Source organism: Cognatiluteimonas profundi (genome assembly GCF_009792795.1).
GTDB lineage: Bacteria > Pseudomonadota > Gammaproteobacteria > Xanthomonadales > Xanthomonadaceae > Cognatiluteimonas > Cognatiluteimonas profundi.
In genome coordinates, this window is sequence record NZ_VKHQ01000009.1 from 377 (window position 1) to 57,558 (window position 57,182).

The following is a 57,182-nucleotide window of genomic DNA, read 5'->3' on the forward strand; positions in this document are numbered from 1 at the left end:
GCAGGGCGGATGAGGGCGCTCCTGATCCATCGACCAACCCCTCTCCCGCAAGCGGGCGAGGGGCTGGTCCGTCGCCACCATGGTTTGCCTCCCACTCACGGGAGAAGGTGCCGAAGGCGGATGAGGGCAACGCCAGCAGCAACCACCCAATCGCTGCGTTGCATTCTTCCCTCGCTCAAACGCATCCCGCGCGCTGAATGGCCGGCGCGCAATTTCCTGCATCCTCAACACCGCTGCCGGCGATTCTTTCGCATGGATTTCCCAGCCGCGATGTCAGGATCACCCTGCGCGTGGATTCCAGCTTTGAGCGATCCGCGCGGACCAACCACACCGATGCCGATGAGCTCGGTGCATTCCGGACGGGAGGATCTTCATGAATAGCGTAATGAGACTGGCCACGGCCTTCGCGGCGGGCGCTGCCGTCATGTACTACCTGGACCCGCAGACGGGTCGCCGCCGCCGCGCCATGGCGCACGACAAGAGCGTCGCCGCCGGTCATGACGTCAAGGACTTCGCACGCAACAAGGGCAAGCAGGTGGTCGACCACGCGCGCGGCGCCGCAGCGAGGACGCGCGCACAGCTTGCCAATGAATTCGTGGACGACGATGTGCTGCGCGACCGCGTACGGTCCAGGCTGGGCCACCTGGTCGACCACCCAATCGAGGTGGAAGTCATGGACGGACGCGTGGTCCTGAGCGCCAACATGTCGACCACACGACTCGACGAACTCAGCGATGTCGTCTCCGCCATGCCAGGCGTCGTGCGCGTCGAGAGCCGCCAGACGCCGCCACCGTCACCCGAAAAGACCACGGCCAGTCGGATGGCATCCGATCGGAAGGCCTGATGTCGCTTCGGCATGCAGGATGGCATTTCGAGTTTGATTGGAGTCGACGATGAGCAAGCACCAGGGCAGCTGCCACTGCGGCCGGATCGCGTTCGAACTGGACGGCGACGTCACCGAGGCGATCGACTGCAACTGTTCGATGTGCCGTCGTCGCGGCGGATTGCTGGCGTTCTTCCCGCGCGAGGCGCTGACCTTGACGACGCCGGAAAGCGATTACGCCACCTACCGTTTCAACACCAACCGCCTGGATCACCATTTCTGCCCGACCTGCGGCATTGCGCCCTTCAGCGAAGGCGCCGACCCCAGGACCGGTGCCAGGACGGCAGCGGTCAACGTGCGCTGCCTGCCGGACGTCGACCTGGCTTCGCTGACGATCAAGCAGGTCGACGGCGCCAGCTTCTGATCGCCTCGCGCGTCCCGCGGCGCGGCAATCGGTGATCCCAGTCCCCTGTAGGAGCGGCTTCAGCCGCGACCGCCCGCAAGGCAATTTTGTAGGAGCGACGGAAGTCGCGACGCTCTTCGTAGGAGCGGCGTAAGCCGCGACCGGAAGCCCCGAATCCCTGCAGCAGCGGGGCCCCTGTGGGAGCGACGTCAGTCGCGATCGCCTCCCCAAATCCCCTGTGGGAGCGACGTAAGTCGCGATAGCTACCCCACACCCAATCCGCCCAATGCACCAAAAAGGCCCAACGCTCAGGTTCAAACGCTCATGCATGCCCCTTCCCACCTCATGCATGACCCAACCGACCCGCATCGCTGACGCTTTTTTCGCCATCGATGACACTTCCAACGTCATCGTTGACCCCGCCAGCCCCAACGCACACCCACGCCGCCTCACGCGACACCCCGCCCACCTCACCATTGCACCGCAAAGGTGCAACGTACCCGCTGCAACCCCCAGCGCCCACGCTTCCAGCTGCATCGCCCAAACAAAAAGCCGCATCGCTGCGGCTTCCTGCCCTCCACATCACCCGGTCGAACGACAACCGGGCGATCCCCATGGTCGTTCTCAAGCCCGCGCCGCAGCCTCCACCGTCCGCGCCGCCTTGGCGAAACGCGTGCCCAGATCCCGGCGCAGCCCTTCCAGCCCCTGGTTCTTCCCCGCGACCTTCAGCAGCGCATAGCCCTGCAGGGCCACGCTCATCGCATCGCTGCCCAGCGCGATCTCCGTGTCCTCCGCGCGCTCGGACAGGCGCAACAGCCGTTGCACCAGCGGCCGCAAGCGGTCGAGCGCGGCGAGGTCGGACTGCGCCTCGGCCACGTTGACGCTCGGCGGCACCACCTGCGGGTTCTGCTTCAGCACACTGATCGTCTGCCGGCAGAACGTCTCCGACTTGTCGCCCATCCGCAACAGCTTGCGACGCTTGCCGGCGTCCAGCGCGATCAACGACGACAACTGCATTTCCAGGTCGGTCAGGGCACTGTCCGCTGCCGACAGCTGCGCGTCGGACAGGGTGATCGATACGAGGTTCTGGCTCACTGCAATCTCCTTTGCATTCCTTGTGATGGCCGGCGCATCCAACCCGAAGGCCTGCGATCCAGCCGATGATGCCCCGCCGTGTTCCCGTGGCGTCCTGCCCGCAGGCCGACAACGTCGGCGGTGGGGCGGGGCGGAGTGTGGCAAGCCGAAGGAGTCGCCGGTATCGGGGAATTCCTACAAGGCACCTCGCCGTGCACGTCTCAAGGCGCGCGGCGGCGCGGCCAGCTTCATGGGCCAACGACGCTTATGGCGGCGCGGAGCGGCTTACAGCCGCGAGCATTCGGCATCGGGGAAGCGGCCCTCTGTGGGAGCGACGTCAGTCGCGATAGAACATCCGCAATCCCGCGGGAACGATTCCAGCCGGAATCCTCGCGGCACCAACCGCGTTGGAAGCCGCCCTTCGTAGGAGCGGCGTAAGCCGCGACCGGAAGCTCCAAAACCCTGCGGGAGCGGCTTCAGCCGCGAGCTCTATGCCCACACCAATCTCGCCCCGCGCGACCCCAGCAGGCATGATGTAAAGGTTCGGAACTCGCCAGGGGGCCAGATGACGGTACTCGCCGACCGCGTTGCTCGCTCAATCGACGACGCACTCATATCCGACGCCGCCAGCGCAGGGAGTTTTCCCCGGTGAGCAATGGAATCAACGCCTTCTTTCGAGACTCCCTCGGCGCCTCACTGGCTAATAACCGCTGGTCTTGGGGAGGTGTCGACGACGAGCGGCGGCGGGTTTTTCTGCGAGTTTGGCGCGATGAACTGCGAAGGGTCGGGGATGGCGACGCAATCCAAGTCCTACGCAAGGCGCAGACCAAGGGGCGGCAGGGCTGGAACGAACGGCGAAAGCATATCGAATTGATGCGTTCGGGTTACCAAGCGTTCGGCGTGATTTGTGATCGAGATGATCCAGATGCAGGCGTTATCAGAGCCTTTGAAGCTAAGTCACTAGTGCGCCTTGCCGATGTTTTCGAGACGGATGATTTCGTATTCGCGAGGGTCATCGGACATGTTGCAGTAATCGATCTTCCTGGCAAGTCGCCCGGGCAGGCCGACCTCGCGGCAGATTTGCTGGAAGTCATCCAGGCGCCCATTGGGGAAACGACGCGTGCGGCACTCGTCGCCGCGCGTCTGGGCCAAGGTCGATATCGGCGCGAATTGTTGAAACGCTGGAACGACGCCTGCGCCGTGACTGGCTGTACCGTGCAGGCGGCCTTGCGGGCATCGCACTGCAAGCCGTGGCGTGAATCAAATAATGAGGAGCGCCTGGATCCGAACAATGGCTTGCCACTCGTCGCCACACTCGACGCGCTGTTTGATGCCGGGCTGATCGCCTTCGATGGGCACGGTGAAATGCACGTTTCCGCGACTCTGGCCGTGGCGGACCGTGGCATGCTCGGCTTGCCGATGGCGTTGCGGCAGCGTCCAAAGCCCGCACAAGCCGCCTATCTAGCGCACCACTACGAGCGGGTGTTTGTTTCTTAGCTCAATTGCCTTACGAATCAGGAACGCAATGAACCAAACGTCACTCTCATCTTTCATCTGGTCCGTCGCCGATCTCCTGCGTGGCGACTACAAACAATCCGAATATGGCCGGGTCATCCTGCCGTTCACCGTGCTGCGCAGGTTGGATTGCGTACTGGCGCCCACCAAGGCTGCCGTGCTGAAAGAAAAGGCAGCGCGCGAGAAGGCCGGCGTTGACCCACATCAGTTCCTGCTGCGCAAAGCAGGACAATCGTTCTACAACACATCAGAGATGGACCTGCGCGCACTGCTCGGCGATCAGGACCACATTCGTCAGAACTTGTATGCCTACATCCAGGGCTTCTCGCCGGACGCACGCGACATCTTCGAGCGCTTCGACTTCCATACCCAGGTCGAACGACTGGCCAAGGCCAGCCTGCTGTATCTCGTCACTGAGAAGTTCGCCAACATCGACCTGCACCCGGATCGCGTGGACAACGCCCGGATGGGGCATGTGTTCGAGGAGCTGATACGCAAGTTCGCCGAACTCTCCAACGAGACCGCCGGTGAGCACTTCACCCCGCGCGAAGTCATCCGTCTGATGGTCAACCTGATCTTCATTGAAGATGACAGGGAACTCACGCCCGGCAATGCCGTGGTCCGCACGATCTACGACCCCACGGCAGGCACCGGCGGAATGCTGTCGGTGGCGGCCGAATACCTGCTGGAGCACAACCCCGATGCACGCCTGAGCCTGTTCGGGCAGGAGCTCAACGACGAGTCCTACGCCATCTGCAAGGCCGACATGCTGATCCGCGGGCAACCGGTGGAGAACATGGTCGCCGGCAACACCCTTAGCGAGGATGGCTTCCCGCACAGGAAGTTCGATTACATGCTCTCGAATCCGCCGTTCGGCGTGGAATGGAAGAAGGTCGAGAAGCTCGTGCGCAAGGAGCACGAGGACAAGGGCTTCGACGGCCGCTTCGGCCCCGGGCTACCACGCGTGTCCGATGGTTCGATGTTGTTCCTGCTGCACCTGCTGTCGAAGATGGCGCCCCTTGTGGACGGTAAGGGCGGCAGTCGCTTCGGCATCGTGCTCAACGGATCGCCGCTGTTTACCGGAGGCGCGGGGAGCGGAGAGAGCGAGATCAGGCGCTACCTGCTGGAGAACGACCTGGTGGAGGCGATCATCGGTCTGCCCACGGACATGTTCTACAACACTGGTATCGCCACCTACGTGTGGATCGTGTCCAACAAGAAGCCGGCCGCGCGCAAGGGCTACGTGCAGCTGATCGACGCCGGCAGCTTCTGGCAGAAGATGCGCAAGAGCCTTGGGAGCAAGCGCAAGGAGATGTCCGACGCGCACATTGCCGACGTGACACGGCTGTTCGGCGACTTCGCGCAAGCCGACCTCGTCACCATGCTCGACGCCAACGGCAAGGAGACCGCTCGCCGCGTGCTGCGTGACGGCGAAGCTGACCCCAAGGTACCGGCAGGCGGAAAGCTCAAGCGCACGCCGCTATCGCGCCGCTTCCGCAACGAGGCATTCGGCTATACCACCATCACCGTCGAGCGCCCGCTGCGCGATGCGGCGGGCAGGGTAGTGGTGGGCGCGAAGGGCAAGGTGAAAGGCAAGCCGCAGCCGGATAGCAGCCTGCGCGATAGCGAGAACGTACCGCTGGGGGAAGACATCGGCGTGTACTTCAAGCGCGAAGTGCTGCCGCATGTTCCTGATGCGTGGATCGACGACAGCAAGAGCAAGATTGGCTATGAGATTCCGTTCAATCGGCACTTCTACGTGTTCGAGCCGCCACGTGCGCTGGAGGAGATCGATGCCGAGTTGAAGGAAACGTCTGCTCACATCATGCGGTTGCTGGAGGAACTGGCGGAATGAATTTCCCGTACTCGAAATATCGCGCCTGCGAAAACAAGTGGATCGGGGGAATTCCGGCCCATTGGGACGTGGCCAGTCTGAAGTGGGTCAGTAAGCGATATTCGGGAGGAACTCCCGACAAGACGAGACACGACTACTGGGAGGATGGAACTATCCCTTGGTTGAACTCTGGCGCAGTCAACGATCAGCGGATCGTTGCACCTTCGGCGTATATAACAGAAGAAGCCTTCCAGAACAGCAGCGCAAAGTGGATTTCGCCCGGGGCTTTGGTGATGGCGTTGGCGGGACAAGGTAAGACAAAAGGGATGGTTGCGCGGGTGATGTTTGAAACTACCTGCAATCAATCCATGGCGGCAATTGTCCCTGATCAGAAGTGCGACGCTCGATTCTTGTTTTGGTGGCTTACAAGCAACTATCAAAACATCAGAAATATGGCAGGCGGCGATTTACGAGATGGCCTGAATCTGGAGCTATTGGGCTCTATCCCCTGCCCGTTGCCTACCACCGATGAACAGGCAGCAATAGCGACGTTCCTCGGCCGCGAAACCGCCAAGATCGATGCGCTAATTGCCGAGCAGGAAAAGCTACTCGTGCTGCTGGCCGAAAAGCGTCAGGCCACCATCTCCCACGCCGTCACTCGTGGTCTCGATCCTGAAGCCACGATGAAAGATTCCGGTATTAAGTGGTTGGGCAAAGTGCCAGCGCATTGGCGAGTCACGCGACTGAAATATGCCGTAGAGCTTATGGTCGATTGCCCGCACGAAACGCCCGTCTATGATTCTGACGGAGCATACAAGGTGATCCGAACCGCTGATGTTAGCGAGGGAGTGCTAGACGTCCGTTCGATTTATTCGGTGAATGAGTCCGAATACCGGAACCGCATCCGTCGACAAGAGTTGGTTGTAGGAGACATCGTTTATGGTCGCGAAGGTGAGCGGTGGGGCTTCGCTGCAATGATTCCTCTTAGTGAGACCTTTTGCCTCGGACAACGAATGATGCAGTTCCGTGCGTCGTCTTTAATGTGTCCGGCCTACCTGATGTGGCAACTCAATTCGCTGTCCACGTATCGGCAGGGGCAGATGGACACAGTGGGAGCAACTTCTCCCCACGTAAACGTAGGAACTATCCAAAACTACGCCCTAGCCGAACCCCCTATTGGGGAACAGAGAGCTATATCGGCCCATATCGAAGCGGAAGCAGCCAAGTCGGACGCACTTCGGTTGGAAGTCGGCGAGGTGATTAACTTGCTTAAAGAACGCCGCGGCGCCCTGATCGCCGCCGCCGTCACCGGCAAGATCGACGTGCGTGGTGCTGCGTCGGAGCGGCAGGCCGCATGACCGCCAAGAGCACCGCCATCGTCGGTTTCCTCGCCAGCCTGCTGCCGCTCTACAACGGCGAGCAACTCAACGGCGTCTGGTGCGCCCGCTCCATGCAGGACGGCACCCTGATCCTGCCCGTGGACGAGTCCGGCTGGGACGAGGAGCTCGGAACAGTTCTAGTCCGCTGGCAGGGCGACGTCCAGCGCGAGCAGCAGGTGGACGGCACGTTCGTCTCCACGCTTGCGCTGGTCCGCTATGTAGAAATGCACCATCTCGGCCAACCGCCCAAGCACCTGGCTTCCGAACTCGAACAGATGGCCCAGCATTTTCAATTCAAGACGGGCTGCTCGCTCTACCTGCCTTACGAGAAGCCATCGCCCGATCTGACGGACGCCGTCAGCAAGGCGGTTGGCCGGATGGGCGAGTCGGCTGTTGTCAATATCCTGATGAAGGCGGTAGGACTCACATGAAAGCCATCGACGGCAAAGCCCGCACCATCAGCGAGATCCTCAAGGGCAAGCGCTACGGCATCGACTTCTACCAGCGTGAGTACCGTTGGCAGAAAAAGCAGGTCAAGGAATTGATCGACGATCTCACCGACCAGTTTCTCCAATCGCATCGCCCGGGCAACCCGCGCAGTGCGGTGGCGAATTACGGTAACTACTTCCTCGGGTCGATCATCCTCAGTGAGCGAGACGGCAAGCAGTTCATCGTTGATGGCCAGCAGCGGCTGACTACGATCACCCTGCTGCTGCTCCTGCTGCACCGCAAGCAGGGTGGCCGTCCGGACCGGGTTCATCTGGAAGAGCTGATCTACTCCGAGAAGTTCGGTGAGCGGGCCTTCAACATCGCTGTGGAGGACCGCCGCGCCATCATGTCCGCGCTGTTCGCTGGCGAAGTGCCGGATACCAGCGAGGCCTCCGAGTCGGTTCAGACCATCGTTGCGCGTTACCAGGACCTGGACGAGCTGCTGGAAGATCAGGACGAGGATATCGACGAAGCCACGCTGCCGTATTTCTGCGACTGGCTCACCGAGAAGGTGCACCTGATCGAGATCAGCGCCGCCTCGGACGAGGACGCCTACACGATCTTCGAGACCATGAACGACCGCGGCCTGTCGCTGACGCCGCTGGACATGCTCAAGGGCTACCTGCTGGCCAACATCACCGACATCGGTCAGCGCAACGAGGCCGCACGTTTGTGGCGCGAACGCATCGAGGCGTTGCGCAAGCTGGGCAAGGATGAGGACACCGATGCGGTCAAGGCGTGGCTGCGCGCGCGTTACGCCAACAGCGTGCGCGAACGTCGTACCGGCTCTGAGAACAAGGACTTCGAGCGCATCGGCACCGAGTTCCACCGTTGGTTGGGCGAGCATGCCGCAAAGATTAGCTTGAGGAACGGCGAGGACTTCTTCCGCTTCATCAATGACGACATGGTGTTCTACACGCGCCAGTACGAGCGCATCCGTCGGGCTTCGCTCAAACCGGTGGAAGGGCTGGAGCCGGTCTATCACGTCGCCTGCTTCAACTTCACTCTGCAGTACCCGTTGCTGCTGGCGCCGCTGCTGATCACCGACACGCCCGAGGTCATTAACCGCAAGATCCGCGCGGTTGCGGTGTTCCTCGACATCCTGCTGGCACGCCGTGCGGTCAACTATCTGAGCATGACCTACGGCGCGATGTCGTACGCCGCTTTCCTGATCATGCGGGATATCCGCGGGCTAGCACTTCCAGAGCTGGTCGACACCTTGAGCAAGCGCCTTGCCGAGCAGGGCTGCGACTTCGACGGCACGCAGGATGGCCGTCGCAACGGATTCACCGGCTTCGGTCTCAACCAGTGGTCCAAGCGCTACATCAAAGTTTTCCTGGCGCGCATGACAGCGCACTTGGAAACGGCGTCTGGCATCGACAGCAGTGCTGCGAAGTACCTGGTCGAGGGACGCGGTCGCTACGAGATCGAGCACATCTGGGCTGATCACTTCGCCCGTCACAGGGATGAGTTTCCCTCGCAGGCTGACTTCTCCGATTACCGCAACCGCTTCGGCGACCTGTTGCTGCTGCCCAAGAGCTTCAACGCCAGCTATGGCGACCTGACCTACGTGCAGAAGCGCAAGCACTACGTCAGCCAGAACCTGCTGGCATGGTCGTTGCACGAGCAGTGCTACGAGCGCAATCCAGGCTTCCTTGCCTACATCCAAAAGGAAGACCTGCCGTTTGGGCCGCTGGAGGTGTTCCGCAAGGCGGACGTGGATGCGCGCCATGCGCTGTACCGACAGCTCGCGGATCGGGTGTGGAGTCCGCAGCAATTGGCAGCCGAGGCGGTGCAATGAATAACCTGCACCGGGAGCGCCATTTCGAGCGCGAGATCTGCGAGCACCTCGCGGCCCACGGTTGGCTATATGCCGAAGGCGACGCCGCCGGCTACGACCGCCAGCATGCGGTCTACCTGCCGGACCTGCTAGCGTGGATCGAGACGACGCAGCCAGACAGTTGGCAGCGGCTGGCCAAGACGCACGGTCCGCAGCTGGGCGAGAGACTGGCCGAGCGCATCCGCAAGAATCTCGACGAGCGCGGCACGCTGGACGTACTGCGTCGTGGCGTGGAGATGCTTGGCCTGAAGGAACCACTGTCGCTGGTGCAATTCAAGCCGGCGCTGGCGATGAATCCATTGATCCAGCAGCACTACGCTGCCAACCGCCTGCGCGTGGTGCGTCAGGTCAAGCACTCGCTTAACAACCCCCAGGACTGCCTCGACCTTGTGCTGTTCGTCAACGGCATCGCTGTGGCGACAGCAGAACTGAAATCCGATTTCACCCAGGGCGTGGGCGATGCGGTCGATCAATACCGCTTTGACCGCCATCCGCAACCCAAAGGCGGCTTGGCCGAGCCGCTGCTCGGGTTCCCGGGTGGCGCGCTGGTGCACTTCGCGGTCAGCCAGGCCGAAGTGATGATGACCACGCGCCTGTTGGGCGCATCAACGCACTTCCTTCCGTTCAATCGCGGTAACAAAGGGGCAGCGGGCAACGAGCCAAACCCCAACGGCTTTGCCACCAGCTATCTGTGGGAAGAAGTGTGGGAACGTGAGAGCTGGCTGGAGATTCTCGGCCGCTACCTGATCGGCAAGCGCGACGACAAGAAGCAGCTCAAGAGCGTTATCTTCCCGCGCTATCACCAACTCGACGCCACCCGGAAGCTGGTGGCCGACGTGCAGGCGCAGGGAGCGGGGCAGCGTTATTTGATCCAGCATTCGGCGGGATCTGGCAAGACCAATTCCATCGCCTGGACCGCGCACTTCCTGGCCGACCTGCACGACGGCGCGCATCAGAAGCTCTTCGACAGCGTACTGGTGGTGTCCGACCGAAATGTGCTGGATGCGCAGCTGCAGGAGGCGATCTTTGATTTCGAGCGCACCACCGGCGTGGTTGCCACCATCACCAGCGAGCACGGCAGCAAGAGCGCGCAGCTGAGCCAGGCGTTGAAGGACGGCAAGAAAATCATCGTCTGCACGATCCAGACCTTTCCCTTCGCATTGCAGGCCGTGCAGGAACTTGCAGCAACCGAGGGCAAGCGCTTTGCGGTGATCGCCGACGAGGCGCATAGCTCGCAGACCGGCGAAGCCGCAGCCAAGCTCAAGCAGCTGCTCAGCGCGCAGGAGTTGGCGGAACTGCAGGACGGCGGCGAGATCGATACCGAAACAATCATGGCCGCCAATATGGAAGGGCGGGCGGGCGGTAAGGGCCTGACCTATGTGGCATTCACCGCTACCCCCAAGAGCAAGACGCTCGAGCTGTTCGGCCGCCCCGGCCCGGATGGATTGCCGCAGGCATTCCATGTGTATTCGATGCGGCAGGCAATCGAGGAGGGATTCATCCTCGACGTGCTGAAGAACTACACACCGTACGACCTTGCGTTCCGGCTGGCGCACGACGGGCAGGAGATCGACCACAAGCAGGTCGAGCGCAGCGCGGCGATGAAGGGAATCATGCAGTGGGTGCGCCTGCACCCGTACAACATCGCTTCCAAGGTGCAGATCGTTGTCGAGCACTACCGCGAGAACGTTCAGCCGCTGCTGGAGGGCAAGGCCAAGGCGATGGTGGTAGTGGGGTCGCGTCGCGAAGCGGTGCGCTGGCAGAAGGCGATCCGCGGTTACATCGAGCGGCAGGGTTATCCGCTGGGCGTGCTGGTGGCGTTCTCGGGTGAGATCAACGACCCCGAGAGTTTCCCGGAATCCGTCACTGAAACCAGCAAGCTGCTCAATCCGGGCTTGAAGGGACAGGACATCCGCGAGGCCTTCGCCAAGCCTGAGTACCACCTGCTGTTGGTCGCTAATAAGTTCCAGACCGGCTTTGACCAGCCGCTGCTCTGCGGCATGTACGTGGACAAGATGCTGGGCGGCATCCAGGCCGTCCAGACACTCTCACGCCTCAATCGCGCGCATCCGGGCAAGGACACGACCTACATCCTCGACTTCGTCAATGACGCAGCCGAGGTCCTCAAGGCATTCAAGACCTACTACGAGACCGCAGAGCTTGAGGCCACGACCGATCCGCACCTGGTCTATGACCTACGCGCCAAGCTGGACGCCTGCGGCCACTACGACACCTTCGAAGTTGAGCGCGTTGCCAAGGTGGAGACTGATCCCGCCGGCACGCAGGCCCAACTCAGCGCCGCGATCGCTCCAGTCGCCGATCGCCTGCTCAAGCGCTATAAGGCTGCGCAGCAGGCGAAAACGGCTGCCCAAGCCGATGGTGACGACAAGGCAGAGCAGGCTGCCAAGGACACGCTGGAGGCGCTGGTGCTGTTCAAGAACGACATGGGTGCTTATGTCCGCCTCTATGCGTTCCTGTCGCAGATGTTCGATTACGGCAACACTGACATCGAGAAACGTTTCATTTTCTTCAAACGCCTGAGCCCGCTGCTGGAGTTTGGCCGCGAGCGCGATGAGGTTGATCTGTCCAAGGTTGTGCTGACGCACCACACCCTGCGCAGCAGCGGGAAGCAACTGCTCAATCTCAATGCCGATGGCAGCTACAAGCTGCAGCCGCTGGAGGCCGTCGGTAGTGGTCACCTGCAGGAAAAACAGCAGGCTTACCTGGCCGAGATCATCGAGAAGGTCAATGGATTGTTCGAGGGTCAGCTCAGCGACGACGACCAGCTCGTTTACGTCAATGGCGTGCTCAAGGGAAAGCTGCTGGAAAACCAGACCCTAGTGCAGCAGGCAGCCAGCAACAGCAAAGAGCAGTTTGCCAATTCCCCTGATCTAAAGGATGCGTTGCTGCACGCGATCATGGATGCGCTGGACGCGCACAACACGATGAGCAGCCAGGCATTGGGGTCGGAACGCGTGCGCGATGGGCTGCGGGACATTCTTCTTGGGCCAGCGCAATTGTATGAAGCGTTGCGGTTGCAGGGGCGACGAGATGCATCCTCATTGCAGGTGCCCAGCCTTCCATGAAGACATCGCTCACCGAAGCATTTGCCAAATTCGGCGCGACGTTGCGGAATCCGCAATGGTCCGTAAGCGCCTGGGCACCAGACGGATCGCTCGTCGTCAGTCTTTGGGCGCATCACACGCGGCGGAACGCGCCGCCCGGCACCATGGAATTCGAGGATCGACTCGATCGGTGGAGCGGACCTGGGAACGGCGAGTTACGCAGGAACGTTCTGCTCGCGCATCAGCAGCAGTCGCCTGTCAGGCTGGTGCTGGTCCGAACCGTTGAGACTGGCCGGGTGCAGGCTGGGGAAGATGCAAGCAAGATCCCCAAGACCTTCGCGGCACGGGAAGACCTGATAGGCAAGGTCATACGTGCTGACGATGTCGGCTTTGTGATTCAGTTTTGCGAGATTGGTGCTTCCCAATGTCAATGAACGACGAGAGCGAAAGGTTCGGGCGAGGGATCGATTTTGCAATCGATCTGATCATGTTGCCGTTTCGTGTGATGTTCTGGTTTTTGGCAGTGACCTTGCGGACTATTTTCAGGCTCAAGTCATGAACAGGCTGGGTTTCCTTGTTTTCGTTCTCGGATTTGTTGTCGGCAGCTGGGCGATTTCGTTGGTGGGCTTCCTCATCTATGAATTTTCTCGCCCGATCGCATTGCTGGCGTTCTTCAGTTCAGGTAGGCGTGGCGGATAGATGGGGCTTGGGTGAGTGGCTTCGGCCGACTCCCACGAGAGCAGGGGCTCGCGGCTGAAGCCGCTCCCACAAGTCCCTGCTGAAGATCGCGACTCACGTCGCTCGCACAGGGGTCGGTCCAGCGTCAGCGCGAGACATCCAGAACGACGTGCCATGACAAAGCCGATCACCCTCACGATCGATGGCGGACAAACCGTCTCCGCCCTATTGCTGACACCCCCCAACCCCCACGCCTGCTACATCCTCGCCCACGGTGCAGGCACCGGCATGACGCATCCCTTCATGACCGCCGTCGCCACCGGCTTGGCTTCGCGTGGCATCGCTACGCTGCGTTACCAGTTCCCCTACATGGAGCGCGGTTCGCGTCGACCCGATACGCCACGCGTCGCGCACGCCACCGTGCGTGCGGCCGTTGAGGAAGCTGGGCGTCGGTTGCCCGGGTTGCCGCTGCTGGCCGGTGGCAAATCCTTCGGCGGTCGCATGACGTCGCAGGCGCAGGCGGAATCGCCGTTGCCGGGCGTGCAGGGCCTGGTGTTCTTTGGGTTTCCTTTGCATGCGGCTGGCAAGCCGTCGGACGAGCGTGCTGCGCATCTGTCGGATGTGGGGGTGCCGATGTTGTTTTTGCAGGGGATGCGGGACGCGCTGGCGGATACGGGGTTGCTGAAGTCAGTGGTGAAGCGGCTTGGGAAGCTGGCGACGCTGCATTTGGTTCCGGATGCGGATCACTCGTTCCATGTGCCTGCACGGTCCGGGCGCACGGATGCGGAGGTGATGGGGGAGATGCTGGATGTTGTGGCGCGGTGGGGTGGTCGTTTCGTCGGTTGGGGAAAGAGCTCGCGGCTGTAAGCCGCTCCTACGAAGGGCTCGGAGTTCGTTCGTTGGTGTGGTTGTTATCGCGACTGACGTCGCTCCCACAAAGACCTGGTTGGTGGCGGGAGATGCCGGTGCTACAGGATGGGCGAAGAGCTCGCGGCTATAAGCCGCTCCTACGAAGGGTTGGGGGATTGTCGCTGGGTTGCTGTCGCGACTTCCGTCGCTGCGCGCCGCCTCAGCGCTTGGCAGCCATGAATGTTCGGCGCGCCGTCGCGCGCGCTGAATCGGTTGCTGTGGTGATGCGAGTCTTACGGTCGCGGCTTACGCCGCTCCTACGAAGATCCAGGGCTCGCGGCTGACGCCGCTTCTACGGGCGACGCGGGTGGCGTCCCTACTTCCGTCGCTCCCACAAGGGCCGAGTGATTCGGCATTGCGCAGAGCTCGCGGCTGAAGCCGCTCCCACAGGGGTGGTCAATCCGCAATGAGCGAATGTGGTCGCGGCTGAAGGCGCTCCGCGCCGCCTCGGCAATTGGTAACCCTGAACGTTCGCCGCGCCGCCGCGCGCCTTGGGAGTCGTTGCAGAAGGGCCGGTACTAGACAAGCATCCGCTTGTCGTGCAGGCGCCCGTAGAGAGGACGGCAGGTTTCCGCGACATCAGCGGCTTCGCCGGACAGTTGCACGTCACGCGCGACCGGCGCCTCGAACCCCGTTGACTCCCACACATGCGCATACCAGTGCGGGGCCCAGATGCCGTCGCTGTCGCGCGGGCCCTTGGGCCAATGCAGCATGCGGTCGGTGAAGTCGATGCCGAGCCAGTCGCACAGCGCGCGCAGGTGGCCTTCGGGATTGCGCAGGAAATCCCCGGCGTCGATGATCGGCGGGGGCACGCCGGCCGCGCTGAGTTCGTCGTATAGGGCGACCTGCTGCGGCAGGCCGATGTCATCGGCGGTGACGGTGGCGCGCGACTTGATGTAGGACGCGACGACGTCGCGCGGGTCGCGGATCAGCAGCACGTTGCGCAGTTGCGCGATCCAGCCGTGGTCGATGTGCGGCAGCAGGTGGTGGGTCATGTGTTTCTGGTACCAGACCGGCGCGCCACCGGGGGCGGGGCCGAGCAGGGTGGCGACGACGCGCTGCCAGTCGGTCTCCCCGGTGGCGATGACCTCATCGCGCCCGGGATGGTCCAGGCCGGTGTGCGCCAGGTAGTGCGCGTACAGCGGTTCGTCGCTGACCGCGCAGTCGCCGCGGTTCTCCCAGGCCCGCATCATCGCGGTGGAAATGTTGCGCGGGCCGGACCACATGGCGATGCGCAGGGTCATCGTGGTGACACCGTCGCGCGGGCAGTGACGTCGCGCGCGACCAGGGCCTGGTACAGCGCCTGCAGGCGTTCGACCATCGGGCCGCGTGCCGTGCCACGCTCGCCGATCCTGCGTCCGTCGATCGTGTGCACCGGCACCACGCCGGCGAAGGTGCCGGTGACGAAGGCTTCATCGCTTCCGTAGACGTCGGTGAGGCTGAAGGACTTCTCGAACACGGGGATGCCGTTGTCGCGGCACAGCGCGATGACATTGGCGCGGGTGATGCCGCCCAGGCAGTACTGGCCGGTCGAGGTCCACACCTCGCCCTTGCGCACGATGAAGAAGTGCGTGGAGTTGCAGGTGGCGACGAAGCCGTGCGGGTCCAGCATCAGCGCTTCGTCCGCGCCGGCGGTGGTGGCCTGGATGCAGGCGGTGATGCAGTTGAGCTTGCTGTGCGAGTTGAGCTTGGGATCCTGCACGTCGGGCGCGCCACGGCGCACGTGCACGGTGAACAGCGTGAGGCCGCGTTCGGCGGTCTCGGGCGATGCGGTCTTGTATTCGGGGATGATGACGATGGTGGCCGGGCCGACGACGACGCGCGGATCCTGGTAGGGCGTGCGCTTGACGCCGCGCGTGACCATCAGCCGCACGTGCACGCCGTCGCCGTGCATGCCGTTGGCATCGAGCGTGTCGAGGATGGCGCGCGTCAGCTGCGCGCGGTCGAGGCCGATGTCGAGCATCAGTGCCTTCGCGCCTTCGTACAGGCGGTCGAGGTGCGCGTCGAGGAACAGCGGTTGGCCGCCGACCACGCGGAAGCCTTCCCACACGCCATCGCCGAGGACGAAGCCGCTGTCGAAGACGGACACCACGGCTTGTTCGCGCGGTTTCAGCACGCCGTTGACCGAGATCAGGATGTCGGCATTGCGCGGATCGTCGGCGGAATGCTGGGTGCCTTGCGTCATGGGGAGCTCCGGTGGCTGGGGGAGATGGTAGCCGCTGTGCCCTGCGTCGAGCCGGTGCGGTGCGTCAATTGCCCAGGATGACCGCCGCTCGCGCGGTGGCCCGCCTGCCACGGGGCGGTGCGACCGGGTGACACTGCTGTTCATCGTTGATCGGTAGCATCGAACGATCGTTTCACACAGAGGTCCACCATGTCCGATGAATCCCCAAAGACCCCGCTGGACCACATCACCGACACCCTGTCGCAGCTCAAGGAGATGCGGCACTACTCCAGGAACAACGTCGAGCTGCTGACCACCCAGTGGCTGATGTTCGACGGCGAACTGTCCGAGCTCGGCCGGGCGGACAAGATCGAAGACCTGATGGTCCGCCAGGGCGAACTGCACGATTCGCTGGAAACGGTCATCACCAACCTGGAAGAACTGCAGGTCGAGTTGCGGCCCCCGTCGGAGGAGTGACGCGTCGCGTGATGCAGTCGCGGACGTGCGTCGCGTCAGGCCAGCAGTGCGGCGCCTCGGGTTGGAACCGGATCCTCGCGGAGGGGGGGATGGTCGGCCACATGGCCGATCACCCGCATCGATCCCCGGCAGGTGCTGGCGTGACGCCCGACGCCTATTCCAGGCTGGGCCGATGAACGGTCCTGGAGACTGCCGAGGCTGGGTGGGGCGATCCGACGCGGTGGATGAACGGCGGCCTGCGATGCATTCAGCTGTGACCACCCCATCACCTCTGCGGGGCCACGGTCGAGCGATGAACAGCGGAATCAACGTCATGCACATCGGCAAGATCCTCCATATCAGCTCGCGCGGCCGCATCCAGGTGCAGATCCCCGGGCGCATCGTCCATGCGCAGATCATCAGTGGCGGCGGTCAGTGCGGCGACGATGTCGAGGGCTACATGAAGCCCGGACTGTGTACCTGGATGAACTCCCTGCATCGCCGCATGATCGTCGACGTGGAGTCACCGCAATCCCTCGAGCCGGTCGCCGCCTGACATCGACGCTGCGATCCCGTTGAGGGGATCGCATCTGGTCGACTCGCCGCCGATCGGCGAGTGACCGTATCGCCAGGGCAGTCGATCTCAGCGCGACAGCGCCTGCATCAACTCCTGCTTGCGCGCCTGCATGCGCTGGCCAAGATCCGCCAGCGTGTCCTTGTCCAGCAGTTCCCTGGCGCGCGGGAACATCTCCTTCTCTTCCTCGTCGGCGTGGTGCTCGATGAGCTCCTTCAGCACCTTGGCGCGGCCACCGAACTGGTCGGAGCTGACGTCGGTCCTGAGCAGGTCGGGCAGCACGAGGCCGCCGGCGGCGCGGTGTTCCTCCTTGGCCTCGAAGAACATTTCGGCGTCGTCACCTTTCTTTCCGGCCTGCTTGAATGCGGGATAGAAGATCTCCTCCTCGATCGTCGTGTGGACTTCGATCTCGGTGGCGATCTTCGCCAGCAGTTCGGCGCGGCCCTTCTGCGCGCGATTGGTGGTGTCGGTCAGCTCGGTCAACAGCGCCTTCACTTTCTTGTGGTCGTCCTTGAGCAGGCTGATCGCGTCCATGTCGTCTCCGTCGGGTTTTGAGGCGGGCAGGGTCGCGGAAGCGGGCGCATTGCGGCGTGAAAGCCGCGGATCGCGCGTTGATGGATGTGCAGGTCTGTCAGGATTCCGCTTACGAGCCAGCGTCGCCGACGGGCCACCACGTGACGCCGCCTGCACGCGTAGTGGTGCTGCCGTCCTCCGCGTCGGCGTCGGCGCATGCTGCCGCAACCAGATCCCCATTTCGTCGGCCGTCATCGGCCTGGCGACGTGGTGGCCCTGGATGCTGTCGCACTGCGGAAGGAAGAACGCCGCCTGCGTGGCGGATTCGACGCGCTCGGCGATCACGCGGATGCCGAGGTTGTGGCCGAGTTCGATGATGGCGGTCGCGATCGCGCGGCTGCGCGGATCCGTGGGCAGGTCGGGCAGGTAGCGCAGGTCCAGTTTGACGCTGCTGATGGGCAGCTCGAACAGGTGCTGCAGCGAGAGCCCGCCACTACCCAGGTCGTCGATCACGATCGCCACGCCGCGCTCGTGCAGGGCGAGCAACTGGCTGGCGTCGAATCCGCCCGTGAGTTGCGACTCGGGGATGTCGATCTCCAGTTGCGACGGCTCCATGTTCACTTTTGCCAGCAGGTTGGACACACGCTCGGCGAAGCGCCAGTCGGTGTATTCGACGCGGCTGAAGTTGTTGCTCAGCCGCAGCTCGGGCCATCCCCGTTGTTGCCACAGGCGCACATGGCGCAGCGCTTCGATGAAGGCCCACAGGCCCAGGCGCCGCATGCGGCCGGTTTCGGTCGCCAGCGCGATGACTTCGGTGATGGAATAGTCCCTGAAGAACGGATCGGAGCAGCGCAGCAGGGCCTCGATCGCAACGGGCTTGCCCGTGGTCGCATCGATGCGAGGCTGGTAGCGCATCGAGAACGCGCGGTGCTTGATGGCGCTGCGCAGCTGCGCGTATTCGAGGCTGCGCAGGTGGGCCCTGGCGTCCATGCCGGCGGTATAGAAGCGGTAGGCGCCGCGGCCTTCGTCCTTGGCGCGGTACAGGGCGACATCGGCCTTGGCGAACAGTTCCTTCAGCTCGCTGGCGTCCTGCGGGAACACGCTGATGCCGATGCTGACGCCGACATGGATCTCATGCTGGTCGATCAGGAACGGCCGGGACAGCGTCTCGACCAGTTTTTCCGCAACCATGCCGCCGTCTTCGGTATGCGTGGTATCGGGCATGAGCACGGCGAACTCGTCGCCACCCAGGCGCGCGATGAAATCGCTGTCTCGCACGACCGCGCGCATGCGGTGTGCCGCCTGCTGCAGCAGCGCGTCGCCGAAGGCGTGGCCGAGGTTGTCGTTGACGTGCTTGAAATGGTCCAGGTCCAGCAGCATCAGCAGCAGCGGTTGGCCGTGACGCTCGGCGGAGGCGCGCATGTGCACGAAGGTGTTGTTGAACTCGGTGCGATTGGCCAGGCCGGTCAGGCCGTCTTCCAGCGCCAGCCGCGAGGTGGCATCGCCGGAGCGCTTCTCCTCGGTCGCATCGCGCAGGATCTTCAGGTAGCCCAGTTGCGTGCCGTCGCGCGTGTGGACCGGATACAGCATGCCGTCCGCCCAGATCAGCGAGCCGTCCTTGCGCACGTGCCAGCGGAAATCGCCGGCGCAACCGCCACGCAGCGCACGCGACATTTCCTTCTGCGGGATGTCGCGCGCCAGGTCGTCCGGTGGGAACAGCACGCGCATGTTGGTGCCGACGATTTCTGCGCTGTCGTACTGGAAGATGCGCTCCGCACCGCGGTTCCACAGCGCGATGTTGCCGTCCAGGTCGGTGACGATGATCCCGTGCCGCGTCGGGCTGTCCACGATCGCCTGCAGGAATTCATTGCCATCCATGTGCGCTGGCTCCGGGCTGACCGCCTAGCCATACGCGACCGGATGCGACCCGGACGTGAAGGTGTCATTCAGCCAGCGGCACCCACAGCCATGGCCGTCGTGCCGTGCCTGTGTGTCCGCGCGCGGACGTGCCCGCAGCAGCGGGCGAACGTCAGTCGGGCATCAACGCGTATCCGCGCAACTGCAGGTTGGCGATGGTCATCATCGCGGCGACGTCGCGCCGCACGCTGGGGGTGACATCTTCGGCGGGGATCTTCATGCCGTGCAAGGCCTGGCTGCAGACGCTGACGACGACACCCGCCGCACGCAGGCGCTCGACCAGCGGCAGGTTGGGATTGCCGTTGCCCTTGCTGCCCGTGCGCGCGACGTAGGCCTTGTCGGACAGTGCGATCACTGTCGCCGGCCCACTGATCACGGCGACGATGTCGCCCGGTTTTGGCTGCACGCCATCGGCGGCGAGCAGGTTGACGAAGCGCGCCACCCTTTCGAGCGACGGATCCACCTTGTCGGGCGCATCCGCGCCGCGGGTGACGGCGAAGACCACCCGATACCGCAGCGCGTGATCGGCGTGCTCGGAGGCGCCAGTCGTCGTTGCGATGGCACCAAAGTCCCGCACGCCGACCGGCTGTGCGGCCATGGCGGTGGTCGGCAGGATCATGGCGAGCAACCAGGCGCTGGCACTACGTTTCATGGATGTCATGGCGGTCGAATCCCTGTTGGGTTGATGAGGCAGCGCGACGGGACCTGCGACTGCGACCCGGCAGCGGGTGCCGTCCAGTCACGCCAGCCGTGCGCAGGTTGGATGGGCGTGGACGCCAGCAAAGCCTAGCGCACCCCGCGGCGCTGCGTGGCGGTCACCGTGGCCCGAAGATCAGCGTCATCTCGCTGTCGGGCGGCATGCCCGAGCGACGCTGCACGAGCCCCTGCGCATCGCGGAACAGGATGCCCGGTGTGCCCTGGAAACCAAGCTGTGTCATCAGTGTTTCATTGGCGTCGAGTGCGGCACGGATGTCAGCCGGGATCGTGGCGACGGGAGCGATGCCGCCGGCCTCCCGGTTGCGTTCGTTGCGCGCAAGCGCGGCGGCCGGCGAGGCTGCGCTCAGGATGGCGGCCGCCTTGGTCGCACTGTCCGGACGAATCACGCCGACCATCACATGCCGCAGCTGGACCTTGCCCGCGTCGACCCACGGGCGCGCATTCTCCCAGAGCCGGTTGCAGTAGGGACAGTTGGGATCGGTGAAGACATACACCACGCGCGGCGCATCGGCCTTGCCATCCGCGACCCAGCGACTCTTCTCCAGTTGGGTCCAGATGCGTTTCGACATCGGCGCGGCGACCAGGCGCTGCACTGCATCGGCGCCAGCGTCGTTGCCCTTGGCGTCGAGCAGGGTGCCGACGAGGGCGTGCTGCCCGTCGGCGGTCACGTACACGGCCAGCGGTTGCTGCCCTGCGACGCCGGCGTAGCCGCGCAGGCCCGACGGTGCAGCGAACTCCCCCAATACCTCGAAACCTTTCGCCTCGATTGCCGCCAGCACCGGCGGCCGGGCGGTCGTGGTCGGCGACGGGGATGGCGCTTGTGCCGGTGGCACGGTCGCATCGGCCTGGGGGGAGCGGGGCGTCTCGCCCGCCTGGCTGCAGCCGGCAACGCCAAGCAACAACAGGCAGGCCAGCAGCGGCCCCTGGGACAGGTGGGAACGGATCATCGGTTGGCCTTTTGCGTGTGGGTCGGGAACGCTCGTCGCGAGCTGGATGTGAGTTCGTCGAGTCGCTTTGTCAGGGTGGCATCCGACAGCTCGCCCATGTGGGTGTCGACCAGGCGGCCGGCGCTGTCGAAAAACAAGGTCGTTGGCAAGGCCTGGGATCCGGCGTCGCGCATCACGGACGAGGATCCATCCAGCAGCACGTTGCGTGGTGCCAGATGAACGTTGTCGAGGTAGGCGCGCACGTCGGCAGCGGATTCGCCTTCGTTGACGAAGGCGATGTGCACGTCCGCACGTGCGGCCTGCGCGCGGACGAGCACCGGCATTTCGCGCCGGCACGGTGGGCACCAGGTTGCCCACAGATTGACCACGACTGGTTTTCCGGACAGCGCCTGCAATGTCGTCGAGGTGCCGTCGAGGGCTTGCAGTTGGCGCACCGGCAGCGGTGGCGCCGAGGCCTGCATCAACGCCAGCATGCCGGCCAGGATCGCGTAGGCGGCCACGCCCGCGCTGATCCCCCAGGCGAGCGGACGCCGCAGCGCAGGGCTGCGATACATCCGCCACGCGGCCAGTCCGGCGGCGGTGGCGATGCCGGCCCACACGGTGTAACCGCCATCTCCAAGGCGGATGATCGACCACGGTCCAGCCACGTATTGCGGCCACCACTGCAGCACGAACACCAGCCGCGCGACGATGAGGCCGGCGATGGCCATGTCGGTCAATGGCGACAACGTCGGCAGCTTCGCAGCGGTCCAGCGGCGCGCGACCCAGCGGGCGACGACAGCAGCGACGGCCAGCGACAGGAAGAGCAGTACGGCGGTGACCGGCCACGGACCGATGCTGGTCATGGCGTGCCCGCGGCGAGGTCACGCGAAGAGGGCGGCACGCAACGCAGCGCGCCAGGGTCTGTGTGATTCATCGGCACCATCCTGCGGGAGCGCGATTAACTGGGGATTAAGTCCTCCGCGCATCGTGTCCGGGCGGGATGCTGGTGCCGAGGCAGGCCGCGCGGCGGTTTGGCAACCGCCATGGCCTGGGGTAGCGTGCCCGCAGGTTGCAGGTGGAATGTCGATGCGGGTGCTGGTGGTCGAGGACGATGAACTGATCGCGCGCGGGATCGTGTCGGGCCTGCGCGCGCACGGCCTGACGGCCGACCACGTTGGTTCCGCGTCGCAGGCGGCGTCGTCGCTGCGCAGCGGGCATTGCGATGTGATGGTGCTCGACCTCGGCTTGCCCGATGCCGACGGCATGGACTTCCTCGCCCGACTGCGTGCGGGTGGGGAGACGGTGCCGGTGTTGTTGCTCACCGCGCGCGATGCCGTGGAGGATCGCATCGCAGGATTGCACGGCGGTGCCGACGACTACATGGTCAAGCCGTTCGATCTTGGCGAGCTGGTGGCGCGGCTGCACGCGCTGGTCCGACGCGCCGCGGGTCGCAGCGTGAACCGCATCGAATCCGGCGCACTGGCGCTCGACCCGGCCAGCGGCCAGGCGTGGCTGCATGGCGAGGCGGTCGAGCTGTCGCGCCGCGAAACCGAGTTGCTCGCCACGTTGATGCAGGCCGGCGGGCGTTGCCTGTCGGGCGAGCAGATCAAGGACAGCCTCTACGGTTTCGGCCAGGACGTCGGCAGCAATGCGATCAACGTCCACATCCACAACCTGCGGCAGAAGCTCGGGCCGGCGGTGATCGAGACCGTGCGCGGACTGGGCTATCGCTTTGGGCGGGCTCCCCGGTGAGCCTGCGACTGCGGCTGGTACTGACGATCGGAATCGCGCTGGCGCTGCTGTGGGGCGTCGCGGCGGCCTGGATGCTGCGCGACCTGGATCGCAATCTCCAGCGCACGCTCGACGAGCGCCTGGCGATGTCGGCACGCATGGTCTCGGGGCTGCTGGAGCAGGCGCGCGTCGGGGAAGCGAACGCATCGCCGTTTGCGATCCGCGATGTGGTGACGGTGCCGGGACGGCGCGGGATTGCCTGCCAGGTGCGCTCGCTGCGCGGTGAAGTCATGGCGACCACGCAGGGCGCGTCGCGCGCGCTGATGGCGGCGCATGCGCCCGGTTACGCCACCCGGACACTGGACGGCGCGCAATGGCGCACCTACACATTGCAGGCCAACGGCCTGAGCATCACCACCGCCGACAGCCTGAACGAGCGCGCGGGACTGGGTCGCCGGATTGCACTCGCCGCCGGGATTCCTTTCCTCATTGCCGCCGTCGGCGGATTGCTCGCCTTGTGGTTCGGGGCCGGGCGCGGACTGGCGCCGCTGGGCCGATTGCGGCAGACACTCGCGGTGCGCGCACCGGATTCCATCGATCCGCTCGACGCCGGGACGCTGCCCCTCGAACTGCGTCCGCTGGTTGACGCACTCAACCACCACCTGCAACGCGTCGCGCAGGCGGTCCTGCACGAACGCCACTTCACCAGCCATGCCGCGCACGAATTGCGCACGCCGTTGACGGCGATCGACACCCATCTGCAGGTGGCGTGCCTCACGACCGGCGAGGATGCGGAACGCGCATTGGACGACGCCCGTGAGGGAGTGCGCCGCATGCGCGCGACGCTGGACCAGCTGCTGATGCTGGCGCGCGTGGAAGGACAGGCGCGGTTCGACGCAGGCGAGCCCGTCGCCGCACGCGAGATCCTTGAGCGCGTCGTTGCCGCCAGCGGAGAGGATGCGCGCGGGCGACTGGATTGCTCGGACCGGTCGGGAGATGCGCTGTTGTCAGTGCCGGGCCCGCTCGCATTCGCGGCCGTGCGCAACCTGGTCGACAACGCGCTGCGGTATTCGCCGCCAGGCAGTCGCGTGGACCTTGCCATCGATGCCGACGACACGTCGGTGCGCTTCGCGGTGCTGGACCAGGGCGCCGGGCTCCATCCGGGCGAGCAGGCCGATGCCGTTCGCAGGTTCTGGAGGGGACGCTCGGCGACGCCCGGCGGAAGCGGCCTTGGCCTGGCAATCGTCGCGGCCATCGCGGAACGCTACGAGGGCCGGTTCACGCTGCGCGCGAATGCACCGGTCGGAACGGTTGCGGAGCTGGTCCTGCCACGTGCACCGCTGGCGTGACCCACCACCGGCCTGCATCCGCTGGATGTCGACCGGTTGATGGTGCAGCTGCACGGGCTGGTCGATGCCGGCAACACCGTGGTTGTGGTCGCGCACGAACTGCGCGTGATCGCCGATGCCGACTGGGTGATCGACATCGGCCCCAGCGCGGGCGAGGAGGGCGGCCGGATCGTGGCGACCGGCACGCCGCGCCAGGTTGCGGCGGCGAACGACAGCCGCACCGCGCCCTATCTGCGCAAGGTGCTGGCGAATGCTGGACGCAGCGCGCCTGACAGTGCGTAATCCAATCCCGACCGACCAAGGAGAACGACCATGGATCCAGCCATCACCCAGGGAATGGCGGGCGTGAGCCTGGCGATCGTGCTGTTCGGCATGCTGCTGGCGATCCTCTGGATCCTGGTGCCCTTCGCCATCTTCGGCATCAAGCCTTTGTTGCGCCGCTTGATCGGCCACATGGAAACCATCGAGAAGCAGAACGCCGACGTGCTGGTCGCGCTGCGGGATTTGCGCCACGTGCCGCCGGTCGTGGTGCGGGACGACCACCCGATGCTGTAGCGCGGGCATTGCATCGTGGCAGCTTCCCCGGCGCGGGGGGCTGCCGCCGCCGCGACACGTCGATGGCTACGCCACCGGCACGCACCACAGCGACAACGATCCCAGGGCCGCGCCGATCGCGCTGGCGGCCAGCACATCCGATGGATAGTGCAGTCCGAGCACGATGCGCGACAGCGCGATGCTGGCCGTCAATGGAACCAGCACCCATGCCAATGACGGGTAGTGGCCCAGCGCCACGACGGTGAAGGCGACGGCGTGCAACGTATGCCCGGAGGGAAAGCTGAACTCGTCCAGCGGCGCGACCCAGGCGTGGATGCGCAGGTGCGACGCAAACGGTCGCGGACGCCGCGTCCATCGCTTCAGCGTCTTGTACAGCGTGAGTCCAATGACACCGGTGGCCGCGATCTGCGCGGACACGGCAACGCCATGCATGCCGTCGAGCAGGACGAGCATGCCCATCAGCACGTACCAGGCCGCGCCGTCGCCGAGTCGACTGGTGGTCGCGAAGAACAGGCGGATGCCTTGTCGCGAACACAGGCCGTTGACGCGCACGCACCAGGCGGCTTCGACGGACAGCGGAGCCTCAGGCCCGTGCAAGCGCGACATCGGGCATCTCCGTCCCGCCCAGCGCCTGCAGCAGTTGGTCGAAGTCGGCGGCCACCTGCTCCGGTCCGAGGCGTAGCACCGCCTGGCGCGCGGCCATCGCCATGCCGCCGCGAAGCACCGGTTCGCTCGCCAGTCGCACGCAAGCCGATACGAACGCGTCCTCGTCGCCGTCGCTGACGGCCGCGCCATGGACGCCATCGCGGATGGCTTCGCGCGCAGCGCCACGGTCGAAGGCGATGGTGGCGATGCCGCTGGCCATTGCCTCCAGCGTCACGTTGCCGAAGGTCTCCGTCCGGCTCGGGAACAGGAAGATGTCCGCGCTGGCGAAATGTCGTGCGAGGTCCTCATCGCGGCGGATGCCGCAGAAGATGAAGTCGGGATTGTCGCGGGCCAGTTGCAACCTCGCCGGTCCGTCCCCGACGAGGACGAACCGGGCATCGGGTCGCGTGGCCTGCAACGTCCGGAAGGCGCGCACGGCCAGTGCGAGGTTCTTTTCCGGGGCCAGCCGGCCGACGTGGATCACCGCCAGGGCGTCCGCGCCGACGCCCCAGCTGTCGCGCGTTGCCTGGTCGCGACGCGCGGGATGGAACAGCCGTGTGTCGACCGCACGCGACAGTCGCACGGGGTTGGCGAAGCCGGCATCGCGCAGGAAATCCTGCAGCTCCTGCGTGGGGACGAGCGTCGCCTGTCCCTGGTTGTGGAAGCGGCGCATCCAGTGCATCGCGACGGGCTGCAGCAGGGGCAGCCCGTAGCTGCGCATGTACTGGTCGTAGCGCGTATGGAAACCGGTGGCCACCGGAATGCCCAGGTGCCTGGCCGCCCGCATCGCCGACCATCCGAGCGGGCCTTCGGTGGCGATGTAGACCGCGTCCGGTGGCGCTGCCTGCCATGCCGCCAGCAGCGCGCGTGCTGCAGGCAGTCCAAAGCGCAGGCCCGGATAGCGGGGCAGGCCAAGGCCCCGGACCAGCAGTTCCAACGGGCGGGGCTCGCACGCATCCTGGCGGGGCCTGGCGACCAGCACGTCGTGCCCACGCGCCCGCAGCCCGTCTTCCAGCGCCTGCACGGTCAAGGCAACGCCGTTGATCTCCGGGGGATAGGTCTCGGTAACGATCGCGTAGCGCATCGGTCGGCTTCCGTTTCGAGCAATCCTGTCAGCGCCGGATGAAATCGCGGTGTCAGCAAGGTGACGGAATCAAGACGGTGCCGCGTTCGATGGCCACGTGGCTGACAACGCACTGTCATGCGCGGCCGGTAGCGTCGCCGGCATGGACATCCTCATGCTGTCGGACGTGTATTTCCCGCGGGTCAATGGCGTGTCGACGTCGATCCGCACGTTCGTGAAATCGCTGCTGGCGATGGGGCATCGGGTCACGCTGGTGGCGCCGGACTATGGTGTCGACAGCGGGCAGCAAGGGCACGACCGCGAGTTCGGCGACGGTTTCGAAGTGATCCGCCTGCCGGCGCGCACGGTGTTCTTCGATCCCGAGGATCGACTGATCAAGTCGAGCGCACTGCGCGAGGTGCTGCCGCGGCTGGCGCGCCGGCACTGGGACATCATCCATGTGCATACGCCTTTCGCCACGCATCGGCTGGGCGTGCGCCTGGCAAGGTCGCGCCGCATTCCGCTGGTCGAGACCTACCACACGTATTTCGAGGAATACATCGCGCATTACCTGCCATGGCTGGCGCCAGCCGTGTTGCGGAAGATCGCGCGCGGGCTCTCGCGGCGCATCTGCCATGCGGTCGACCACCTGATCGTGCCGACGCAGGAAATGGACGACGTCCTGCGTGGTTACGGCGTGCGCACACCCGCCACCGTGATCCCGACGGGCCTGGACCTTGCCGAATTCACCGGCGGCAGCGGCAGCAATTTCCGGTTCCGCCACGGGATCGATCCCCTGCGTCCGACGATCGTGACCATCAGCCGGCTCGCGATCGAGAAGAACATCGCGTTCCTGTTGCGGGTTGCCCGCGTCCTGGTCACGAGCTTTCCGGCGCTGTTGTTCGTCGTCGCCGGAGAAGGTCCCGATGCGCAGCGACTGCGGCAACTGGCCGAGCTGCTGGGGCTGGAGCGACACGTCCTGTTCCTCGGCAACCTGGATCGGCAGTCCGAACTGCTGGACTGCTACCGCGCGGCGAATGCATTCGTGTTCGCGTCACCGACCGAGACCCAGGGGCTCGTGCTGATGGAGGCCATGGCGCTGGGAGCACCGATCGTGTCGACTGCCGTGATGGGCACGGCGACCGTCCTGCGCGGCGCCAAGAGCGCGCTCACCAGCCCCGAGGCGGTCACGGAGTTCGCCGACTGTGTCGCGCGGGTGCTGCGCGACCAGCAGTTGCAGGCGTCGCTGTCCGCAGCAGGCCCGCGCGATGCACGACGCTGGGCGATCGAGGGACTGATGCCGGGGGTCGTCGCCCTGTACGAGGGGCTGGCGGATCGGGCCGCGTACGCGCCCGCGGCATGCACTGCGCAGGCGCGGCCGGTGCCTCAGGTGCGCCAGCCGGCCCAAGGGAGTCGGGGATCCTGAATAGGGGGCGCGGTCGATCCGCGTGACGCCCGCGTCGCCTTGCTCGCTTGTGTGCCGCGACCTTCGCATGGTCGTGAAGTCATCCCTTGTTAAGGTTGCCGTCGTTGGAGGACGACCGTCGTCGTCCATTCGTCAAGGAGCGGCGATGATTTCGCACCATGACCAATGCGTGTTCGTGCATGTCCCGAAATGCGCGGGCCAGAGCATCGAGAGCTTCTTCATCAAGCGGGTCGGGCTGAGCTGGGAGCAGCGGGCTCCGCTGTTGCTGCGCCCGAACCACAACCCCGAGCTGGGGCCGCCGCGCCTGGCGCACCTGAAGGCGCGCGAGTACGTGGAGAAGAAGTGGCTGACGCAGCAGCAGTTCGACACCTACTACCGGTTCGCCTTCGTGCGGAATCCATGGGATCGGACGGCGTCGTTCTATCGGACCGGATACGACCGGGTGTGCTCATTCTCGCGTTTCGTGCGGTTCCAGCTGCCGCGGCTGATGGAACGCAAGCCATGGTTCTTCGGTCCCCAGGCGGACTACCTCCACGACGACGACGGCAGGCTGCTGGTCGATTTCGTGGGGCGATACGAGCGCCTGGCGGCGGATTTCGGGCAGGTGTGCAAGCAGCTCGACATCCCGGACGCCACCTTGCCGCACGCCAACGACTCGAACCACGGCATCGGGCGCATCGCCCGCTGGTTGCGGCGGCGACCGCGGCCCTACACGGACATGTACGACTCGCGCAGCAGGACCGCCATCGCGCGGCTGTACGGCGACGACGTCGATGCGTTCAAGTACCGGTTCCATGAGGACCGCGGGTTGGCATTGCAGCGGACGCCGCGGGCCGAAGCAGACGGTCAACCAGCGGCGCCGCCGCCGCTGGCTGCCAGCGCCGTCGACACACGCCTGGCCACTTGACGCGAGCCAACGCCGGATACGCGGATTCCCCAAAAAAAGAGGGACGGCCGAAGCCGTCCCCCACGTCAACCCTGGCGACGACGAGAACGTCAGGGCATCAGGGCGTTCAGGGCATCAGGACCTTGTCGATGACGTGGATCACGCCATTGCTCTGCATGACATCGGCAATCGTCACCATCGCAACGTTGCCCTTGCTGTCGGTGAGCGCGATGCCACCGTCGCGTTCGCTTGCGGTCAGGGTTTCGCCCTGCACGGTCTTGAGCTCGGCCTTGCCGCCGCCCGCGGCGATCTGCGCCTTGAGCGTGGCGGCATCCACCGCGCCGGGGACCACGTGATAGGTCAGCACCTTGGTCAGGTCGGCCTTATTTTCAGGCTTGAGCAGTCCGTCGACCGTACCGGCCGGCAACGCCGCGAAGGCCTCGTTGGTCGGCGCGAAGACGGTGAACGGGCCCGGACCCTTGAGCGTGTCGACGAGTCCCGCAGCCTTGACCGCTGCCACCAGCGTGGTGTGGTCCTTCGAGTTGACGGCATTGTCGATGATGTCCTTGTCGGCAGACATCGCCGCGCCGCCGACCATCGGGTTGCCAGCCGGCGCTGCGGCGTCGGAGGCCATTGCATCCGATGCCATCGCGCCGGGCGACGTGGTGTCGGCGGGCTGGTCGGCCGGGATCGCGGACGAATCGGCGACCGGCGCGGTCGCTTCGGGTTTGTTGCAGGCGGTCAGGGCGCAGGTGGCGACCAGCGCCAGCGAAAGCAGTGAAGTCTTCATCTGGAATCCTCGGTGTATGGGTATCGGTGGTGGGTAATGGATGGCGTCGCCGTGCTTACGGCATCAGCACGCTGTCGACGACATGGATGACGCCGTTCTTCTGGTAGACGTCGGCGGTGGTGACGGTGGACGTGTGGCCCTTGGTGTCGGTCAGCACGACCAAGCCGCCCTGCATGCCGACCTTGAGCGGTTCGCCCTGCACGGTGGTCAGCGTGGCGCTGCCACCGCCGGCGCGGATCCGCTCGGCGAGCGCCGCACTGTCCAGGCGACCCGACACCACGTGGTAGGTCAGGATCTTCGACAGGGTGGCCTTGTTTTCGGGCTTGAGCAGCGTGTCGACGGTGCCCGCCGGCAGCGCGGCGAACGCCGCATTGGTCGGGGCGAATACGGTGAACGGACCCGGGCCCTTGAGCGTGTCGACCAAGCCGGCGGCCTGGACCGCCGCGACGAGGGTCGTGTGGTCCTTCGAATTCACCGCGTTGTCGATGATGTCCTTGCTGGCGTACATCGGTGCGCCACCGACGATTGGATTGGCCGGCATGGCGATCGCGGTGTCGCCATGGCTGGCCATGGACGGGTTGCTCATGCAGGCGCTCAGTGCGATGGCACTCAGCACGGCCAGCGCCACGGGTTTGATGCTCATTGGGTCGATCTCCGGAAGATGAAAAGGGACGCCCTGACTGGCAGGGTCAAGGGCCTATACGGGCCGGGGAGCCGGCCGGATGCAGATTTTTTTGCGGCGGGTTCGCACGCGTGCGGGTGAGTTCGCATACGCTCTGCCCTGGATCCGGGTCGCGCGACGTGCGCGGCCCATCGGCAGGGGACGGCATGGCCAGTGCGGTGGCAGTCGCTGACGCGGATTCCGCCGCCCTGGCGGATGGCCTGCTGGCGCGCGTGGCCGGCGGCGACGAGCAGGCCTTCGAGGCGCTGTACCGGCTGGCGTCCGCACGCCTGCTCGGCATCGCGATGCGGGTGCTGGGCGATCGCGCCGAGGCCGAGGATGTCCTGCAGGATGCCTTCGTCGCGATCTGGGGCAAGGCTGCGCAATTCGATGCACGACGCGCGGGCGCCATGACGTGGCTCGGCACGATCGTGCGCAATCGCGCGATCGACCGGTTGCGCGCCATGCCATCGCCGGCGCTGCGCGCGCCCGTTGAGCTGACGGAGACCATCGCCGATGCAGGTCCGACCCCGGCCGCGGAAGCCGATGCGCACAGCGATCGCGTGCGCCTGGACGACTGCCTCGGACGGCTGGAACCACGCGGGCAGACATTGATCCGCACGGCCTTCTTCGAAGGTGCGACCTACGACGAACTGGCGACGCGCACCGGCTCGCCATTGGGTTCGGTCAAGAGCTGGATCCGGCGCGGGCTGCTGCAGTTGCGGGAGTGCCTGGATCGATGAGCGCCGGACACGACGACACGACATCGATGCTGCCGCCAGGCGACGAACTGCTGGCCGGCGAATACGTCCTCGGCGTCCTCGACGCCGACATGCGTCGCCAGGTGGAGCAGCGCATGCGCGGCGATGCCGGCTTCGCGCGGCAGGTTGCCGCATGGGAAACGCGCCTCGCGCCCCTGCTGTCCGAAGCAATGGCGATGGAGCCATCCGCGCATGTCTGGCCGCGCATCCGCACCACGCTCGGCTGGCCTTCCGTGCAGCCTGCGCGCAGGGGTGTCTGGAACAATGCAGGCTTCTGGCGCGCGGCGACGGGCCTGGCGATTGCGGCGGGCGTCGCAGCCGTCGTCATCGGCCTGCGTACGCCGACGCCGATTGCGCCACCCGGCGTGCCGGTCGTGGTGCAGGTGCCGACGACCGGGGAGCAGGCCGCCAAACCGGTGGTCGTGCTGGCCCGCGCCAATGGCAGCACTGGCTGGCTGGCGACGGTCGATCCCTCGCGCACCAGCATCCTGATGGTGCCGGTGCCGACGCCACTGGATCCGTCGGGCCGCGTCGACGAGCTGTGGATCATCCCGCCAGGCGAGGCGCCGCAATCGCTGGGCTTCGTCTCCAATGAAAAGGCGCACACGATCAAGATCCCGCCCGCGAGCCGTCGTGCGCTGCAAGCCGGCGCGACGCTGGCGGTCACGCTGGAACCGCAGGCCGGCATTCCGCATGCCGCGCCCAGCGGCCCGGTCGTGGCCAAGGGCGATATCGCAAGTATCTGACGCGCATCTCGCGCGAAGGTGCCGCGCCCGCCGCCGATCCGGTCGGCGCACGCATGCGCGCCAGGCATCGCGCGTTCGTCTCGGCGCAAGCCAGGGCAGTGGTGACGCGTGCCAACGCTGGCTTGCGCCGAAGCAGTGGAGGTTGTCAGCGTGGCGACGGTCGACCGACCGCGCGCCGCGTTGCAGCCCTCAGGTGCGGAACTGGTGGAAGACCGGGTTTTCCTCGAGCACGCCGTCGGCATCGAGGATGGCGTACTTGCGGGTGTCCGGGTCGTACAGCACGACGAGCGATGACTTGCCCGGCATCTGCCGTATGAACTTCAAGTCCCAGCCGAAGCGCTCCAGCGTGTTGTACACCACCAGTTGCGCCTCGTTGAGGTGCCGTTTGAGTTCGCGTGATGTTGCGCGCGCCTGCAGGCGCCGGTCCGACGTGTCCATGGCAGATCCCCCCGAAAGTGCCGGGATGGAGGATACCCGCAAAGCGCAGGTGCAGCGAGCGAGGACGACGAGCGGTTGGGACGGCGGCGTGGAGGGCGTTTATCGCGGAGCCCGTGGTCCATCAAGGGGTCAGGAGAGCGCCGCCTGCTCGAGCCGATCCGCGATCTCTTCCGCGCTCGGCATGGAATGCCGCGGCAGGTCGATGGTGAAGACGCAGCCATGTCCTGGACGATCGCGCACGCCGAGGCGACCGTGGTTCGCTTCGACGCTGCGGCGCGAAATCGACAAGCCGAGCCCCAGTCCACTCTTGTCGGCATCGCTCTGGATGAACGGCGCGAACAACGACTCGGCGTCACCCGGCGGCAGGCCGCCGCAGTGATCCTTGACGTCGATGAGGATGCGGTCTGCCACGGCATAGGCGTGCAACGTCACCTCGCTGCCGGGGTGGGTGAACTTGAAGGCGTTCTGCAGCAGGTTGCCGACCGCCGAAAACAGCAGGTCGCGATCGGCATCGACGGCCAGGCCGGGATCGACGTCGGAGACCAGCAACACGCAGCCCTTGACCTCCGCTTCGAGTTCACCGGCGGATTTCAACTCGGAAATGAAGTTGGCGAGCGAAAACAGCTGGTGCTGCACGACAACACCGGCGCTGATGCGGACTTCGGCCAGCGAGCGGTCGATGAGGTTGCGCAGGCTGACGAGGCTGCGATCGAGCACGGCGCCGGTGGCGCTCGCAAGACCGACGCTGCCCGACTTGATCACGGTCAGCGCGAGGGTCGCGGTGCTCAGGTGGTTGCGCAGCTCGTGTGCGAAATCGCCAAGGCGCTCGTTGAGTGCGTCCGCCTGGCGGTCGGCGACTACGAAGTCGCGCTGGTAGCCGTACTCGGTGAGCGCATTGGCAATGGCGTTGTCCAGGCAGCGATTGAGCGTGCGGAATTCGTCGACCTTGATCGGTGCGTCCCGCTCGAACGCCAGGTCGGTGATCGACTGGCACAGGTCGCCGTAGTCGTGGACGAGCTCTTCGACGGTGAATCCGTGCTGCATCATTTCGCGGCCGTGCGCGGCGGCGGATTCGCCCATCTCCGACAACGCCGGTTTGCCGCCACCGGTCGGTCCGGAAACTTCGCGACTACGCATGGGCTCCGCGCTCTGCTCGACCTGCAGGGTCTTGATCAGCTGCTCGAGGAAAACGCTGATGCCATGATCGAGTTCGCGCGTGGTCGAGCCGGGCAGCGCACGCGCGGCGACCTTGGCCCGGCAACGGGCGATGAGTTCGGTGCGGTTGCCCGCCAGGAAGAGATGCATCATGGCTTCACGTTACGCTGACGGCGGATCAGGACCCGTGACATGCGCGCAAACGGCTCTGCGCCGCCATCGAGGCTGTTCATGAAGCACCGGACTGCGCAAAACGGCAGGGGCTAACCCTGCAGCTCGCGCAGGACGACGTTCGGGGGCACATCGACCACGCGCCGGGTGGCGACCAGCCCGGCGACCAGCGCGGCGAGCATGCCGATGCCGCCGCCGACCACGGCGAGCGTCCAGTTGGGCGTCCATGGCAGGTCGAAGACACGGTCGGCGACGACGCCCGACAGGACCGACGCGGCGATGGCGGCGACGAGACCGGACAGCAAACCAATCGCGGCGAATTCCGATGCCTGCGCCATGCGCAGCTGCCGCCGGCTGCCGCCCAGCACGCGCATCACGCCGCCTTCGAGCAGGCGCTCGTCCTGGCTGGCGCTGATCGCGGCCAGCAGTACCAGCACGCCGGCTGCGAGCGAGAACCAGAACACCACCTGCACGACCTTCGACACCTGGTCGCCGGTGTTGCGCACCTGCTGCAGCACGGCCTCGATGTCGATCACCGAGACGTTGGGGAATCGCTCGACCAGTGCCGCGGTGAAACGCGTGTCGCCAGGCGGCACCTTGACCGCGGTGACGTAGCTGGCCGGATAGGCATCCAGTGCGCCGGGTGATGCGATGACGAAGAAGTTGGGCTTGAAGCTTTCCCAGTCGACGGTGCGGATGCTGGTGATCGGCGCCTCGAAGCGTTGCCCGGCGATGTCGAAGGCGATGCGGTCGCCGAGCTTCCAGCCCAGCGATTCGGCAAAGCGCTGCTCCACCGAGATCTGTGGCGTGCGCAAACGCGTCGCTGGCCAGAATCTGCCGGCAACGATGCTGTTGTCGGCGCGCAACGTCGATGCCGTCGACAGGTTGAACTCGCGGTCGGCACGCCGCGATGGCCCCGGGCCGGCATCGTCGTCGTTGTCGCGCCGTAGCGTCTGCGCGGTGACGGGCGTGCCGTTGCGCGACAGCAGGCGGCCACGCACCATCGGGAACAACACCGCGGGCTGCAGGTGCTGCGAGGCGACGAACGCCTGCACCGGCTGCACCTGGCCTGCCTGCACGTTGATCAGGAAGCGGTTCGGTGCATCCTGCGCGAGCGACAGCTGCCAGCGATCGAGCAGGTCGGTGCGCACGAAGCCGAGCAGCAGCAATGCCATCAATCCCAGGCCCAGCGCCGACACCTGCGCGATGCTGGTGCCGGGACGTCGGCTGACGTTGGCCAGGCCGTAGCGCAGGCTGCCGCGCAGGCGCGGACGCAGCCGTCGCACGACCAGGATCAGCAGCCAGGCGAGCAGGGCCAGCACCGCGAGCGTGGCCGCGATGCCGAGCAGCATGGCGCCGCCGAGCGCGGCGGATCCCGCCTTCCACCACAGCAGCGCGGCCATGCCGCCGAAGCCTGCGAGCGCGACCAGCCATGCACTGGGCTCGGTGGTGTCGAGGTCGCGACGCAACACGCGCAATGCCGACACGCGGCGCAGGGCGAGCACCGGTGGCGTTGCGAATGCGAGCAGCACGACCATGCCCACGCACAGTCCCTGCCATGCGGGCATCCAGCCCGCAGCGGGGATCGACAGCTTCAGCAGCCGTGCCAGCCAGTCGGCAACGGCCCATTGCAGCGCGAAGGCGATGGCCACGCCGATCACGCTGGCAATGAGCCCGAGGAAGACCATCTCGCCCACATGGATGCCCACCAGCGTGCGCTGGCTCGCGCCCAGGCAGCGCATCACCGCGGCGCCGGACAGATGGCGCTCGCTGTGGCGTCGCGCCGCCATCGCCACCGCGACTGCTGCCAGCACGACCGAGACGAGTGCGGCGAGGCCGAGGAAGCGCCCGGCGCGATCCAGTGCCGAGCGGATCTCGGGATTGGCCTGGCCGGCGGTTTCCAGGCGCTGTCCGCGCGCGAGGTTGGCCTTCGCGATGTCGACGAAGCGTTCCACGTCGCCGGCATCGCCGACCACCATCAGCCGATAGCCGACGCGGCTGCCTTCCTGCACCAGGCCGGTCGCGGCCAAATCATCGGTGTTGAGGAACACGCGCGGGGCGACGTTGAAGTAATCCAGCGCGGCGCTGGGTTCCTTCAGCACGATGGCATCGAGGCGCAACGTCGACGTCCCCAGCGCGATGCTGTCGCCGATGCTTGCGCCCAGCGTGGCCGCGCCGGCGCGGCTCATCCACACCGTCCCGCGCGCCGGACGCGTGGCCGCGTCGCGCTCGGTGCCGTCCGCCCCAAGAAGGCGGAAGCTGCCGCGCAGCGGGTAGCCGTCGCCCAGCGCGTGCAGTTCGCCCAGACGCAGGCGCGCATCCTCGCCGCTGCCGACGCGGACCATGCTGTCCAGTTCGATCTCGTCGGCACGCCGCAACCCGGGTGCCGTTGCAGCCTTGCGGATGACGCCGGCGATCGGCGCGTCGGCGCGCAGCACCGCATCACCGCCCATGAGCTGGTTGGCCTGGATCAGCAGTGCGCGGTTGGCGCGGTCGGTGATGAAGCCGACCGCCGTCACCGCGACCACGGCGAGCATCAGTGCCGCGAGCAGGATGCGGATGTCGCCGGCCTTGAGGTCGCGACGCAGTTGCCGCCACGCCAGCCGCAGGATCTGCGGTTTCATGTCGTCGGCACGCCAACGAGCCGACCGCCATCCAGCCGGATGATGCGGCTGCAGCGCGACGCCAGGGGTTCGTCGTGCGTGACCAGCACCAGTGTGGTCCCGGCGTCGGCATTGAGCGCGAACAGCAACTCGATGATCGCCTGCCCGGTGACGGTGTCCAGGTTGCCGGTGGGCTCGTCGGCGAACAACAGCGAGGGTTGCGTCACGAAGGCACGCGCGAGCGCGACGCGTTGCTGCTCGCCACCGGAGAGTTGCTTGGGATAGTGGCCCAGCCGCTCGCCAAGGCCGACCTTCTGCAGGATCGCGCGCGCCGGCGACTCGGCATCGGCATCGCCGCGCAGCTCCAGCGGCAGCATCACGTTTTCCAGCGCGGTCAGGGACGGCAGCAACTGGAAGCTCTGGAACACGAAACCGACTTTCTCTCCGCGCACGCGCGCACGCCCGTCCTCGTCGAGCGTGGACATCGGCGCGCCATCGAGCAGCACGGTGCCGCTGCTGGGCGTGTCGAGGCCGGCCATCAGCGCCAGCAGGGTGCTCTTGCCCGAGCCGGAGGCACCGACGACGGCGACGGTATCGCCGCGTCGAATGTCGAAGCCGACGCCATCCAGGATGGTCAGCTCGCCCGTGGGCAGTGGCACGCGCTTGCCAAGGTCGTGGACCTGCAGGGTCACGGGACGCACGGCCTGGGGCGGGAGGTGGCATTCGGCTTGCATGCGGACCGGCTCGACCTTATCCATGGAGCAGGGGCCGCTGGGTCAGGGTCATCGGGGATCGCCTTCATCGCAGGTTGCTGGAAGGGCCGGCACTGTCGCTGGCCCAGGAGAATTGCATGACGTCATTCAATGCGGCTTCCAGGCACCGCCTTCAATGGGTCCCCACGCGGGCGCTCATGCTGGCCGTGCTGCTGCTGGCCAGCGTGGCCCAGGCAAGGCCGGCGTCCGCCGGACCTGCAACCAGGCCTTCGGTCACCGCGAGCCGCACGGTGCTGGTCCTCGGCGACTCGCTGTCGGCGGGCTATGGGCTGGAGGCGAACCAGGGCTGGGTGCCGTTGACCGCGCAGCGCGTGGCGCAGACCAGGCCGGGCTGGCGGCTGGTCAATGCCAGCATCAGCGGGGAAACCAGCGATGGCGGCGCGGCGCGCGTGGTCGATGCGGTGGTGCGGCTGCGACCGGCGGTGGTGGTGATCGAACTGGGTGCCAACGATGGCCTGCGTGGCCTGCCGCTGCGCCAGACCCGCCACAACCTGGCGTACATGATCGGCGCCGCGCAGGCGGTCGAGGCGAAGGTGCTGCTGGTCGGCATGCGCCTGCCGCCCAACTACGGCCCGGAGTACACGCGCGACTTCGAGGCCATCTACCGCGACCTCGCCCGCCAATTCCACACCGCGCTGGTGCCCTTCCTGCTGGCGCCGATCGCGCATGACGCGACCGCCTTCCAGGCCGACGACATGCATCCGGTCGCGCGCGTACAGCCGTTGTTGCGCGATCACGTCTGGAAGGCGCTGGGGCCGCTGCTGGACTAGACGTCCAAGCGGAACCCCGGTCACGGCGCCCATGACTTCCGGGGGTCGTTGTCCCTTGCGGCGGCGGGCACCATCGGCTGCCGGCCAGCTGCTGGCACCTCCCTTGACCTGAAGGATTCACATGCGTCGATCCCTGGCGACAGCCCTTTCGCTTGCCATCGCTTCCGTGTCGCTGGCAGCCGCCGCCCAGGCAGCGCAGACCACCACCCAGCTGCCGCGCAACGTGCGTCCGACGCACTACGACGTGGCCGTGGTGCCGCATGCGCAATCGATGGATTTCGACGGCACGGTGGCCATCGACATCGATGTGCTGACGCCGACGAAGACAATCGTTCTCAACGCCGAAAACCTGGCGTTCTCGAAGGTCGCGCTGGTCGGCAAGTCGGGCAAGGCGTGGAAGTCGGGCAAGGTCCGCGCGCCCAAGGTGACGGTGGATGCCGGCAACCAGACGGCGACCTTCACGTTCGCCGAGATGCTGCCCGTGGGCTCCTATCGGCTGGACATGCGCTACACGGGCAAGATCGGCACGCAGGCCAACGGCCTGTTCGCACTGGATTACGACACCACGGCGGGCAGGCAGCGCGCGCTGTACACGCAGTTCGAGAATTCCGACGCACGCCGCTTCATCCCTTCGTGGGACGAACCGGACTACAAGGCGACCTTCAACCTGCAGGCGACGGTGCCCTCCGCGCAGATGGCGGTCAGCAACATGCCGGCGGCCGAAACCACCGCGCTGGGCAATGGACTGACGCGGGTGCGGTTCGCGCCGTCGCCGAAGATGTCCACCTACCTGCTGTTCTTCTCGGTCGGTGACTTCGACCGCGCGACGCTGCGCTCGGGCAAGACCGAAGTCGGCGTCGTCGCGCGCAAGGGCTCCGCCCCGCAGGCACGATTCGCGCTGGAATCGGCGCGCGACATCCTGCAGGAATACAACGAGTACTTCGCCACGCCCTATCCGCTGCCCAAGCTCGACAACATCGCCGCGCCGGGTAGCAGCCAGTTCTTCGGCGCGATGGAAAACTGGGGCGCGATCTTCACCTTCGAGCACACGCTGCTGCTCGATCCGGCGATCGCGACCGAAGCCGATCGCCAGCGCGTGTTCGAAGTCGCCGCGCACGAGATGGCGCACCAGTGGTTCGGCGACCTGGTGACGATGCGCTGGTGGGATGACATCTGGCTCAACGAAGGTTTCGCCAGCTGGATGGAAGGCCGCACGACGGCGAAGCTGCATCCCGAATGGCACACCGAGCTGGACGACGTGCAGTCGCGCGAGGGCGCCATGGCGCGCGATGCGGTCGCCAGCACCCATCCGGTCGTGCAGCACGTGGAGACCGTCGAACAGGCCAGCCAGGCCTTTGACGCGATCACGTATTCCAAGGGCGCGGCGGTGATCCGCATGCTCGAGCGCTACGTCGGCGCGGATGCCTGGCGTACCGGCGTGCGCCACTACATGCGCGACCACGCCTACGGCAACACGGTGTCCGACGATTTCTGGCGCGAAGTGCAGACTGCCGCCGGCAAGCCGATCATGGACATCGCACACGACTTCACCCTGCAGCCGGGCGTGCCGCTGATCCGCGTCGAGTCGGCGACATGCAACGGTGGCCAGACCACGTTGCAGCTCACCCAGGGCGAATTCACCCGCGATCGCCCCGACAAGCAGCCGCTCAGCTGGCGCGTGCCGGTGATCGCGCAGGTGCCCGGCCACGAGGCCGCAAGGACGCTCGTCACCGACCGCCGCGGCTCGCTGGTCGTGCCGGGTTGCGGTGCTGTCGTGGCCAACGCGGGGCAGGGCGGCTATTACCACACCTTCTACGCGCCAGCCCTGTTCGACACGCTGCGCGGGCAGTTCGCGCAGTTGGCGACGATCGACCAGCTCGGCGTGATGGCCGATGCCTGGGCGCTGGGACTGGCCGGGCTGCAGCCTGCCTCCGATTACCTCGCACTCGTCGCGGCGACGCCGGTGCAGGCCGATCCCGCCGTCTGGGGCGACATCGCCGGCAGCCTGCAGTCGCTCGATGCGTACTACGGCGCGGATACGCCGGAGCGGGCGCGCTTCCGCCAGTTCGCCGCCGGTCGACTCGCACCGGAACTGGCGCGCATCGGCTGGCAGGAGCGCGCCAGCGACACGGCACCGGTCCGCATCCTGCGCACGCAGCTGATCGACGCGCTGTCGACGCTCGACGACGCATCCGTCATCGCCGAAGCGCGCCGACGTTACGCCGCGCAGGCCGGCGATCCGACAGCCATGCCGCCTGAGTTGCGCAAGACGGTGCTCGCGGTGGTGGCGCGCCATGCCGACGCAGCGACCTGGGACCAGCTGCATGCAGCGGCCCGGAAAGAGACGACGCCATTGGTGAAGGACGAGCTCTACGGCCTGCTGTCGTCCACCCAGGATCCGTCGCTGGCATCACGCGCGCTCGAGCTGGCGCTGACCGACGAACCCGGCGCGACCAACAGCGCGGGAATGATCTCGCGCGTGTCGCGGCTGCATCCGGACCTGGCCTTCGACTTCGCGGTCGCCCATCGCGAGCAGGTGGATGCGCGGGTGGACTCGACGTCGAGCAGCCGTTATTACCCGGGCCTGGCCGGCAATTCGCTGGACAAGGCGATGGTCGGCAAGCTCAAGGCCTACGCCGACGCCCATATCGCCGCCGGATCGCGGCGTGCCACCGACACTGCCATCGCCAACATCGTCTATCGCAGCCAGGTGCACGACACGCGCCTGCCGGCGATCGACGCATGGCTGCAGGCGCGCACGCAGCAGTAACGGCGGCAGCGCAACATGAAAACGCCGGGCTCCTGTCCCGGCGTTTTCATTTGACGAATCGTGCGCGGGCGACCGACCTCGCGCCCATTGCATCGAGTGGCTAGGCGAGCGTCCGCAGCTTGGGCTCGCGCGCCCATTGCCGCGTCATCGCGGCCTTGACGAAGGCCTTCGCGTCCCCTGCATCGACGATGCCCGCATCCTTCGCGATGCCGGCCGCCGACAACACCGCCTGCGCGCCGGCAGTGGCGGCAATGGCCTTGAGGTGGCCGAACGCATCGCGCACGAAGTCGACCGCGGCCGCTTCGCCTGCAAGACGCTTGCCCGCGGCATCCGACAGGACCAGCGCGACAGCATCGAACAGCACGGACGGCGTACCGGCGAGTTGGCCATCGGCGGGCTGCTTCCTGCGATCGGACAGCGTCGCCCCGCCGACCTTGGGCGCGATGAGCTTGACCGTGGCGCCGGCGCCTTCGATCGCCTTGCGCAGCGCCGCGACGACCGTCGCATCCGAGCCGTCGTCGATGAGGATGCCGACGGCGCGACCCTCGAGCGTCGGCTTCATCCTGCCGATGATCTGCAGCGCGGGTGATGGCGGCAGGTCGAGCACGGCGGCCGCGGATTTCTGCGCGGGCGGCAGCTTGGCCAGGCCGAGCCCGTTGGCGACGCGCTGGGCGAGGTCGTCGTCGATGTTGCGCAGATGGCCGACGATCGCCTCGCGCACATGCAGGGTTTCGACCTTGGACAATTCGAACACCAGCGCCGACGCCATGTGCGACTGTTCGATGGCGGTCTGGCTGCGGAAGAACTGCCGCGCCTGGCTGTAGTGGTCGGCGAACGTGTCGTAGCGGATGCGGCCTTTGGATTCGTCGTCCGCCGGTTCGGCGAAGCTGCGGAATCCGGATGGCGTCCCGCGCGCGGAATCCGGATCGAGTGAGCTGGGCTCGTAGTTGACGCGGCCCTTGGGTTGCTGCATCTGCATGTGGCCGTCGCGCTGCTGGTTGGCGAACGGGCACTTGGGCGCATTGATCGGGATCTGGTGGAAGTTGGGCCCGCCCAGGCGCGACAGCTGCGTATCCAGGTAGGAGAACAACCGCCCCTGCAGCAGCGGATCGTTGCTGAAGTCGATGCCCGGCACGATGTTGGCCGGGCAGAACGCAACCTGCTCGGTCTCGGCGAAGAAGTTGTCCGGCCAGCGGTCGAGGACCATGCGGCCGATGACGGTGAGTGGCACGAGTTCTTCCGGGATCAGCTTGGTCGCGTCGAGGTGGTCGAACGGAAAGGCGTCGGCCTGCTCCTGGGTGAACAGCTGCACGGCAAGATCCCATTCGGGGAACGCGCCAGCCTGGATCGCCTCGAACAGGTCGCGACGGTGGAAGTCGTTGTCGGCGGCCTGGAGTTTCAACGCCTCGTCCCACACCGTCGACTGCAGCCCGAGCTTCGGGCGCCAGTGGAACTTCACGAACGTCGAGCGGCCCTTGGCGTCGAGCAGGCGGAAGCTGTGGATGCCGAAGCCCTCGATCATGCGCAGCGATCGCGGGATCGCGCGGTCGCTCATCGCCCACATGATCATGTGCATCGATTCGGGCGTGAGCGAGATGAAGTCCCAGAACGTGTCGTGCGCGCTGCCGGCCTGCGGGAAGCCGCGGTCGGGTTCCATCTTCACGGCATGCACGAGGTCCGGGAATTTCATCGCATCCTGGATGAAGAACACCGGGATGTTGTTGCCGACCAGGTCGAAGTTGCCCTGCTGCGTGTAGAACTTCACCGCGAATCCGCGCACGTCGCGTGGCGTATCGACCGAACCCGCACCACCGGCGACGGTCGAGAACCGGGTGAAGACCGGCGTCCGGGTGCCGACTTCGTTGAAGAGGTTGGCCGTGGTGTACTTCGACAGCGACCTGGTCAGCTCGAAGTATCCATGCGCGGCCGAGCCACGCGCATGCACGATGCGCTCGGGAATGCGCTCGTGGTCGAAGTGCGTGATCTTCTCGCGCAGGACGAAGTCCTCGAGCAGGGTCGGCCCGCGTGGCGTCGCGCGCAGCGAGTTCTGGTTGTCCGAGACCGGGATGCCCTGGTTGGTGGTCAGCACGGGGTGCGCGCCACCGGCAAGCTGGTGCAGCTCATCGGCATTGCCGCGTGACTCGCGCCCAGCTTGAGGTCTTGCCGTCGTGGCAGCAGCCTTCGCTGGCGGAAGGGATTTGCCGGGTTTCCTGCTGGCTGCCATCGGACCGCTCCATGGGTGGTTGGGAGACGCGCGATCAACGCGTTCCCCATGCTGGGCGCCGTGCCGTGAATGGCCTGTCGTGCTGCTGCCCGCAGCCGCCGGCGGTCTACCATGTGCGACTCCGCTGGACGCGCGACTGCCATGACCCAACCCCCATACCAGCTCCGCCGGCTCGATCACGTGGTTTTGCGCGTGCGCGACCTGGCGGCGATGCAGGCGTTCTACTGCGATGTGCTGGGCTGCAGCGTGGAGCGGCGCCAGGACGAGCTTGGCCTGTTGCAACTGCGCGCCGGCGAGTCATTGATCGACCTGGTCACGGTCACGGTCGACGGCCGGATCGGACGCGCGGGTGGCGCGGCACCGGGCGATGAGGGACGCAACATGGATCATTTCTGCCTGCAGGTCGCACCCTTCGACCGCGACGCGATCCTTGCCCACCTGGAGGCGCACGGCGTGCGCATCGGCGACTTCGGCTCGCGCTACGGCGCGCAGGGCGAAGGGCCCTCGCAATACCTGTTCGACCCGGAAGGCAACCTGGTGGAGCTCAAAGGTCCGCCGGCTGCACCCGTTCCCGGCGAGGTCTCACCCGCCTGATGGATTCCACACGCACCGACCCGCAGCGCGGCATTTCCATGCCGCGCCTGGCCCTGCTGCTGGGCGGACTGGCGATGTTCGGTCCGTTCTCGATCGACACGATCTTCCCGGCCTTCCCGCAGATCGGCGGGCAACTGGGCGCGAACCCGCTGGCGATGCAGCAGACCATCAGCGTGTACCTGATCGCGTATGCGTTGATGAGCGTCGTGCACGGGCCCTTGTCCGACGCGATCGGCCGACGGCGCGTGATCCTCGGCGGGCTGGCGGTCTTCGTGCTGGCGTCGGTCGGTTGTGCGCTGTCGCGCGACCTGCCGACCTTGCTGGCATTCCGCGCGCTGCAAGGCCTGTCCGCGGGCGTCGGCCTGATCGTCGGACGTGCGGTGATCCGCGACCTGCTGCACGGCGACGACGCGCAGCGCCTGATGAGCCAGGTGTCGATGATCTTCGGCATCGCGCCCGCCATCGCCCCGGTGATCGGCGGCTGGATCCTGGGCTGGCAGCGCTGGCCGATGATCTTCTGGTTCCTGGTGCTGTTCTCGACGGTGCTGTGGTTCGCGACGTGGTTTGGGTTGCCGGAGACGCATCCGCCGGCAGTGCGCACGTCGATGCATCCCAGGCGCCTGCTCGACACCTACAAGGAGATCTTCCTCAATCCGCGCTTCCAGCGATTGTCGGCGGCCGGCGCGTTCAACTTCGGCGCGTTGTTCCTCTACATCGCGTCGGCGCCAGCCTTCGTGCTCGGCATCCTGCACCTGGGCCAGCGTCGGCTGCATAACGACGAGTTCGCCTGGTTCTTCGTGCCGATGATCAGCGGGATGATGCTGGGTGCGTTCGTGTCCGGCCGCACCGCCGGACGCATGAGCGGTCGCCGGCAGAGCACGCTCGGATTCGCCTGCTGCGGCATCGCGGTCACCGCGAACGTCGTCTACAATCTGCTGGTGCCGGTGCCGACTGTCCCGTGGGCGGTGCTGCCGATGATGCTCAATGCATTCGGCATCGCGCTGGTGTTCCCGATCCTGACGCTCGCGATCCTGGACATGTACCCGCGCCAGCGCGGCGCGGCGTCATCGCTGCAGGCGTTCACCAGCCTGGTGTCGAATGCCTTGATCGCCGGCGTACTGTCGCCGTGGCTCAGTCGCGTGCCGCTGCACCTGGCGCTGGGCACGGCCGTCTTCGCCTTCCTGGGCTGGGCGTTCTGGCGCTGGGAGATCCACACCGGGCATCGCATCCCGAATGCGCCGGCATCCACGCTGCCCGCGATCGAGCCGACCGACGAGATGTAGTCCGGCGGCTCGCGATCAGGCCTGCGGCTGGGCGCGCACTCGCCACCGGCGCCATGCATGGATCGGCAGGCCGGCGAGGATGAGGGCGCCGCCCCACAACAGCGATTCGCGGCCGGTGCCGACCAGTGCGTAGAGGCTGTAGACCAGTGCGAGTGCGGCAACGACACGCCCGCCGCCATCGCCACGTCGCAACCAGGCGGCGGCACTGACGACATAGGGCAGCAGCGTCGCCGCCGTCGACAGCAGGATCGAGAACGTGAACAGCTGCACCAGCGAGTGGCTGTAGTTGGACAGCACCAGCACCGATGCCAGCGTGCTGCTCACCACGACGCCGAACACCGGCGTGCCACCCTTGTCCAGGCGCGTGAACCGTCGCGGCAACAGGCCGTCGCTGGCTGCGGCGTAGGGCACCTGCGCGGAGACCAATACCCAGCCATTGAGGGCGCCGAAGCACGACACCGCGGCGACGATGGCGATGCCGATGCCCGCCGCCGGACCCCACAGGCTGCGCGCGGCTTCGGCCATTGGCGCCTGCGAGTTGCGCACGACATCGGCGGGCAGCAGGCCGAGCACGGCCGTGCACGCAAGGATGGTGGCAAAGCCGGCCAGCAGTGTCCCGAGCAGCGTCGCGCGCGGGATCGTGCGTTGTGCGTCGCGGATCGAGCCTGCCGGCACGGTGGCGGCTTCCAGCCCGAGGAAGGCCCACAACGTCAGCGCCACCGTTGCCTGCACCGCATCGCGCAGCGGCTGCCCGCTGGGATTGAATGGCCGGTAGTGGCTGCCATCGACGAACCACAGCGCGATGCCGCCGAACAGCAACAGTGGCACCAGCTTCAGCACGGTGGTGACGACCTGCATGCGTCCGGCATCGCGCACACCGGCAAGGTTGACCGCGCTGCACACCCACAACGCGGCGAGTGCGCAGCCGGCCGCGCGCAGCGGAGTGGCGGTCAGCGGCGGCCAGATCGCGCCCATGCTGCCGGAGAACGCGACCGCGATCGCCGCATTGGCGCACCAGATCGATACCCAGTAGCTCCACGCGACCACGAACGCAGCCGTCTCGCCGAACCCTTCGCGCGCGAATGCATACGGTCCCCCGGTTCGTGGCCACTTCGCGGACAGGCGCGAAAAGGTCAACGCCAGCAGCACCGCGCCCAACAGGGTGACGCCCCAGCCGAGCAGGCTCGCCGCACCGAATGGCGCCAGCGATGCCGGCAGCAGGAACACACCCGAGCCGATCATGCTGCCGATGACGAGCGCGGTCGCGGACCACAGGCCGAGCGGGCGGGCTGCGGTTTCGTTCGACACGGCGGACTGACTCATGCGGGCTGCATCCTGTTCGCGGCGATGATGCTGCGGTTGTGGGGGCGACGTCAGTCGCGATCGGGGTGCGGCGGGTGGGCGGTATCCATCGCGACTGACGTCGCGCCCACAGGAGCCAGTGAACCGGCATCGCGATACGCGCGGCGCAACAGTTCCTGGAAATGATGCACGGCGCTCTCGCGCAGGGGATTGAGGCGTCCGGCGACATACGAGCCCGACGCGAGGCCGCGCTGGACGTCCATGCAGATGCCGAGGTCTTCCCTCTGCACCAGGTCGCTGAAGGCAAGGTCGGCGTCGCGTCGCGCGCGTCCCGCGTCGGATTCGTCGACCGGGTAATAGAAATCGAACTCGATCCGGCAACGGTCCACCGCCAGCGGCACCACGCGGTTGGTCTGCAGGCGTCCGGGCAGGATGTTGAGCATGGTGTTCGGCCACAGCCAGTAGTACAGCGCATCGCCATTGCCGTACAGGCAGGGACTACTCTCCAGCGGACTCCACTGCAACGAGTGCAGTTCCGCGATTTCGGTGACGTAGCTGCGGTAATCGAGCATCCGGTTGAGCTCCGGATGCACGTGCGGGACGTGGTAGCCCTCCAGGTAATTGTCGACATAGACCTTCCAGTTGCAGGCCAGGTCATAGCCGACACGATGGTGGTGGCCGTAGTCGGCCAGTCCGCTCTGGGCACCGATGCGGGCATCGATGCCGGCGACGAGCGCGTCGAACGACGCCGCGTCGGCGTCGACGGCCGCGAACACCAGTCCCTGCCACGTGCGCACCTGCAATTGCGGAAGGCGGACCTGGGCCACGTCGAAGTCCGGCGTGGCGGACATCTCCGGCGCCGACTTCAATTGCCCGTCCAGTGCGTAGGTCCAGCCGTGGTAGCGACAGCGCAATGATTTCGCGGCCAGCCCGTCGCATTGGGCGATCGGTCCAGCGCGATGCCGGCACACGTTATGGAACACGCGGATGTCGCCAGGACCGCCCGCGCCATCGGCGCCGCGCACGGCCAGCACGGGCAGGCCGGCGAAATCGGCGATGACGTGATCGCCCGGTTCGCGCAGCTGGCACACGTGCGCAACGAGCTGCCAGCCGCGGTCGAAGATCGCGCGACGCTCGAGCGCGGGCATCGCCGAATCGACGTAGTAGTGCGCGGGCAGGGCGGTTGCATGGTCGAGCGGCTGCGGCGCGAGGTCGCGGCGGGAGGTGGTGTCGTTCATGGGCCGGGTATCCATCGATTACGGGCGCGATCCGCGTCCATCCGCTCGCGACCAGCGTGCCGAACAGCGCAGTCGGCGCGCAAGCCGGATGACGCCGCCGCAGGCTGGCCGCGTCCGGCGCCGGTCACTCGCGCTTGGCCGGTGCGGGCGTCCGGGCCGGTGCCGGTTTCGTGGTCGAAGTCGGTGCTCCCGGAGCCGCAGCCACCGGTGTCGGATCCCAGCCACACATCTGGCCTTCGTTCTGCTGCTTCAGCCAGTCCTGCAGCGGAGCGAAATACTCGAGCATCGGCGCGGCATCCATCGACTCCCCGCCGGTGAGCTGCTTGAGCGTCTGTTGCCACGGCTGGCTTGCGCCGCGCGACAACATCGCCAGGTATTTCTGGCCGGCGGCCTTGCTGCCGTAGAAGCTGCAGGCATACAGCGGTCCCTTGTAGCCCGATGCGTCGCACAGCGCCTTGTAGAACTGGAATTCCAGGATGTCGGCAAGGAAGTACCGCATGTACGGCGTATTGCCCGCGACGTGGTATTTGGCGCCGGGATCGAAGTCTTCCTCGCCACGCGGCTGCACCGGGGCGACGCCCTGGTACCTGGCCTTCAGCGCCCACCAGCTTGCGTTGTAGGACTCCGGTTTGATCGACCCGTCGAACACGCCCCAGCGCCAGCGATCGATCATCATGCCGAATGGAAGGAAGGCGACCTTCGCCAGCGCCATGCGCATCTGCGCATTGACCAGTGCTTCGTGCGATTGCGGCTGGGGATCGACCAGGCCCACCGACTGCAGGTAGTCGGGCGTCATCCCCAGCACGATCGTGTCGCCGATCGCCTCGTGGACGCCGTCGTGCGCGCCCTGCTGGAAGATCGGCGGCAGCTTGTTGTACGCCAGGTAGTAATAGACGTGCCCGAGCTCGTGGTAGATCGTGGTGAACGATTCCTCGTTGGGCTCCATGCAGGTCTTCGTGCGCACATCGCCGGCCATGTTCATGTCCCAGGCACTGGCATGGCAGACCACGTCACGGTCGCGCGGCTTGATGAACTGCGACTTCGTCCAGTAGCTGGCGGGCAGCTTCTGCATGCCCAGCGACGTGTAGAAATCCTGTGCGCGGGTCGCCATCTGCCGTGCGGTGTCCAACTGCGCGGCGCGCTCGATCTCCACCAGTTCCGACGGGCCGGGAGCCCCGGCGTGGCTGGCCAGCCCGCTGCTGTAGTTCTGCTGGTACTGGCGCTGCAGCGCGCCGGTGATGTCCAGGCTGCTGGCGCCCGGGTAGGGCTGCAGGAGATCCCACAGGTTGCTCCAGTCCTGCTGCCACATGTTGCCCATCAGGTGCGCCGGCAGCATGCGCCCGGCGACTTCGCCGTGCTCCTTGCCGTACTTCGCATCCAGCTTGGTGCGCGCGTAGCAGTGCAACTGCTCGTAGAGCGGCTTGACCTGGCCCCAGAGGCGGTCGGTCTCGCTGGCGATGCGTTGCGGCGGCATGTCGTAGCCCGAACGCCAGACCTCACCGGCATCGGCGAAGCCCATGTCCTTGGCGCCTTCATTGACCAGTTCGACGAAGCGCACGTAATCCTTGCGCATGGGTGGTGCGATCGTGTGCCAGCCGTTCCAGGCATCGAGTTGCGCGTCGTAATCGCGGTTGCCGCGCAGCACGTTCTCCAGGTCGCCGAGCGTCCTGCAGCTGGCCGCGTCGCCCGGCGTCCGGCAGTACTTGCCGGCGCCGTACATGCCTTCCATCTTGCTGGCGATGCGCGTCAGTTCGGCAAGGCGCTGCGGATCGTGGGGCGCCGGCATGGACGTCATCAGCTTCAACAGCATGATCGAGCGCGCCGTCGCCGCCGACATCGGGCGACCTTCGTACTGGCGCGCCTGCTCGATCCAGCCATTGAGCTGCGTCAGCCAGCGTTCGTTGGCCTTCGCCGCGACCAGTTCGCTGTCGTCGCTGATGTAGGTCGAGGAGATCCACTGCGCCGCGCTGAGCTCGGCGTAGGACGCGCGGAACTCGTTGTTGACGCGCGCGATGAACTGATCAGGCGTCTCGTTGGCCGGCGCTGTCGTGGCAGTGGCCGAGGTCGCGGGCGCCGAAGGCGATGGCGTGCGCTTGCAGGACGACAGGGACAGGACGCTGGCAGCAGCGGCGAGCACGAACAGGACGTGGCGAGGCTTCACGGCGGATCCCTTGACAGCGCGACAGCGCTTGTTCATCGCAGGCTAGTGCTGGCTGCCGGTGGGTGCAAGTCAGGGAGCGATCCGGGAACGACCAGCCTGCGGCGGACATCGAGCAGGCCGCGATCGACCAGCCATTTCCAGGCAGATTCGGCATCCGTGCCCACGTAGGCGCGCGCGCTCCCGAGCCGGAAGGTGTAGCCCCACGCATCCATGTCCGCCAGGACGCGATCGGCACCGACACCGGGCAGGGCATCGCCGAGCAGGGACTGCAGCACGCAGACCGCGTCTTCCTCGGCGATGGAATCGGTGGCGTCGGTATGCACGACGGCGCGTCGAGCGGGGTCCAGCACGATCAGGTGCGAGGCTTCGTGCAACAGCGAATGCACCGGTGTGTCGCTGCGCGCGTGGACCGTCGCGCCGATGATCCCGGCTTCGGGTTCGCCCCAGTAGCTGCCCGGGATCGGCGCGCCGTCAGCGACCAGTTGCAGCCGCAGGCCGTAGTGCGTCAGCAGGGAGGCGACATCGTCGAAGGCGATGTCGCGCAGCAACAGCACGGAGCCGTTTGTGGAAGCGGCTTCAGCCGCGAGCTTTTCGTCGATCATGGAAGAGCTCGCGGCCACCAGCCGCTCCCGTGAACAGCCGTCAGGCCGCGGAGGCGCGGTCGGGCAGCGACACCGAGATATCCAGCATGTCGTGGTCGCCTTCCTTGACCAGGTCGACCTTGACCGCGTCGACGTCGACGTTGACGTACTTGCGGATCACTTCCAGCAATTCCCGGCGCAGCAGGGGCAGGTAATCGGGTCCGCCGAACGCGCTGCGTTCCTGCGCGATGATGATGCGCAGCCGGTCCTTCGCGATGTTGGCGGTGTTCTTCTTGACCTTGAGGAAATCGAACAGGCCCATGCTCAGCCCCCGAAGAGCTTGCTGAAGAAGCCCTTCTTCTCGACCTCGGTGAACCGCATCGGCCTTGTTTCGCCCATCAGCCGGGCGACCGCGTCGTCGTAGGCCTGGCCCGCGGGCGATTCCATGTCCAGGATCACCGGCTCGCCCTTGTTGGAGGCGTTCAACACGTCGCCGGATTCGGGGATCACGCCGATGGTCTTGAGGCCAAGGACTTCCTCGACGTCGGTGATCGACAGCATTTCGCCGCCTTCGACGCGTGTGGGGCTGTAGCGCGTCAGCAGCAGGTATTCCTTGACCCGCTCGCCGTTCTCGGCGCGGCGGGTCTTGCTCGCCAGCAGCCCGAGGATGCGGTCGGAGTCGCGCACCGACGACACTTCGGGATTGACCACGACGACGGCCTGGTCGGCGAAATACATCGCCAGGAACGCGCCTTTCTCGATGCCAGCGGGCGAATCGCAGACGATGTATTCGAAACCGTCGGCGGCGAGGTCATCGAGCACCTTCTGCACGCCTTCCTTGGTCAGCGCGTCCTTGTCGCGCGTCTGCGAGGCGGCCAGCACGAACAGGTTGTCGAAGCGCTTGTCCTTGATCAGCGATTGCCGAAGCGTCGCTTCCCCGTGGATCACGTTGACGAAGTCGTACACCACGCGGCGCTCGCAACCCATGATCAGGTCCAGGTTGCGCAGTCCGACGTCGAAGTCGATCACGCAGACCTTCTTGCCGTGCCGCGCCAGGCCACATGCCAGGCTTGCGCTGGTGGTGGTCTTTCCGACGCCGCCCTTGCCCGAGGTGACAACGATTATTTCGGCCAAAACAGTTCTCCTTGGTGGGGCTGTCGCGCTCAGTCGAGCGCGGCGATGTTCAGTTGGTCTTTGTCGAGCCAGATCTGGACTGCCTTGCCGCGCAGTTCCATGGGGATGTCTTCCAGCACCTTGTAGTGCCCGGCGACCGCGACCAGTTCGGCGTGGAATTCGCGACAGAAGATGCGCGCCTTGCCGTTGCCCTGCGCGCCAGCCAGCGCGCGTCCGCGCAGTGCGCCATAGATGTGGATCGAGCCATCCGCGATGACCTCGGCGCCGGCGCCGACGGAGGTGACGACGGTGAGGTCGCGGTTTTCGGCGTAGACCTGCTGGCCCGAGCGCACCGGAGCGGTCTGGACCAGTCCGGGTTCGCCGCCAGCCGGCTTCGCGGGCGCAGTCGACGCTTTTGTGGGAGCGGCTTCCGCCGCGAGCTCTTTGGGCATCGGCTTCGCGGCGGAAGCCGCTCCCACGGGAGCCTCGCTTCCCATCGGCTCGTACTGCGCGCGGAATTTCGCCAGCAGCGGCAAGCCCAGCTGCACCGCGAGTTGTTCGTTGTCGCTGCTGCCGTAGGCAAGGGCGACCGGCAGCACGCCGGCATCGCGCAATGCATCGAGCAGCGCGCGCGCGATCGCGACATCGGGCGTGCCGGGAAGCCCGCCGAAATCGACGACCACGGCGGCGCGGGCAAACAGCTTGGGCGCGCGGGCGACGCGATCGCGCATCTCCGCGCCAAGCTTGCCGACATCCAGCGTGCGCACGCGCAGGTTGGCGATGCCGACCTGGCCGATCTTGAGTTCGCCGGCAGGCTCGTAGTCGACGACGCAGGCTGTGGGAGTCGACGCCACGTCAGGTCCCCGTGGCCCGCTGCGGTGCGACGCTGGCCAGTGCGCGTGGCTGGGTGATCCAGTCCACGTCCGGCAATTGCGCGCCATAGGTCTCGCGGATCCACGGATAGCTGCACAACTCCTTCATCAGCATCGCCGCGCGCCGCCCTGCGTCGCTGTCCCCGGGAGCGTCGCGCATGACGCGCTGCCCGATCTCGCGGAAACCGAAGCTGCCATGGAAGAGCAGGGCGGGATCGCTGCCCGACTCCAGGAAGACTTCGCAGGCCATCTGCGGGTAGCGCAACTCGGCATAGCTCTGGACGTCGGCGTAGAACGCGCGGCCGACGCCGCCGCCGCGGCGACGGCTGGCCACCGCGATGCGATCGATGTAGAAGAAATGCGGGTGGCGTTCGCGGAACCAGTGGAAGTTGCCGCTGTCGTGCCCGGCATCCGAGCCAAAACCGATCAGGAAGCCAGCCAGCGCGCCATCACGCTCGGCGATACGGAAATATTCTGCTTCGGAATGGAAACGGCGCAGTCGGGCCGCATCGAGCGGCAGGATCGCGGGACCGGCGGCGTTGTTGAGTGCAAGGACGGAATCCAGCTCGTGCTCGCGCACGTCGCGGATGACTATCGACATTCCGGGCTCCCGTCGGCTCGAATCAGCATGAATCCCACGATGCGCTGCCACGGCGGCGCGAGGTGATTATCGCATGACGAACCCGGCCCGGGCGACGCGCTGGCGGCCCGCCGGCACATGCGCCCATGACTTTCGTCGGGCTACTCGCGCCGTCCTTTGCGCCTAAGATGCGGGATGTTCGCGCGCCTGAACCATAGCCGTCTGCTGCGCTACGCTGGCCTGTTCACATGGGCGGTGATCGGGATGCCGTTGCTGCTGCTCTCGCTGATGCCTTCCGAAGGCGCGCTGGCGGAGGATGGCGCCGTCACGGCCCATATCGACTGGCAGGCGTGGCTGGCCTATGCCGCCTTCGGGATCAGTTATGGGTGGCTGACGCGCGGACTGGGGACGAGGCGGGTCCGTGCCTTCGACTACGTGCTGCTGATGGTCCTGACCGGCAGCGCCATCGCCATCAGCTACTTCAGCGCCAGCGGGCTGGGCAGCATCCTGCTGATGGTCGCGGCCTGCGTGCTGCCGTGGCTGCTCGCCCTGCCGGTCGGCGTGGCATGGCTGGTGTTGAGCGAATTCCTCGTCGTGCCGGTCTACATGCGCTGGCTGGACATGTCCTGGCTCGAGGCGCTGATGCAGTCGCTGCTGTACGCGGGGTTTTCGGGCTTCGTCTTCGTCACCAGCCTGGTCGCGCGGCAACAGGCGCAGGCGCGTGAAGAACAGCGCCAGCTGAATGCCGAATTGCGTGCAACCCGCGCCCTGCTGGCCGAGAGCGCGCGCATCAACGAGCGCACGCGTATCTCCCGAGAGTTGCATGACCTGCTCGGACACCACCTGACGGCGTTGAGCCTGAACCTGGAGGTCGCCGGACACCTGATCGATGGCAAGGCGCAGGAGCACGTCAACCAGGCGCACACGCTCGCCAAGCTGCTGCTCAGCGACGTCCGCGAGGCGGTGAGCCACCTGCGCGACGCCGATGCGATCGACATGGCGGCGACGCTGCTGCCGCTGGCCGACCATGTCGCCGGCCTGGACATCAAGATGGAAATGCCGCAGCCCTTCCGGCTCGACGATCCGGAGCGCGCGCACGTGCTGCTGCGCTGCACGCAGGAAATCATCACCAATGCGGTGCGCCATGCGCAGGCGCGGACGTTGTGGCTGCATTACCGCCAGGACGGCCGCATGGTCCGCGTGCACGCCCATGACGATGGTCGCGGGGCGGACGTCGCCAGCGTCGGCAACGGGTTGCGCGGCATGCGCGAGCGTCTGGCCGCCTACGGTGGCCGCGTCGACATCCAGGCCGCTCCGGGTCGAGGTTTCTCGCTGGACATCCAGCTGCCGCTGGACGATGGGGTCGCGGTGGGCGACTCCCAGGCGCAACCGGCACCTGATCCGGCGATGGCTGGCCTGGCGACGGGCACCCAAGTCTGATGAACACCACCCACCCGTTACCCACCAGCGTTCTCCATGGAGCCATTGCATGATCCGAATCTGTCTGGTCGACGATCAAACGCTGGTGCGCCAGGGCATCCGGTCCCTGTTGGCGCTCGCCGAGGGCATTGAGGTCATCGCGGAAGCCGGCGACGGCAAGCAGGCCGTCGAACTGATCCCGCAGGTCAAGCCCGACGTGGTGCTGATGGACATGCGCATGCCGGCGATGTCCGGGCTGGAGGCATTGCAGGCGCTGGCCCGCATGGGCGAACTGCCGCCGACGATCATCCTGACCACGTTCGACGACGACCAACTGGTACTGGCAGGCCTGAAGGCCGGGGCCAAGGGCTACCTGCTCAAGGACGTCTCGCTCGAGCAGCTTGTCGGCGCGATCCAGGTGGTCGCCGCGGGCGGCTCGCTGGTGCAGCCAGCGGTGACCCAGCGCCTGCTCTCGGGCCTGGAGCACATGCGCAACGACTTCGTCAGCCTGGACCGGCCCGATCCGCTGACCGATCGCGAAACCGAAATATTGCGGCTGATGGCCTCGGGGTTTTCCAACAAGGAAATCGCCAATTCACTGGGCGTGGCGGAAGGTACGATCAAGAACCACGTGTCCAACATCCTGTCCAAGCTCGGAGTGCGGGATCGGACGAGGGCAGTGTTGAAGGCGTTCGAACTGCAGTTGGTCTAAGGCTGGAAGCGAGTCTCGCTGCGCGCGGCGGCGCGTTCATTGGCTCGGCAAGCGGAGATCCTCGCGGCGCGGCACGATCAAGAACCACGTGTCCAACATCCTGTCCAGGCTGGGCGTCCGCGACCGCACGCGCGCGGTGCTGAAGGCGTTCGAACTGCAGCTGGTCCAGGCGCCTGCGGGCGGATTGCCGTCGGCGGCACTGCGAGGCGGTTTGTTCCGCCCTGGCGGGGTGTCGGTGCGGTGTCGGCCCAGCGGGGCAGCAGCCGAATGCGCGCGGCGGCCCACCCCGCGATCGGCGTTCCGGGTCCCTCGCGGCGCTCCCGAGCCGGTTGCGCTGCCGTGCGGCGCGTCCACGGGATGATGTCGTTGGCAGGTTTGCCGGAGGCGCGCTACGATGGCAGGTCTACGCCCCGGCCCAGCCAGGGGTGGGCCCGGAGAACATTGAATGACCCGTTTGATCGAAGTGCTGATTTCCCTTGCGATTGTCCTTGCGCTGTTCCTGGTGATCGGCCTCGTGCTGCCCTCCAGCCGCCATCTGAACGAGAAGGTCGAGACCAATCGCAAGTTGACGATTGTCTACGACACCCTCGACAGCCTGCGCCGCTTCAAGGACTGGAACCCGCTGGTGCTGCGCGATCCGAAGATGCAGCTGACGTTCTCCGGCCCGGCTTCCGGCGTCGGTGCGCGCATGGATTACGTCTCCAAGGAGCCATCCGTCGGCAGCGGCAGCTGGAAAATCGTTGCCGACGATCCCGGCAAGAGCATCACCTACGCGATCACCAACACCCAGCGCGGCGACAACAAGCGCACGGTGTTCAGCTTCCGCCCGACCGGCCACCTTGGCCGCAACGTGGAAATCTCGCAGCGCTACGACGTCGATTACGGCTGGGACCTGATGGGTCGCTATGCCGGCATGTACGTCGCGCGCCATGTGGGTGACGACATCAAGATGGGCCTTGAGCGCCTGTCCAACATGCTGGCCTCGGTGCCCAACGTCGACTACCGCGTGCAGGGCACCAAGCTGGCCAACCTGCGTGCGGTCGACATGCCCGCTGAAAACCTCCTGGTGGTGAACGCCGGCTCGATCGAGCGCAACAACGACAAGATCGAAGCGTCGATGAAGGCCAACATGGAGTGGATCAAGCGCACCATGGAAGCCAACGGCCTCGTCGCCGCCGGTCCGATGCGCATCATCTCGACTGAACTGGGTCGCGAGTCCTACACGTTCGACGTCACCCAGCCGGTGCAAAAGGCCGGTGAGACTGCCGTTGCAGGAGCTGCGCCCGCGCAGCTGGCCGGCCTCAAGCTGCAGGGCCCCGTCAAGTACGTGCAGACCAAGCCTCGTCGGGCCGCGACCGCCTCCTACACCGGCTACATGGCCGAACTGGAGAACGTGCGCAATGCACTGCGCGCGTGGGCGTTGACGCAGGGTTACGAGCCGACCGATCGTCCGTACGAGGTCTACAAGAACGGCATCGACCAGGCGTTCACCGAGAATGGCCAGTTCGATGTCTACTGGGACCTCAAATAACCCCTGATTGCAGGATGTTTCCCGGAACGCCGCGTCCCTGACGCGGCGTTCTGCCTTCAGCCGACCACGGACCGCACATGGCAGCGCCATTCCCGCCGATCCCTCGCCCGAACGCATGGCTGGCCGCAAGCGGTGCGCTGTTGGCGGCGATCTCGGTGGCGCTGGCCGCCTATGCATCCCACGCAATGCAGGGCCCGGCGCAGGCCAGGCTGCAATTGGCGGCGGTGTTCGCCTTCGGACATGGGCTGGCGCTGGCGGCCCTCGCTCCGTCGATGCCGCGCGGGCTGGGGCAGGTGGCGCTGGCCGCACTGGCCGCCGGGGTTTTGCTGTTTTCCGGAAGCCTCGCCGGCGCGGCGCTGGCGCAATGGCCGACGACCCTCGCACCGCTTGGCGGCATGCTGATGATCGGTGCCTGGCTGGCATTGGCGTTTGCCTTCCTGCGCCGATAGGACACGACCCATGCCTCGCCACCAGCGCGGATTCGATACGCAAGCCGCACATGCGCACCTGGTGCGGAGCGACCGCAAGCTCGGCAAATGGATGCGCACGATCGGACCCATCGAAGCCGATGCGCGCTGGCGCAAACCGTTCGATCCCGTCGATGCGCTGGCGCGCGCGATCCTCTACCAGCAACTCAGCGGCAAGGCCGCGGCGACGATTGTTGGTCGCGTGGAAATCGCCATCGGCAGCGACCGCTTCCACTGCGACACGCTGGCGCGCTGCGACGACGCCACGATCCGCGCGTGCGGCGTATCGGGAAACAAGCTGCTGGCGCTGCGCGACCTGGCCCTGCGCGAATCGGCGGGACAGGTGCCCACGTTGCGCCGGATGTCGACCATGGACAACGACGCCATCATCGCGGCGCTCGTGCCCATCCGCGGCATCGGTCGCTGGACGGTCGAGATGATGCTGATGTTCCGGCTCGGTCGTCCCGACGTATTGCCCGTCGATGACCTGGGCATCCGCAAGGGCGCGCAGGCCGTCGACAAGGCCGACGACA

52 protein-coding genes and 2 pseudogenes (1 of these 54 cut by a window edge) are annotated in these 57,182 nt (G+C 66.2%); 30 read left to right on the top strand and 24 right to left on the bottom strand.

All coding sequences use genetic code 11. The annotated features are described in order from the left end of the window. Nucleotides 1-373: 373 nt before the first annotated feature. Complete coding sequence (locus GST15_RS12315) at nt 374-844, top strand: hypothetical protein (protein ID WP_159017616.1); 471 nt, start codon at nt 374-376, stop codon at nt 842-844. A 49-nt stretch (nt 845-893) separates the two neighbouring features. Continuing rightward, the gene (locus tag GST15_RS12320) at nt 894-1,247 is read left to right on the top strand and encodes a GFA family protein (protein WP_159017617.1); all 354 of its coding nucleotides are present in this window, start codon (nt 894-896) and stop codon (nt 1,245-1,247) included. Between the two features lie 603 nt (nt 1,248-1,850). Here GST15_RS12320 and GST15_RS12325 read toward each other — a convergent pair. Next, nucleotides 1,851-2,321 carry a hypothetical protein gene (locus GST15_RS12325; protein WP_159017618.1) on the bottom strand — a complete coding sequence of 157 codons (471 nt, stop codon included), beginning with the start codon at nt 2,319-2,321 and terminating at the stop codon, nt 1,851-1,853. A 627-nt stretch (nt 2,322-2,948) separates the two neighbouring features. On the opposite strand from GST15_RS12325, the gene GST15_RS12330 reads away from it, so the two are divergent. The 8 genes from GST15_RS12330 to GST15_RS12365 all read left to right on the top strand — a co-directional run bounded on the left by GST15_RS12330 (nt 2,949) and on the right by GST15_RS12365 (nt 13,967). Further along, a complete protein-coding gene (locus GST15_RS12330) occupies nt 2,949-3,797 on the top strand; it encodes an HNH endonuclease (protein WP_159017619.1) in 849 nt (282 codons plus the stop codon). Then, nucleotides 3,787-5,670 (top strand): type I restriction-modification system subunit M, encoded by a 1,884-nt coding sequence (locus tag GST15_RS12335; RefSeq protein WP_325064777.1) that lies wholly within the window; start codon nt 3,787-3,789, stop codon nt 5,668-5,670. Before GST15_RS12330 ends, GST15_RS12335 begins: the two co-directional genes overlap by 11 nt. Continuing rightward, on the top strand, nt 5,667-7,007 hold the full coding sequence (locus GST15_RS12820) for a restriction endonuclease subunit S (RefSeq protein ID WP_199268786.1): 1,341 nt from the start codon (nt 5,667-5,669) through the stop codon (nt 7,005-7,007). The genes GST15_RS12335 and GST15_RS12820 overlap by 4 nt, the downstream gene beginning before the upstream one ends. Further along, a complete protein-coding gene (locus tag GST15_RS12345; RefSeq protein ID WP_159017620.1) occupies nt 7,004-7,459 on the top strand; it encodes a hypothetical protein in 456 nt (151 codons plus the stop codon). Before GST15_RS12820 ends, GST15_RS12345 begins: the two co-directional genes overlap by 4 nt. After that, nucleotides 7,456-9,318: a DUF262 domain-containing protein gene (locus GST15_RS12350; protein ID WP_159017621.1), complete on the top strand. Its 1,863-nt coding sequence runs from the start codon at nt 7,456-7,458 to the stop codon at nt 9,316-9,318. Before GST15_RS12345 ends, GST15_RS12350 begins: the two co-directional genes overlap by 4 nt. Next, complete coding sequence (locus GST15_RS12355; RefSeq protein WP_159017622.1) at nt 9,315-12,443, top strand: type I restriction endonuclease subunit R; 3,129 nt, start codon at nt 9,315-9,317, stop codon at nt 12,441-12,443. The genes GST15_RS12350 and GST15_RS12355 overlap by 4 nt, the downstream gene beginning before the upstream one ends. Further along, on the top strand, nt 12,440-12,856 hold the full coding sequence (locus tag GST15_RS12360; protein WP_159017623.1) for a hypothetical protein: 417 nt from the start codon (nt 12,440-12,442) through the stop codon (nt 12,854-12,856). The genes GST15_RS12355 and GST15_RS12360 overlap by 4 nt, the downstream gene beginning before the upstream one ends. Nucleotides 12,857-13,274: 418 nt before the next feature. Then, nucleotides 13,275-13,967: an alpha/beta hydrolase family protein gene (locus GST15_RS12365; protein ID WP_159017624.1), complete on the top strand. Its 693-nt coding sequence runs from the start codon at nt 13,275-13,277 to the stop codon at nt 13,965-13,967. Between the two features lie 560 nt (nt 13,968-14,527). Here the strand turns inward: GST15_RS12365 and GST15_RS12370 are convergent. Both GST15_RS12370 and GST15_RS12375 read right to left on the bottom strand, forming a co-directional pair. Then, complete coding sequence (locus tag GST15_RS12370) at nt 14,528-15,253, bottom strand: sulfotransferase-like domain-containing protein (RefSeq protein WP_159017625.1); 726 nt, start codon at nt 15,251-15,253, stop codon at nt 14,528-14,530. Next, nucleotides 15,250-16,194, bottom strand: a complete 945-nt coding sequence (locus GST15_RS12375; protein WP_159017626.1) for an aminotransferase class IV — start codon at nt 16,192-16,194, stop codon at nt 15,250-15,252. The genes GST15_RS12370 and GST15_RS12375 overlap by 4 nt, the downstream gene beginning before the upstream one ends. Before the next feature lie 189 nt (nt 16,195-16,383). Here GST15_RS12375 and GST15_RS12380 point away from each other — a divergent pair, with 189 nt between their 5' ends. Then, the gene (locus GST15_RS12380) at nt 16,384-16,650 is read left to right on the top strand and encodes a hypothetical protein (protein WP_159017627.1); all 267 of its coding nucleotides are present in this window, start codon (nt 16,384-16,386) and stop codon (nt 16,648-16,650) included. 292 nt (nt 16,651-16,942) lie between these two features. Then, entirely contained in the window at nt 16,943-17,185 is a 243-nt protein-coding gene (locus GST15_RS12385; RefSeq protein WP_159017628.1) for a hypothetical protein, read from the top strand. Nucleotides 17,186-17,272: 87 nt separating this feature from the next. Here GST15_RS12385 and GST15_RS12390 read toward each other — a convergent pair whose 3' ends face one another. The 4 genes from GST15_RS12390 to GST15_RS12405 all read right to left on the bottom strand — a co-directional run bounded on the left by GST15_RS12390 (nt 17,273) and on the right by GST15_RS12405 (nt 22,142). Then, nucleotides 17,273-19,594: a PA2171 family ribosome-binding persister protein gene (locus tag GST15_RS12390; protein ID WP_159017629.1), complete on the bottom strand. Its 2,322-nt coding sequence runs from the start codon at nt 19,592-19,594 to the stop codon at nt 17,273-17,275. A gap of 151 nt (nt 19,595-19,745) precedes the next feature. Then, on the bottom strand, nt 19,746-20,285 hold the full coding sequence (locus tag GST15_RS12395; protein ID WP_199268787.1) for a DsrE family protein: 540 nt from the start codon (nt 20,283-20,285) through the stop codon (nt 19,746-19,748). A gap of 163 nt (nt 20,286-20,448) precedes the next feature. Then, nucleotides 20,449-21,297, bottom strand: a complete 849-nt coding sequence (gene dsbG, locus GST15_RS12400; protein ID WP_159017631.1) for a thiol:disulfide interchange protein DsbG — start codon at nt 21,295-21,297, stop codon at nt 20,449-20,451. Further along, nucleotides 21,294-22,142, bottom strand: coding sequence for a TlpA disulfide reductase family protein (locus GST15_RS12405; protein ID WP_159017632.1), 849 nt, complete (start codon nt 22,140-22,142; stop codon nt 21,294-21,296). Before GST15_RS12405 ends, dsbG begins: the two co-directional genes overlap by 4 nt. A 217-nt stretch (nt 22,143-22,359) precedes the next feature. Between GST15_RS12405 and GST15_RS12410 the strand changes: the two genes are divergently transcribed. The 4 genes and pseudogenes from GST15_RS12410 to GST15_RS12425 all read left to right on the top strand — a co-directional run bounded on the left by GST15_RS12410 (nt 22,360) and on the right by GST15_RS12425 (nt 24,914). After that, complete coding sequence (locus tag GST15_RS12410) at nt 22,360-23,031, top strand: response regulator (RefSeq protein ID WP_233263184.1); 672 nt, start codon at nt 22,360-22,362, stop codon at nt 23,029-23,031. Next, on the top strand, nt 23,028-24,359 hold the full coding sequence (locus tag GST15_RS12415) for an ATP-binding protein (protein ID WP_159017633.1): 1,332 nt from the start codon (nt 23,028-23,030) through the stop codon (nt 24,357-24,359). Before GST15_RS12410 ends, GST15_RS12415 begins: the two co-directional genes overlap by 4 nt. Beyond that, nucleotides 24,360-24,641: pseudogene (locus GST15_RS12420) on the top strand (hypothetical protein); the annotation flags it as partial. A 30-nt stretch (nt 24,642-24,671) separates the two neighbouring features. Next, nucleotides 24,672-24,914, top strand: coding sequence for a hypothetical protein (locus GST15_RS12425; protein ID WP_159017634.1), 243 nt, complete (start codon nt 24,672-24,674; stop codon nt 24,912-24,914). A 66-nt stretch (nt 24,915-24,980) separates the two neighbouring features. On the opposite strand, the gene GST15_RS12430 is transcribed toward GST15_RS12425, so the two are convergent. Together GST15_RS12430 and GST15_RS12435 are read right to left on the bottom strand one after the other, a co-directional pair. Further along, nucleotides 24,981-25,520 (bottom strand): phosphatase PAP2 family protein, encoded by a 540-nt coding sequence (locus GST15_RS12430; protein ID WP_159017635.1) that lies wholly within the window; start codon nt 25,518-25,520, stop codon nt 24,981-24,983. Beyond that, nucleotides 25,498-26,643 (bottom strand): glycosyltransferase family 4 protein, encoded by a 1,146-nt coding sequence (locus tag GST15_RS12435; RefSeq protein WP_159017636.1) that lies wholly within the window; start codon nt 26,641-26,643, stop codon nt 25,498-25,500. The genes GST15_RS12430 and GST15_RS12435 overlap by 23 nt, the downstream gene beginning before the upstream one ends. 97 nt (nt 26,644-26,740) lie before the next feature. On the opposite strand from GST15_RS12435, the gene GST15_RS12440 reads away from it, so the two are divergent. Together GST15_RS12440 and GST15_RS12445 are read left to right on the top strand one after the other, a co-directional pair. Continuing rightward, the gene (locus tag GST15_RS12440; RefSeq protein ID WP_233263185.1) at nt 26,741-28,048 is read left to right on the top strand and encodes a glycosyltransferase; all 1,308 of its coding nucleotides are present in this window, start codon (nt 26,741-26,743) and stop codon (nt 28,046-28,048) included. Nucleotides 28,049-28,193: 145 nt separating this feature from the next. Further along, nucleotides 28,194-28,955 (top strand): sulfotransferase family 2 domain-containing protein, encoded by a 762-nt coding sequence (locus tag GST15_RS12445; RefSeq protein ID WP_159017637.1) that lies wholly within the window; start codon nt 28,194-28,196, stop codon nt 28,953-28,955. Nucleotides 28,956-29,061: 106 nt separating this feature from the next. On the opposite strand, the gene GST15_RS12450 is transcribed toward GST15_RS12445, so the two are convergent. Together GST15_RS12450 and GST15_RS12455 are read right to left on the bottom strand one after the other, a co-directional pair. Next, nucleotides 29,062-29,583, bottom strand: coding sequence for a fasciclin domain-containing protein (locus GST15_RS12450; RefSeq protein WP_159017687.1), 522 nt, complete (start codon nt 29,581-29,583; stop codon nt 29,062-29,064). A 196-nt stretch (nt 29,584-29,779) separates the two neighbouring features. After that, nucleotides 29,780-30,367 carry a fasciclin domain-containing protein gene (locus GST15_RS12455; RefSeq protein WP_199268789.1) on the bottom strand — a complete coding sequence of 196 codons (588 nt, stop codon included), beginning with the start codon at nt 30,365-30,367 and terminating at the stop codon, nt 29,780-29,782. 185 nt (nt 30,368-30,552) lie between these two features. Here GST15_RS12455 and GST15_RS12460 point away from each other — a divergent pair, with 185 nt between their 5' ends. Further along, nucleotides 30,553-31,128: a sigma-70 family RNA polymerase sigma factor gene (locus GST15_RS12460; RefSeq protein ID WP_159017689.1), complete on the top strand. Its 576-nt coding sequence runs from the start codon at nt 30,553-30,555 to the stop codon at nt 31,126-31,128. After that, entirely contained in the window at nt 31,125-31,892 is a 768-nt protein-coding gene (locus GST15_RS12465) for an anti-sigma factor (protein ID WP_159017638.1), read from the top strand. The genes GST15_RS12460 and GST15_RS12465 overlap by 4 nt, the downstream gene beginning before the upstream one ends. A gap of 189 nt (nt 31,893-32,081) precedes the next feature. Here the strand turns inward: GST15_RS12465 and GST15_RS12470 are convergent, their stop codons facing one another. From GST15_RS12470 to GST15_RS12485, 4 genes are all read right to left on the bottom strand, one after another. Further along, nucleotides 32,082-32,330 (bottom strand): hypothetical protein, encoded by a 249-nt coding sequence (locus GST15_RS12470; protein ID WP_159017639.1) that lies wholly within the window; start codon nt 32,328-32,330, stop codon nt 32,082-32,084. Nucleotides 32,331-32,459: 129 nt separating this feature from the next. Then, the gene (locus GST15_RS12475; RefSeq protein WP_199268790.1) at nt 32,460-33,638 is read right to left on the bottom strand and encodes a sensor histidine kinase; all 1,179 of its coding nucleotides are present in this window, start codon (nt 33,636-33,638) and stop codon (nt 32,460-32,462) included. Nucleotides 33,639-33,748: 110 nt separating this feature from the next. Further along, nucleotides 33,749-36,280, bottom strand: coding sequence for an ABC transporter permease (locus GST15_RS12480; RefSeq protein WP_159017640.1), 2,532 nt, complete (start codon nt 36,278-36,280; stop codon nt 33,749-33,751). Then, nucleotides 36,277-36,993: an ABC transporter ATP-binding protein gene (locus GST15_RS12485; protein WP_159017691.1), complete on the bottom strand. Its 717-nt coding sequence runs from the start codon at nt 36,991-36,993 to the stop codon at nt 36,277-36,279. Before GST15_RS12485 ends, GST15_RS12480 begins: the two co-directional genes overlap by 4 nt. 116 nt (nt 36,994-37,109) lie before the next feature. On the opposite strand from GST15_RS12485, the gene GST15_RS12490 reads away from it, so the two are divergent. Both GST15_RS12490 and GST15_RS12495 read left to right on the top strand, forming a co-directional pair. Next, nucleotides 37,110-37,802, top strand: coding sequence for an arylesterase (locus GST15_RS12490; RefSeq protein ID WP_233263187.1), 693 nt, complete (start codon nt 37,110-37,112; stop codon nt 37,800-37,802). A 121-nt stretch (nt 37,803-37,923) separates the two neighbouring features. Beyond that, the gene (locus GST15_RS12495) at nt 37,924-40,572 is read left to right on the top strand and encodes a M1 family metallopeptidase (RefSeq protein WP_159017641.1); all 2,649 of its coding nucleotides are present in this window, start codon (nt 37,924-37,926) and stop codon (nt 40,570-40,572) included. Nucleotides 40,573-40,672: 100 nt separating this feature from the next. Here the strand turns inward: GST15_RS12495 and GST15_RS12500 are convergent, their stop codons facing one another. Next, the gene (locus GST15_RS12500; protein WP_159017642.1) at nt 40,673-42,796 is read right to left on the bottom strand and encodes a catalase; all 2,124 of its coding nucleotides are present in this window, start codon (nt 42,794-42,796) and stop codon (nt 40,673-40,675) included. A gap of 141 nt (nt 42,797-42,937) precedes the next feature. Between GST15_RS12500 and GST15_RS12505 the strand changes: the two genes are divergently transcribed. Beyond that, nucleotides 42,938-43,390, top strand: coding sequence for a VOC family protein (locus tag GST15_RS12505; protein WP_159017643.1), 453 nt, complete (start codon nt 42,938-42,940; stop codon nt 43,388-43,390). Further along, nucleotides 43,390-44,673, top strand: coding sequence for a multidrug effflux MFS transporter (locus GST15_RS12510; protein WP_425482246.1), 1,284 nt, complete (start codon nt 43,390-43,392; stop codon nt 44,671-44,673). The genes GST15_RS12505 and GST15_RS12510 overlap by 1 nt, the downstream gene beginning before the upstream one ends. A 15-nt stretch (nt 44,674-44,688) precedes the next feature. Here the strand turns inward: GST15_RS12510 and GST15_RS12515 are convergent, their stop codons facing one another. The 8 genes from GST15_RS12515 to GST15_RS12550 form a co-directional block, all read right to left on the bottom strand. After that, a complete protein-coding gene (locus GST15_RS12515; protein WP_159017644.1) occupies nt 44,689-45,996 on the bottom strand; it encodes an amino acid permease in 1,308 nt (435 codons plus the stop codon). A gap of 50 nt (nt 45,997-46,046) precedes the next feature. Further along, nucleotides 46,047-47,213, bottom strand: a complete 1,167-nt coding sequence (locus GST15_RS12520) for an aromatic ring-hydroxylating oxygenase subunit alpha (protein ID WP_159017645.1) — start codon at nt 47,211-47,213, stop codon at nt 46,047-46,049. A 124-nt stretch (nt 47,214-47,337) separates the two neighbouring features. Next, the gene (locus GST15_RS12525; RefSeq protein ID WP_233263188.1) at nt 47,338-49,374 is read right to left on the bottom strand and encodes a M2 family metallopeptidase; all 2,037 of its coding nucleotides are present in this window, start codon (nt 49,372-49,374) and stop codon (nt 47,338-47,340) included. 32 nt (nt 49,375-49,406) lie between these two features. Further along, a complete protein-coding gene (locus GST15_RS12530; RefSeq protein ID WP_233263189.1) occupies nt 49,407-49,976 on the bottom strand; it encodes a hypothetical protein in 570 nt (189 codons plus the stop codon). 40 nt (nt 49,977-50,016) lie between these two features. Beyond that, the gene (gene minE, locus GST15_RS12535; protein WP_159017647.1) at nt 50,017-50,277 is read right to left on the bottom strand and encodes a cell division topological specificity factor MinE; all 261 of its coding nucleotides are present in this window, start codon (nt 50,275-50,277) and stop codon (nt 50,017-50,019) included. Between the two features lie 2 nt (nt 50,278-50,279). Next, nucleotides 50,280-51,089, bottom strand: a complete 810-nt coding sequence (minD, locus tag GST15_RS12540; protein ID WP_159017648.1) for a septum site-determining protein MinD — start codon at nt 51,087-51,089, stop codon at nt 50,280-50,282. Nucleotides 51,090-51,118: 29 nt separating this feature from the next. Then, nucleotides 51,119-51,922: a septum site-determining protein MinC gene (minC, locus tag GST15_RS12545; protein ID WP_233263190.1), complete on the bottom strand. Its 804-nt coding sequence runs from the start codon at nt 51,920-51,922 to the stop codon at nt 51,119-51,121. A gap of 1 nt (nt 51,923) precedes the next feature. Continuing rightward, nucleotides 51,924-52,541: a GNAT family N-acetyltransferase gene (locus GST15_RS12550; protein ID WP_159017650.1), complete on the bottom strand. Its 618-nt coding sequence runs from the start codon at nt 52,539-52,541 to the stop codon at nt 51,924-51,926. A 174-nt stretch (nt 52,542-52,715) separates the two neighbouring features. Here GST15_RS12550 and GST15_RS12555 point away from each other — a divergent pair, with 174 nt between their 5' ends. The 6 genes and pseudogenes from GST15_RS12555 to GST15_RS12580 form a co-directional block, all read left to right on the top strand. After that, nucleotides 52,716-53,960, top strand: a complete 1,245-nt coding sequence (locus tag GST15_RS12555) for a sensor histidine kinase (protein WP_159017651.1) — start codon at nt 52,716-52,718, stop codon at nt 53,958-53,960. Nucleotides 53,961-54,009: 49 nt separating this feature from the next. Next, nucleotides 54,010-54,651, top strand: coding sequence for a response regulator (locus tag GST15_RS12560; protein ID WP_159017652.1), 642 nt, complete (start codon nt 54,010-54,012; stop codon nt 54,649-54,651). Nucleotides 54,652-54,721: 70 nt separating this feature from the next. Next, nucleotides 54,722-54,817: pseudogene (locus tag GST15_RS12565) on the top strand (LuxR C-terminal-related transcriptional regulator); the annotation flags it as partial. Between the two features lie 279 nt (nt 54,818-55,096). Continuing rightward, nucleotides 55,097-56,182, top strand: a complete 1,086-nt coding sequence (locus tag GST15_RS12570; RefSeq protein WP_159017653.1) for a polyketide cyclase — start codon at nt 55,097-55,099, stop codon at nt 56,180-56,182. Nucleotides 56,183-56,259: 77 nt separating this feature from the next. Beyond that, the gene (locus GST15_RS12575; RefSeq protein WP_159017654.1) at nt 56,260-56,631 is read left to right on the top strand and encodes a DUF423 domain-containing protein; all 372 of its coding nucleotides are present in this window, start codon (nt 56,260-56,262) and stop codon (nt 56,629-56,631) included. Nucleotides 56,632-56,641: 10 nt separating this feature from the next. Next, a protein-coding gene (locus tag GST15_RS12580) for a DNA-3-methyladenine glycosylase family protein (RefSeq protein ID WP_159017655.1) crosses the window boundary here: on the top strand, nt 56,642-57,182 show its 5' portion. Its footprint extends 134 nt past the window's final position; the window shows 541 of its 675 coding nt (coding positions 1-541); it begins with the start codon at nt 56,642-56,644; its stop codon lies beyond the right edge, outside the window.

Coding starts and splice junctions, on each gene's coding strand:
- GST15_RS12315 (WP_159017616.1), top strand. CDS start 374: ATGAATAGCGTAATGAGACTGGCCACGGCCTTCGCGGCGGGCGCTGCC.
- GST15_RS12320 (WP_159017617.1), top strand. CDS start 894: ATGAGCAAGCACCAGGGCAGCTGCCACTGCGGCCGGATCGCGTTCGAA.
- GST15_RS12820 (WP_199268786.1), top strand. CDS start 5,667: ATGAATTTCCCGTACTCGAAATATCGCGCCTGCGAAAACAAGTGGATC.
- GST15_RS12345 (WP_159017620.1), top strand. CDS start 7,004: ATGACCGCCAAGAGCACCGCCATCGTCGGTTTCCTCGCCAGCCTGCTG.
- GST15_RS12350 (WP_159017621.1), top strand. CDS start 7,456: ATGAAAGCCATCGACGGCAAAGCCCGCACCATCAGCGAGATCCTCAAG.
- GST15_RS12355 (WP_159017622.1), top strand. CDS start 9,315: ATGAATAACCTGCACCGGGAGCGCCATTTCGAGCGCGAGATCTGCGAG.
- GST15_RS12360 (WP_159017623.1), top strand. CDS start 12,440: ATGAAGACATCGCTCACCGAAGCATTTGCCAAATTCGGCGCGACGTTG.
- GST15_RS12365 (WP_159017624.1), top strand. CDS start 13,275: ATGACAAAGCCGATCACCCTCACGATCGATGGCGGACAAACCGTCTCC.
- GST15_RS12370 (WP_159017625.1), bottom strand. CDS start 15,253: ATGACCCTGCGCATCGCCATGTGGTCCGGCCCGCGCAACATTTCCACC.
- GST15_RS12375 (WP_159017626.1), bottom strand. CDS start 16,194: ATGACGCAAGGCACCCAGCATTCCGCCGACGATCCGCGCAATGCCGAC.
- GST15_RS12380 (WP_159017627.1), top strand. CDS start 16,384: ATGTCCGATGAATCCCCAAAGACCCCGCTGGACCACATCACCGACACC.
- GST15_RS12385 (WP_159017628.1), top strand. CDS start 16,943: ATGAACAGCGGAATCAACGTCATGCACATCGGCAAGATCCTCCATATC.
- GST15_RS12390 (WP_159017629.1), bottom strand. CDS start 19,594: ATGGATGGCAATGAATTCCTGCAGGCGATCGTGGACAGCCCGACGCGG.
- GST15_RS12395 (WP_199268787.1), bottom strand. CDS start 20,285: ATGAAACGTAGTGCCAGCGCCTGGTTGCTCGCCATGATCCTGCCGACC.
- dsbG (WP_159017631.1), bottom strand. CDS start 21,297: ATGATCCGTTCCCACCTGTCCCAGGGGCCGCTGCTGGCCTGCCTGTTG.
- GST15_RS12405 (WP_159017632.1), bottom strand. CDS start 22,142: ATGACCAGCATCGGTCCGTGGCCGGTCACCGCCGTACTGCTCTTCCTG.
- GST15_RS12410 (WP_233263184.1), top strand. CDS start 22,360: ATGTCGATGCGGGTGCTGGTGGTCGAGGACGATGAACTGATCGCGCGC.
- GST15_RS12425 (WP_159017634.1), top strand. CDS start 24,672: ATGGATCCAGCCATCACCCAGGGAATGGCGGGCGTGAGCCTGGCGATC.
- GST15_RS12430 (WP_159017635.1), bottom strand. CDS start 25,520: ATGTCGCGCTTGCACGGGCCTGAGGCTCCGCTGTCCGTCGAAGCCGCC.
- GST15_RS12435 (WP_159017636.1), bottom strand. CDS start 26,643: ATGCGCTACGCGATCGTTACCGAGACCTATCCCCCGGAGATCAACGGC.
- GST15_RS12445 (WP_159017637.1), top strand. CDS start 28,194: ATGATTTCGCACCATGACCAATGCGTGTTCGTGCATGTCCCGAAATGC.
- GST15_RS12450 (WP_159017687.1), bottom strand. CDS start 29,583: ATGGCATCGGATGCAATGGCCTCCGACGCCGCAGCGCCGGCTGGCAAC.
- GST15_RS12455 (WP_199268789.1), bottom strand. CDS start 30,367: ATGAGCATCAAACCCGTGGCGCTGGCCGTGCTGAGTGCCATCGCACTG.
- GST15_RS12460 (WP_159017689.1), top strand. CDS start 30,553: ATGGCCAGTGCGGTGGCAGTCGCTGACGCGGATTCCGCCGCCCTGGCG.
- GST15_RS12465 (WP_159017638.1), top strand. CDS start 31,125: ATGAGCGCCGGACACGACGACACGACATCGATGCTGCCGCCAGGCGAC.
- GST15_RS12470 (WP_159017639.1), bottom strand. CDS start 32,330: ATGGACACGTCGGACCGGCGCCTGCAGGCGCGCGCAACATCACGCGAA.
- GST15_RS12475 (WP_199268790.1), bottom strand. CDS start 33,638: ATGATGCATCTCTTCCTGGCGGGCAACCGCACCGAACTCATCGCCCGT.
- GST15_RS12480 (WP_159017640.1), bottom strand. CDS start 36,280: ATGAAACCGCAGATCCTGCGGCTGGCGTGGCGGCAACTGCGTCGCGAC.
- GST15_RS12485 (WP_159017691.1), bottom strand. CDS start 36,993: ATGCAAGCCGAATGCCACCTCCCGCCCCAGGCCGTGCGTCCCGTGACC.
- GST15_RS12490 (WP_233263187.1), top strand. CDS start 37,110: ATGACGTCATTCAATGCGGCTTCCAGGCACCGCCTTCAATGGGTCCCC.
- GST15_RS12495 (WP_159017641.1), top strand. CDS start 37,924: ATGCGTCGATCCCTGGCGACAGCCCTTTCGCTTGCCATCGCTTCCGTG.
- GST15_RS12500 (WP_159017642.1), bottom strand. CDS start 42,796: ATGGCAGCCAGCAGGAAACCCGGCAAATCCCTTCCGCCAGCGAAGGCT.
- GST15_RS12505 (WP_159017643.1), top strand. CDS start 42,938: ATGACCCAACCCCCATACCAGCTCCGCCGGCTCGATCACGTGGTTTTG.
- GST15_RS12510 (WP_425482246.1), top strand. CDS start 43,390: ATGGATTCCACACGCACCGACCCGCAGCGCGGCATTTCCATGCCGCGC.
- GST15_RS12515 (WP_159017644.1), bottom strand. CDS start 45,996: ATGAGTCAGTCCGCCGTGTCGAACGAAACCGCAGCCCGCCCGCTCGGC.
- GST15_RS12520 (WP_159017645.1), bottom strand. CDS start 47,213: ATGAACGACACCACCTCCCGCCGCGACCTCGCGCCGCAGCCGCTCGAC.
- GST15_RS12530 (WP_233263189.1), bottom strand. CDS start 49,976: ATGATCGACGAAAAGCTCGCGGCTGAAGCCGCTTCCACAAACGGCTCC.
- minE (WP_159017647.1), bottom strand. CDS start 50,277: ATGGGCCTGTTCGATTTCCTCAAGGTCAAGAAGAACACCGCCAACATC.
- GST15_RS12550 (WP_159017650.1), bottom strand. CDS start 52,541: ATGTCGATAGTCATCCGCGACGTGCGCGAGCACGAGCTGGATTCCGTC.
- GST15_RS12555 (WP_159017651.1), top strand. CDS start 52,716: ATGTTCGCGCGCCTGAACCATAGCCGTCTGCTGCGCTACGCTGGCCTG.
- GST15_RS12560 (WP_159017652.1), top strand. CDS start 54,010: ATGATCCGAATCTGTCTGGTCGACGATCAAACGCTGGTGCGCCAGGGC.
- GST15_RS12570 (WP_159017653.1), top strand. CDS start 55,097: ATGACCCGTTTGATCGAAGTGCTGATTTCCCTTGCGATTGTCCTTGCG.
- GST15_RS12575 (WP_159017654.1), top strand. CDS start 56,260: ATGGCAGCGCCATTCCCGCCGATCCCTCGCCCGAACGCATGGCTGGCC.